The sequence below is a fragment of the Acidovorax sp. GW821-FHT09B03 genome (assembly GCF_059418305.1).
The window spans coordinates 334,602-389,952 of record NZ_JBWKPP010000002.1; the positions used below are offsets into that span (position 1 = coordinate 334,602).

55 protein-coding genes (2 of these 55 only partly in view) are annotated in these 55,351 nt (G+C 67.9%); 38 read left to right on the top strand and 17 right to left on the bottom strand.

Translation table 11 applies throughout. The features are described from left to right. The 4 genes from AC07PA_RS04825 to AC07PA_RS04840 form a co-directional block, all read left to right on the top strand. A protein-coding gene (locus AC07PA_RS04825; protein WP_007854120.1) for a bifunctional diguanylate cyclase/phosphodiesterase crosses the window boundary here: on the top strand, positions 1-1,518 show its 3' portion. 762 nt of this gene lie to the left of the window's left edge; only the last 1,518 of its 2,280 coding nucleotides appear in the window; its start codon lies beyond the left edge, outside the window; it ends in the stop codon at positions 1,516-1,518. Between the two features lie 87 nt (positions 1,519-1,605). Continuing rightward, on the top strand, positions 1,606-2,466 hold the full coding sequence (locus AC07PA_RS04830) for a DMT family transporter (protein WP_494604534.1): 861 nt from the start codon (positions 1,606-1,608) through the stop codon (positions 2,464-2,466). 97 nt (positions 2,467-2,563) lie between these two features. Next, positions 2,564-3,727: an alpha-hydroxy acid oxidase gene (locus tag AC07PA_RS04835; RefSeq protein ID WP_494604536.1), complete on the top strand. Its 1,164-nt coding sequence runs from the start codon at positions 2,564-2,566 to the stop codon at positions 3,725-3,727. 96 nt (positions 3,728-3,823) lie between these two features. Continuing rightward, positions 3,824-4,753, top strand: a complete 930-nt coding sequence (locus tag AC07PA_RS04840; RefSeq protein WP_494604538.1) for a DMT family transporter — start codon at positions 3,824-3,826, stop codon at positions 4,751-4,753. A 12-nt stretch (positions 4,754-4,765) separates the two neighbouring features. Here AC07PA_RS04840 and AC07PA_RS04845 read toward each other — a convergent pair whose 3' ends face one another. Continuing rightward, positions 4,766-5,158 (bottom strand): c-type cytochrome, encoded by a 393-nt coding sequence (locus AC07PA_RS04845; RefSeq protein WP_494604540.1) that lies wholly within the window; start codon positions 5,156-5,158, stop codon positions 4,766-4,768. Positions 5,159-5,457: 299 nt separating this feature from the next. Between AC07PA_RS04845 and AC07PA_RS04850 the strand changes: the two genes are divergently transcribed. From AC07PA_RS04850 to AC07PA_RS04870, 5 genes are all read left to right on the top strand, one after another. Continuing rightward, complete coding sequence (locus tag AC07PA_RS04850; protein ID WP_007854128.1) at positions 5,458-6,033, top strand: RNA polymerase sigma factor; 576 nt, start codon at positions 5,458-5,460, stop codon at positions 6,031-6,033. Between the two features lie 13 nt (positions 6,034-6,046). Next, positions 6,047-6,859, top strand: coding sequence for an anti-sigma factor (locus AC07PA_RS04855; RefSeq protein WP_007854130.1), 813 nt, complete (start codon positions 6,047-6,049; stop codon positions 6,857-6,859). Between the two features lie 267 nt (positions 6,860-7,126). Beyond that, the gene (locus AC07PA_RS04860) at positions 7,127-8,059 is read left to right on the top strand and encodes a DUF3034 family protein (protein ID WP_007854132.1); all 933 of its coding nucleotides are present in this window, start codon (positions 7,127-7,129) and stop codon (positions 8,057-8,059) included. A gap of 25 nt (positions 8,060-8,084) precedes the next feature. Beyond that, complete coding sequence (locus tag AC07PA_RS04865) at positions 8,085-8,522, top strand: group I truncated hemoglobin (protein ID WP_007854134.1); 438 nt, start codon at positions 8,085-8,087, stop codon at positions 8,520-8,522. Positions 8,523-8,545: 23 nt separating this feature from the next. After that, on the top strand, positions 8,546-9,274 hold the full coding sequence (locus AC07PA_RS04870) for a cupredoxin domain-containing protein (protein WP_007854136.1): 729 nt from the start codon (positions 8,546-8,548) through the stop codon (positions 9,272-9,274). 22 nt (positions 9,275-9,296) lie between these two features. On the opposite strand, the gene AC07PA_RS04875 is transcribed toward AC07PA_RS04870, so the two are convergent. The 8 genes from AC07PA_RS04875 to AC07PA_RS04910 form a co-directional block, all read right to left on the bottom strand. Then, on the bottom strand, positions 9,297-10,226 hold the full coding sequence (locus AC07PA_RS04875; RefSeq protein ID WP_108016325.1) for a c-type cytochrome: 930 nt from the start codon (positions 10,224-10,226) through the stop codon (positions 9,297-9,299). A gap of 185 nt (positions 10,227-10,411) precedes the next feature. After that, positions 10,412-11,479, bottom strand: a complete 1,068-nt coding sequence (locus AC07PA_RS04880; RefSeq protein WP_007848301.1) for an ABC transporter substrate-binding protein — start codon at positions 11,477-11,479, stop codon at positions 10,412-10,414. A gap of 47 nt (positions 11,480-11,526) precedes the next feature. Then, the gene (locus AC07PA_RS04885; protein WP_494604545.1) at positions 11,527-12,699 is read right to left on the bottom strand and encodes an NAD(P)/FAD-dependent oxidoreductase; all 1,173 of its coding nucleotides are present in this window, start codon (positions 12,697-12,699) and stop codon (positions 11,527-11,529) included. Then, the gene (locus AC07PA_RS04890) at positions 12,696-14,096 is read right to left on the bottom strand and encodes an FAD/NAD(P)-dependent oxidoreductase (protein ID WP_494604547.1); all 1,401 of its coding nucleotides are present in this window, start codon (positions 14,094-14,096) and stop codon (positions 12,696-12,698) included. Before AC07PA_RS04890 ends, AC07PA_RS04885 begins: the two co-directional genes overlap by 4 nt. Then, entirely contained in the window at positions 14,093-14,407 is a 315-nt protein-coding gene (locus tag AC07PA_RS04895) for a (2Fe-2S)-binding protein (protein ID WP_494604549.1), read from the bottom strand. Before AC07PA_RS04895 ends, AC07PA_RS04890 begins: the two co-directional genes overlap by 4 nt. A gap of 3 nt (positions 14,408-14,410) precedes the next feature. Next, positions 14,411-15,205 carry an ABC transporter permease gene (locus tag AC07PA_RS04900; RefSeq protein WP_007848291.1) on the bottom strand — a complete coding sequence of 265 codons (795 nt, stop codon included), beginning with the start codon at positions 15,203-15,205 and terminating at the stop codon, positions 14,411-14,413. Positions 15,206-15,233: 28 nt separating this feature from the next. After that, a complete protein-coding gene (locus tag AC07PA_RS04905) occupies positions 15,234-16,094 on the bottom strand; it encodes an ABC transporter permease (RefSeq protein WP_007848288.1) in 861 nt (286 codons plus the stop codon). Continuing rightward, positions 16,091-17,182, bottom strand: a complete 1,092-nt coding sequence (locus AC07PA_RS04910) for an ABC transporter ATP-binding protein (RefSeq protein WP_494604552.1) — start codon at positions 17,180-17,182, stop codon at positions 16,091-16,093. Before AC07PA_RS04910 ends, AC07PA_RS04905 begins: the two co-directional genes overlap by 4 nt. Before the next feature lie 250 nt (positions 17,183-17,432). Between AC07PA_RS04910 and AC07PA_RS04915 the strand changes: the two genes are divergently transcribed. The 3 genes from AC07PA_RS04915 (at position 17,433) to AC07PA_RS04925 (ending at position 19,293) form a co-directional block, all read left to right on the top strand. Then, positions 17,433-18,293, top strand: coding sequence for an IclR family transcriptional regulator (locus AC07PA_RS04915; protein WP_007848282.1), 861 nt, complete (start codon positions 17,433-17,435; stop codon positions 18,291-18,293). A 90-nt stretch (positions 18,294-18,383) separates the two neighbouring features. Next, positions 18,384-18,779 carry an MAPEG family protein gene (locus AC07PA_RS04920; protein WP_494604554.1) on the top strand — a complete coding sequence of 132 codons (396 nt, stop codon included), beginning with the start codon at positions 18,384-18,386 and terminating at the stop codon, positions 18,777-18,779. A gap of 127 nt (positions 18,780-18,906) precedes the next feature. Further along, positions 18,907-19,293 (top strand): TipAS antibiotic-recognition domain-containing protein, encoded by a 387-nt coding sequence (locus AC07PA_RS04925; RefSeq protein ID WP_494604556.1) that lies wholly within the window; start codon positions 18,907-18,909, stop codon positions 19,291-19,293. Here AC07PA_RS04925 and AC07PA_RS04930 read toward each other — a convergent pair. After that, positions 19,288-20,208: a LysR family transcriptional regulator gene (locus AC07PA_RS04930; RefSeq protein WP_494604558.1), complete on the bottom strand. Its 921-nt coding sequence runs from the start codon at positions 20,206-20,208 to the stop codon at positions 19,288-19,290. The two genes, AC07PA_RS04925 and AC07PA_RS04930, sit on opposite strands and share 6 nt — an antisense overlap. Positions 20,209-20,414: 206 nt before the next feature. Here AC07PA_RS04930 and amaB point away from each other — a divergent pair, with 206 nt between their 5' ends. The 7 genes from amaB (at position 20,415) to AC07PA_RS04965 (ending at position 28,944) form a co-directional block, all read left to right on the top strand. After that, a complete protein-coding gene (gene amaB, locus AC07PA_RS04935; RefSeq protein WP_494604560.1) occupies positions 20,415-21,947 on the top strand; it encodes an L-piperidine-6-carboxylate dehydrogenase in 1,533 nt (510 codons plus the stop codon). A 199-nt stretch (positions 21,948-22,146) separates the two neighbouring features. Next, positions 22,147-23,322 carry an NAD(P)/FAD-dependent oxidoreductase gene (locus AC07PA_RS04940; RefSeq protein WP_494604562.1) on the top strand — a complete coding sequence of 392 codons (1,176 nt, stop codon included), beginning with the start codon at positions 22,147-22,149 and terminating at the stop codon, positions 23,320-23,322. 83 nt (positions 23,323-23,405) lie between these two features. After that, the gene (locus tag AC07PA_RS04945) at positions 23,406-24,305 is read left to right on the top strand and encodes an amino acid ABC transporter substrate-binding protein (protein WP_494604564.1); all 900 of its coding nucleotides are present in this window, start codon (positions 23,406-23,408) and stop codon (positions 24,303-24,305) included. Further along, positions 24,302-25,528, top strand: coding sequence for a pyridoxal phosphate-dependent aminotransferase (locus tag AC07PA_RS04950; RefSeq protein ID WP_494604566.1), 1,227 nt, complete (start codon positions 24,302-24,304; stop codon positions 25,526-25,528). The genes AC07PA_RS04945 and AC07PA_RS04950 overlap by 4 nt, the downstream gene beginning before the upstream one ends. A 48-nt stretch (positions 25,529-25,576) precedes the next feature. Continuing rightward, complete coding sequence (locus tag AC07PA_RS04955; protein WP_494604568.1) at positions 25,577-27,274, top strand: thiamine pyrophosphate-binding protein; 1,698 nt, start codon at positions 25,577-25,579, stop codon at positions 27,272-27,274. A gap of 65 nt (positions 27,275-27,339) precedes the next feature. Beyond that, positions 27,340-28,608, top strand: coding sequence for a Y-family DNA polymerase (locus tag AC07PA_RS04960; RefSeq protein WP_007848260.1), 1,269 nt, complete (start codon positions 27,340-27,342; stop codon positions 28,606-28,608). Positions 28,609-28,683: 75 nt separating this feature from the next. Beyond that, complete coding sequence (locus AC07PA_RS04965) at positions 28,684-28,944, top strand: hypothetical protein (RefSeq protein WP_007848258.1); 261 nt, start codon at positions 28,684-28,686, stop codon at positions 28,942-28,944. A gap of 33 nt (positions 28,945-28,977) precedes the next feature. Here the strand turns inward: AC07PA_RS04965 and queF are convergent, their stop codons facing one another. The 4 genes from queF to AC07PA_RS04985 all read right to left on the bottom strand — a co-directional run bounded on the left by queF (position 28,978) and on the right by AC07PA_RS04985 (position 34,903). Continuing rightward, positions 28,978-29,829, bottom strand: coding sequence for an NADPH-dependent 7-cyano-7-deazaguanine reductase QueF (gene queF, locus AC07PA_RS04970; protein ID WP_494604571.1), 852 nt, complete (start codon positions 29,827-29,829; stop codon positions 28,978-28,980). A 39-nt stretch (positions 29,830-29,868) separates the two neighbouring features. Continuing rightward, positions 29,869-30,768, bottom strand: coding sequence for a 2OG-Fe(II) oxygenase (locus AC07PA_RS04975; protein ID WP_494604573.1), 900 nt, complete (start codon positions 30,766-30,768; stop codon positions 29,869-29,871). A gap of 8 nt (positions 30,769-30,776) precedes the next feature. Further along, positions 30,777-31,556 carry a peroxide stress protein YaaA gene (gene yaaA, locus AC07PA_RS04980; RefSeq protein WP_494604575.1) on the bottom strand — a complete coding sequence of 260 codons (780 nt, stop codon included), beginning with the start codon at positions 31,554-31,556 and terminating at the stop codon, positions 30,777-30,779. Between the two features lie 152 nt (positions 31,557-31,708). After that, positions 31,709-34,903 carry an Rne/Rng family ribonuclease gene (locus AC07PA_RS04985; protein WP_494604577.1) on the bottom strand — a complete coding sequence of 1,065 codons (3,195 nt, stop codon included), beginning with the start codon at positions 34,901-34,903 and terminating at the stop codon, positions 31,709-31,711. Between the two features lie 591 nt (positions 34,904-35,494). Between AC07PA_RS04985 and AC07PA_RS04990 the strand changes: the two genes are divergently transcribed. The 4 genes from AC07PA_RS04990 to AC07PA_RS05005 all read left to right on the top strand — a co-directional run bounded on the left by AC07PA_RS04990 (position 35,495) and on the right by AC07PA_RS05005 (position 38,720). Beyond that, positions 35,495-36,505, top strand: coding sequence for an RluA family pseudouridine synthase (locus AC07PA_RS04990; protein ID WP_145696850.1), 1,011 nt, complete (start codon positions 35,495-35,497; stop codon positions 36,503-36,505). Between the two features lie 12 nt (positions 36,506-36,517). Next, on the top strand, positions 36,518-37,189 hold the full coding sequence (locus tag AC07PA_RS04995) for an HAD family hydrolase (RefSeq protein WP_007848238.1): 672 nt from the start codon (positions 36,518-36,520) through the stop codon (positions 37,187-37,189). Positions 37,190-37,219: 30 nt separating this feature from the next. Continuing rightward, on the top strand, positions 37,220-37,597 hold the full coding sequence (locus AC07PA_RS05000; protein WP_007848237.1) for a Rieske (2Fe-2S) protein: 378 nt from the start codon (positions 37,220-37,222) through the stop codon (positions 37,595-37,597). A gap of 82 nt (positions 37,598-37,679) precedes the next feature. Next, positions 37,680-38,720 carry a S49 family peptidase gene (locus tag AC07PA_RS05005; protein ID WP_007848236.1) on the top strand — a complete coding sequence of 347 codons (1,041 nt, stop codon included), beginning with the start codon at positions 37,680-37,682 and terminating at the stop codon, positions 38,718-38,720. On the opposite strand, the gene AC07PA_RS05010 is transcribed toward AC07PA_RS05005, so the two are convergent. The 3 genes from AC07PA_RS05010 to AC07PA_RS05020 are packed head-to-tail and all read right to left on the bottom strand — an operon-like array spanning position 38,721 to position 41,329. Beyond that, the gene (locus tag AC07PA_RS05010) at positions 38,721-39,902 is read right to left on the bottom strand and encodes a toxin-antitoxin system YwqK family antitoxin (protein WP_494604581.1); all 1,182 of its coding nucleotides are present in this window, start codon (positions 39,900-39,902) and stop codon (positions 38,721-38,723) included. 15 nt (positions 39,903-39,917) lie between these two features. Beyond that, a complete protein-coding gene (locus AC07PA_RS05015; RefSeq protein WP_494604583.1) occupies positions 39,918-40,733 on the bottom strand; it encodes an SAM-dependent methyltransferase in 816 nt (271 codons plus the stop codon). Continuing rightward, positions 40,730-41,329, bottom strand: coding sequence for a Maf family nucleotide pyrophosphatase (locus tag AC07PA_RS05020; protein WP_007848227.1), 600 nt, complete (start codon positions 41,327-41,329; stop codon positions 40,730-40,732). Before AC07PA_RS05020 ends, AC07PA_RS05015 begins: the two co-directional genes overlap by 4 nt. 25 nt (positions 41,330-41,354) lie before the next feature. Between AC07PA_RS05020 and AC07PA_RS05025 the strand changes: the two genes are divergently transcribed. The 15 genes from AC07PA_RS05025 to lepB all read left to right on the top strand — a co-directional run. Further along, positions 41,355-41,906 (top strand): YceD family protein, encoded by a 552-nt coding sequence (locus AC07PA_RS05025; protein ID WP_494604585.1) that lies wholly within the window; start codon positions 41,355-41,357, stop codon positions 41,904-41,906. Between the two features lie 98 nt (positions 41,907-42,004). Then, positions 42,005-42,187 (top strand): 50S ribosomal protein L32, encoded by a 183-nt coding sequence (gene rpmF / locus AC07PA_RS05030; RefSeq protein ID WP_005794249.1) that lies wholly within the window; start codon positions 42,005-42,007, stop codon positions 42,185-42,187. A 108-nt stretch (positions 42,188-42,295) separates the two neighbouring features. Next, a complete protein-coding gene (plsX, locus tag AC07PA_RS05035) occupies positions 42,296-43,348 on the top strand; it encodes a phosphate acyltransferase PlsX (protein ID WP_007848205.1) in 1,053 nt (350 codons plus the stop codon). Next, entirely contained in the window at positions 43,348-44,325 is a 978-nt protein-coding gene (locus tag AC07PA_RS05040) for a beta-ketoacyl-ACP synthase III (RefSeq protein WP_145696855.1), read from the top strand. Before plsX ends, AC07PA_RS05040 begins: the two co-directional genes overlap by 1 nt. Positions 44,326-44,381: 56 nt before the next feature. After that, on the top strand, positions 44,382-45,332 hold the full coding sequence (gene fabD / locus AC07PA_RS05045) for an ACP S-malonyltransferase (protein ID WP_494604588.1): 951 nt from the start codon (positions 44,382-44,384) through the stop codon (positions 45,330-45,332). Next, entirely contained in the window at positions 45,329-46,078 is a 750-nt protein-coding gene (gene fabG / locus AC07PA_RS05050) for a 3-oxoacyl-ACP reductase FabG (protein WP_007848198.1), read from the top strand. The genes fabD and fabG overlap by 4 nt, the downstream gene beginning before the upstream one ends. Positions 46,079-46,181: 103 nt before the next feature. Then, positions 46,182-46,421, top strand: coding sequence for an acyl carrier protein (gene acpP, locus AC07PA_RS05055; protein WP_003058049.1), 240 nt, complete (start codon positions 46,182-46,184; stop codon positions 46,419-46,421). Positions 46,422-46,469: 48 nt separating this feature from the next. After that, positions 46,470-47,714: a beta-ketoacyl-ACP synthase II gene (fabF, locus tag AC07PA_RS05060; RefSeq protein WP_007848152.1), complete on the top strand. Its 1,245-nt coding sequence runs from the start codon at positions 46,470-46,472 to the stop codon at positions 47,712-47,714. A gap of 110 nt (positions 47,715-47,824) precedes the next feature. Further along, the gene (locus tag AC07PA_RS05065; protein ID WP_494604591.1) at positions 47,825-48,328 is read left to right on the top strand and encodes a hypothetical protein; all 504 of its coding nucleotides are present in this window, start codon (positions 47,825-47,827) and stop codon (positions 48,326-48,328) included. A gap of 14 nt (positions 48,329-48,342) precedes the next feature. Then, positions 48,343-48,972 carry an RNA polymerase sigma factor RpoE gene (gene rpoE / locus AC07PA_RS05070; protein ID WP_035201873.1) on the top strand — a complete coding sequence of 210 codons (630 nt, stop codon included), beginning with the start codon at positions 48,343-48,345 and terminating at the stop codon, positions 48,970-48,972. Between the two features lie 58 nt (positions 48,973-49,030). Continuing rightward, entirely contained in the window at positions 49,031-49,684 is a 654-nt protein-coding gene (locus AC07PA_RS05075) for a sigma-E factor negative regulatory protein (protein ID WP_007848146.1), read from the top strand. 29 nt (positions 49,685-49,713) lie between these two features. Then, positions 49,714-50,808, top strand: coding sequence for a MucB/RseB C-terminal domain-containing protein (locus AC07PA_RS05080; protein ID WP_494604594.1), 1,095 nt, complete (start codon positions 49,714-49,716; stop codon positions 50,806-50,808). A gap of 109 nt (positions 50,809-50,917) precedes the next feature. Further along, positions 50,918-52,390 carry a Do family serine endopeptidase gene (locus tag AC07PA_RS05085; protein ID WP_494604596.1) on the top strand — a complete coding sequence of 491 codons (1,473 nt, stop codon included), beginning with the start codon at positions 50,918-50,920 and terminating at the stop codon, positions 52,388-52,390. Between the two features lie 522 nt (positions 52,391-52,912). Then, the gene (gene lepA / locus AC07PA_RS05090; protein WP_007850122.1) at positions 52,913-54,721 is read left to right on the top strand and encodes a translation elongation factor 4; all 1,809 of its coding nucleotides are present in this window, start codon (positions 52,913-52,915) and stop codon (positions 54,719-54,721) included. Beyond that, positions 54,721-55,351: the 5' portion of a signal peptidase I gene (gene lepB, locus AC07PA_RS05095; protein ID WP_494604598.1), read on the top strand. The gene runs 344 nt beyond the window's last position; the window shows 631 of its 975 coding nt (coding positions 1-631); the start codon lies at positions 54,721-54,723; its stop codon lies off the right edge, out of view. Before lepA ends, lepB begins: the two co-directional genes overlap by 1 nt.

Here is a 55,351-nt window from a genome sequence, read left to right on the forward strand (position 1 = left end):
CAACTGCAGGCCTGGGAGCACGTGGGCTCCTACCCGCTGATCGTGAATGTCGCGCAGTCCAGCGACACCGTGTTGGCCAAATGGCGCCGCAGCGCATGGGTGCTGAGCATCTTTTCTGCGCTGCTCATGGCCGGTTGTGTGGGCTTGGCCATGCTGTTCGTGCGCGAACTGCTGCGCCGCCAGGCCGTGAGCGCCGAATTGCGCGCGGCCGAGCGCGACCGGCAGACCATCCTCGACAACCTGCCGTCGCTGGTGAGCTACTGGGACGCGGACCTCACCAACCGTTTTGCCAACAGTGCCTACGACGCCTGGTTCGGCGTGGCACCCGAGCAGTTGCGCGGCATGCGTTTTGGCGAGCTGCTCGGGCCCGACCAGTACGCGATGTGCGAGCCTTTCCTGCGCGGTGCACTGCGCGGCGAGCGCCAACTCTTCGAATGCACCCTGATCGACCGGGCCGGGCAGCTGCACCATGCCATCGTCTCCTACGTGCCCGACATGGACGGCGACCAGGTGCGGGGCGTTTTTTCGCAGACCATCGACATCACCGACCGCAAGCGCATGGAGGAACAGCTGTTCGAGGAGAAGGAGCGCATCCGCCTGACCCTGCAGGCGATCGGCGATGCCGTGATCTGTGCCGATGCGCAGGGCCATATCACCTACCTCAACCCGGTGGCCGAGCGCCTGACGGGCTGGCAGGCCTTCGACGCCGCCGGCAGCCGGGTCGAGGCCGTGGTCCGGCTGCAGGAGCCGGACACGGACAGGATACTGCCCAGCGCACTGCATGGCGCCATCAACGGCCATCCGCCCGAGGTACCGGTGCGTGGCGTGGTGCAGCACCGTACGTCGGGGCAGCGCTTCGATGTCGAGGAAACCGCCAGCACCATCACCGACCGGCATGGCACGGTGACCGGTGCCGTGGCCGTGCTGCGCGACGTCACCGAGGCCGTGGCCATGCAGGCGCGCATGGCCCACCTGGCCCAGTACGACGCGCTGACCGACCTGCCCAACCGCCTGCTGCTGCAGGACCGCGCCCAGCTGGCCATCGCCCACGCACGGCGCGATCGCCGTTGCCTGGCCGTGATGTACCTGGATCTGGACGGTTTCAAGGCCGTCAACGACCGGCTCGGGCACGACATGGGCGACCGGCTGCTGGTGCAGTTCGCGCAGCGCCTGAAGTCCGCCGTGCGTGGATCGGACACCGTCTGCCGCCAGGGCGGCGACGAGTTCGTGGTGCTGCTGCCGGGCCTGGAGGACGCGGAGGGCGCCTGCAGCGTGGCCCGCAAGATGCTGGCTGGCGCGGCCAGCCCCTTCGAGCTGGGTGGCGAGGCGCTGCGCATCGGCCTGAGCGGTGGCATCGCCATGTTCCCCGAGCATGGCGCCACCTTCGAAGAGCTCACGCAGCACGCCGATGCCGCCATGTACGCCGCCAAGCGCGGCGGGCGTCTGCAGTTCATGCTCTACGCGGGCCCCGGGGCCGAACCGCGGGTGATCACGCCGCCGCAGTCCGGGCCGGGTTAGCACGCGGCAGGCGTGCCAGCCCTGCCCAGCGCGGCGGGCGGCATGCGTCTATGCTCGGCGGTTCTGTCCGCTTTTTCCTCGCTTTCCATGCATGCGCTCGCCCCGGTGTTGTTCGTCCTGATCTGGTCCACGGGCTTTCTCGCGGGGCGTGGCGTGGCCAGCCATGCCGACCCGTTCTGGTTCCTGGCATTGCGCTTTGCCTGCGTGGCTGCCGCCTTCATCGGTGCGGCGCTCTGGGTGCGGGCTGCCTGGCCCCGGGGCGCGCGGCGCATCGCCACGCACCTGCTGGCCGGCGCGCTCATGAGCGGGCTGTACCTGGGCCCGAGCTGGTGGGCCATGTCGCAGGGGCTGGCGGCCGGCATCATGTCGCTCATCGGCGCGCTGCAGCCGCTGTTCACGGCGCTGCTGGCCGTGGCGGTACTGGGCAAGCGCCTGTCGGGAACCACCTGGGCCGGTCTGGCGCTGGGCTTTGGCGGCGTGGGCCTGGTGCTGCTGCCGCGCCTGCAGGCGGCCGATTCCAGCGCGCTGTCGCTGCCCGTGGTGCTGGTCGCAGCGGGCAGCATCTTCTCGCTCACCGTGGGCTCCATGGTGCAGAAGTCGCCCCTGGCCGCGGGCGACGACCTGCGCAGCGCCAGCGCCGTGCAGAACATCGGCGCCGTGGCCGTGCTGCTGGCCATGGCGGGCGCGGTGGGCCAGCCGCACTGGGACAACTCGGCCGCGCTCTGGGGCTACCTGGCATTCTCGGTGCTGGTGCTGTCCATCGGTGGCGCCACGCTGCTCATCTGGCTCATGCGCCAGGGAGAGGCCACGCGCACCACAGCCCTGCTGCTGGCCGTGCCACCGCTGTCGGCGCTGCAGGCCTGGTTCATCTTCGGCGAGACGCTCTCTCCCATCCAGCTCGTCGGGTTCGTGATGGCCATCGCCGGGGTGGCGCTGGCGCGCCGCTGATCGCCCATGTAAAAATTTCAACGGCCGCACAAAAGCCTTCATGCCGCCCGCGCCGCGGCGGGGCTACGATGCGCTGCATCCATAACAAGGGGACCCCGTGCCTGACCTGTCGAAAATCACCTGCATCGAAGACCTGCGCGTGGTCGCCCAGCGCCGCGTGCCGCGCATGTTTTATGACTACGCCGATTCGGGCTCGTACACCGAGGGCACCTACCGCGCCAACACAGCCGAGTTCCAGTCCATCAAGCTGCGCCAGCGCGTGGCCGTCAACATGGAGGGCCGCAGCACCCGCACCACCATGCTTGGCCAGGACGTGGCCATGCCCGTGGCGATTGCGCCCACCGGCCTCACGGGCATGCAGCATGCCGACGGCGAGATCCTGGGCGCGCGTGCGGCCAAGGCCTTCGGCATTCCGTTCACGCTGTCGACCATGAGCATCTGCTCGCTCGAGGACATCGCCGAGAACACCGGCCGCCACCCCTTCTGGTTCCAGGTCTACGTGATGCGCGACCGCGACTTCATCGAGCGCCTGATCGACCGCGCCAAGGCCGCCAACTGCTCGGCGCTGCAGCTCACGCTGGACCTGCAGATCCTGGGCCAGCGCCACAAGGACATCAAGAACGGCCTGTCCACCCCGCCCAAGCCCACCCTGCGCAACCTCATCAACCTGGCCACCAAGCCGCAGTGGTGCCTGGGCATGCTGGGTACGAAGCGCCGCAGCTTCGGCAACATCGTCGGCCATGCCAAGGGCGTGGGCGACCTGTCGTCGCTGTCGTCGTGGACGGCCGAGCAGTTCGACCCCCAGCTCAACTGGGGCGACGTGGAGTGGATCAAGAAGCGCTGGGGCGGCAAGCTGGTGCTCAAGGGCATCATGGACGCCGAGGACGCGCGCCTGGCCGTGGACAGCGGGGCCGATGCGCTCATCGTGAGCAACCACGGCGGGCGCCAGCTCGACGGTGCGCCCTCGTCCATCGCCGCGCTGCCGGGCATCGCCCAGGCCGTGGGCAAGGACATCGAAGTCTGGATGGACGGCGGCATCCGCAGCGGGCAGGACGTGCTCAAGGCCCGCGCGCTGGGCGCGCAGGGCACGCTGATTGGGCGCAGTTTCCTCTACGGCCTGGGTGCCTTCGGCGAGGCCGGCGTGACCCGTGCGCTGCAGATCATCCAGAAGGAACTGGACATCACCATGGCCTTCTGCGGCCATACCAACATCAACAACGTGGACCGCTCGATCCTGCTGCCCGGCACCTACCCGGTGTAGGCATCCAGCCAGGTAGCGCGGGCCTTCTCCAGCCTGTATGGCGGCCGTGCCCTTTGGAGTGGGCTGGGCGCCACGGCAGGGCGTTATAACCCATCGATGACTCTTTCATGGATGGCCTGGGCCTGGATTCCCCTCACCCTCTGGGCCGCGCTCGCGCAGACGGCGCGCAACGCCGCACAGCGCTCCGTCACGGCCGAGCTGGGCACGCTGGCGGCCACGCTGGTGCGCTTTCTCTACGGGCTGCCGCTGGCCTCGGCCTGGGTGGCGGGCCTGACCTTCGTCGGCACCGGCTACGGCGTTCCGCATTTCTCGCTGCCCTATGCCGCCTGGCTGGCCATGGGTGCGCTCACGCAGGTGGGGGCCACGGCCTTTTTGCTGCTGGCGATGAAGGAGCGCAATTTCGTGCTCGCCGTGGCCTATTCCAAGACCGAGGTGCTGCAGGTCGCGCTGTTCTCGGCCGTGCTGCTGCAGGAACTGCCCGGCCCGCTGGCCTTTGGCGCCATGGCCGTGGCCACCGTGGGCGTGGTGCTGCTCTCGCTGCCGGCCGGCGGCTGGCGCGCGCTGCGCGCAGGGGAGGGCGGCAGCAGCAAGCTGGTGGTCTACGGCCTGGCCTCGGGGGCGTGCTTTGCGCTCGCCAGCGTGGGTTTTCGCGGGGCCTCGCTGGCGCTGGGCGAGGGCGTGGCACCCTGGGTGGCCGGCGCCTGGGGCGTGTTCTGGGCGCAGCTGCTGCAGACCCTGGTGCTGGGCGGCTGGCTGCTGGCGCGCCAGCCCGGCGTGGCCGGTGCGATTGCGCGCGCCTGGCGGCTGTCGGTGGTGGCGGGCTCCATGGGCGCGCTGGCCTCCATCGCCTGGTTCACGGCCTATGCCATGCGCCCGGCGTCCGACGTGCGCACGCTGGGGCTGGTCGAGGTGCTGTTCAGCTACCTGGTGTCGCGGCGCATGTTCCGCGAGAGCCTGTCGCGCACCGAGGGCATCGGCCTGGCGCTGGTGCTGGCGGGGCTGGTGGGCATCTGCGCCCAGTGGTAGCGGGGCACCGTATCAGGGGGCCGGGGCGGTCAGGGCCGCCAGCCGCCGCAGCGTGGCCAGGTAGGCCACCACGTCTTCGCGCTCCTGCGCGTCGTCCAGGCTGTAGTCCATGGCCTGACCGGGGATCAGCGCCTCCGGATCGGTCAGCCAGGCCTTGAGCGTGGCGCGGGTCCACAGCAGCTTGCTGGCCTGCAGGGCCGGTGAATATGGGTAGTCCTTGAGGGCGCCTGCACGGCGGCCGACCACGCCGCGGTGGGCGGGGCCCTCGCGGTGCGCCTCCACGCTGTGGCAGCCTGCGCAATGCTCCTGGTACACGGCGCGTCCGCGTTCCACCGATTGGGCGGATACACCGCTGCCCGCGAGCCAGAGCAGGCAGGTGGCGAACGCCACCGTGCTTCGTTTCACATCGGGCCTCATCCTGGGAGGCCTGGCTGGGGATGCCGGGTGGGAAGGGGGCTGCAAAGTCCGGTGGGGTCGTTCATGGGGCCAGGCTGGGTCGGATGGGGGAGCACGGGGCAGTGCCTGCGGGGCGCCGCCCGTGCCTTGTGCCACCTATACGGGGCTGGCCAGCCATTGGATGCAGCACCGGAGTGGGGGCGGTTCTATGGGGAGACCCTGCATCCAGATGCCGGTTTGTGGCGTATCCACAGCAGACCCCTTGCAACTTCCACCGTGACTTCGGGCCCATCCCACACAATCGGCGCATGAGCACCCTCACCCCAGACAGTGAACTGATGTACCTCCTTGACCGCATTGCCGCGCAGGACGACTCCGCGCTGAAAGCCTTGTACGAGAGCACCTCGTCCAAGCTGTTCGGCCTGGCGTTGCGCATCGTGCGCCACCGTGACGTGGCGGAGGACGTGCTGCAGGAGGCGTTCCTGAGCATCTGGCGTGGGGCGGGCAACTACCGCGCATCGCTGAGCCCGCCCATGGCCTGGATGGGGCTGATCGTGCGCAGCCGTGCGCTGGACGCGCTGCGCAAGCGCAGTTCCGAGCGCAGCGACCTCACCAACGAGTTCGACGACGAGATGGCCCAGACCCTGGAAGGCGATTCGCCCAACCCCATGGACGTGACCCAGGCCAGCGAACAGGCCTTTGCACTGCACCAATGCCTGGGCAAACTGGACAACAAGCAGCGCGAGGTGGTGAGCCTGGCCTACCTGCGCGACCAGAGCCACAGCGAGCTGGCCGAGCAGCTGCAACTGCCGCTGGGCACCGTGAAGAGCTGGATCCGGCGGGGCCTGGAGCAGTTGCGCCAGTGCATGGCCCGCTACATCTGAGCCGAGGCGCACCATGAACATCACCCAACACCCCGAACTGCTCGACCGCCTGGCTGCCAGCTATGCGCTCGGTACCCTGCGCGGCGGCGCACGCCGCCGCTTCGAGACCCTGGCCCGCGAGCATGCGGCCGTGCGGGCGGCCGCCCTGGTGTGGCAGACCCACTGGTCGGGTCTGGCCGAGCTGCAGGAACTCGCGCAGCCCGATGCCGCCGTGTGGACGCGCATCCACAACCTGGTGCAAGCCGAACGCCAGGCCCAGGCCATGCAGGCAGCTCGCCTGGCCGGTGACGGCGAGCCGGCCTTGCCGGTGTCCGCGGGCCCCGGTGGCTGGCTGCGCAGCCTGCTGCTGTGGCGTGGTGCGGCCGTGGCCGGCGCCCTGGCCACCCTGGTGGCGGTGGTGGTCGGGCTGCAGGTCAATGGCGGCTTGCGCGCCAGCAGCGGCGCCCAGATCGCCGAGCTGCGCCAGCAGCTGCAGGCCGCGCCGCAGATCCAGTACGTGGCCGTGCTGGCCGACGACAAGGCCGCGGCTTCCATGCTGGTGACCTTCGATCCGAAGAACAACCGGCTGGAACTGCAGCGCGTGGGCGGCTTCCAGGAGGGGGCGGACCAATCGCTGCAGCTGTGGGCGCTGCCGCCTGCGGGCGGGCCGCGTTCGCTCGGCGTGCTGGGGCAGGAGAAGCTGCTCAATCTGACGGCCGGCGAGGCCGATGTGCGCCAGGTGCCCGTTCTGGCCATCAGCCTGGAGCCCAGGGGCGGTGTGCCCAGCGCAGGCGGGCCCACGGGCCCCGTGCTGTTCAAGGGCGAGCTGATCCAGCGCATGTTGTAAAAGCATGAAGCCCCCTGAGGCGCTGCGCGCCTTCCCCCCAGGGGGACGCCGCCAGTGCGGCGGGGCGGCCCTTGCACGGCGGCACTGGCATGGTTCCGCGCCAAGTTGGACGGGTGGTGGGCGGTGCAGGACGCCGCAAGGCCGCAGGGTGCAGCCCTCGGGGTTTGGGTGGAAGAAAAATATCTGTGGTTTTTGAATCCGTGGCGCACCAGATTGCGTAAGTAGGGTGCAACATCCTCTTACATCGCTTTCGTAATGGAGCCCTCGATGAACCACAGGCATCCTTTCACCGTGTTTGCGGTCCTGGCCATGGTGGCCGGGCTGGCGCAGGCGGACACCGGCAAGCTGCTGCTCACCGGCGGCGTGAGCACCATTGCGGGATCGGCTGGCGGGGGGCTCACGCCCTGGGCCGTGATCGGCAGCAACGCCACCGAGGGCGAGGTCGGCTTCAGCGGCTACGCCACGCGCGCCGGCACGCGCGACTACGGCCTCACTGGCTACGGCGTGGCCGTGGGGCTGTTCGACCGGGCCGAGCTGTCGCTGGCACGGCAGGACTTTGATGCCTCGCCAGCGCTGGCGCTCAACGGCATCGCGGCCTTTGGCGTGACCCCCGGCCAGCACATCAGGATGGACGTGGTGGGCCTCAAGTTCCGGGTCGCCGGCGATGCGGTGCTCGATGCCGACAGCTTCATGCCGCAGATCGCGGTGGGCATCGAGCACAAGCGCGCCCACCCTGGCTCCATCCAGTCGGTCTACAACTTCCTGGGCGTGAAGGACAGCGGCACCGACCTCTATGTAAGCGCCACCAAGCTCTTCCTGGCGCAGAGCCTGCTGGTCAACGCCACGCTGCGTTCCACCAACGCCAACCAGAACGGCCTGCTGGGCTTTGGCTCGGCGGCCCCGGGCAAGAACAGCCGCAGCCTGCAGCCCGAATTTTCGGTGGCCTACCTGGTGAGCAAGAACGTCGCCGTGGGCGCCGAATACCGCTTCAAGCCCAACCACCTGCAGGCGCTGGGCGCTGCGGCCGGCCTGGGCGCAGGGCTGCGCGAGGACGACTGGAAGGACCTGTTCATCGCCTGGGCACCGAGCAAGCACCTGTCGCTCACGTTGGCCTACGTGGACCTGGGCCGCATCGTGCCCGGGGTGACCCAGGGCCGGCGCCAGACTGGCTACTACCTCTCTGCACAAGCCGCGTTCTGACCCCCGGCACTTCTGGAGACCGATCATGAAAAAGACCCTGATGGCCTTGGGCCTCGCCGGTGCCTGCCTGCTGGCGCTGCCCGCCCTGGCCCAATCCGCAGCGCCTGCGGGCCTGTACCAGGCGCTGGGCGAAAAGCCCGGCATCGACCGCCTGGTGGACGACTTCGTCAACCGCGCCGTGAAGGACCCACGCATCGGCGCCCACTTCAAGGACACCAAGCCCGCAGCGCTCAAGGAGAGCCTGGCCGACCAGTTCTGCCAGCTCAGCGGCGGGCCTTGCAAATACGAAGGCGCCGATATGAAATCGGCCCATGCCGACATGCAGATCAACAAGGGCCACTTCCATGCGCTCGTCGAGGTGCTGCAAAGCGCCATGGACGCGCAGGGCATTCCTTTCGCCCAGCAGAACCGCCTGCTGGCCCTGCTGGCCCCCATGCACCGCGACGTGATCACCGTTCACTGACTCAGAGAGAGGGAACCTTGCCCATGCAACACACGCTCATCGCCATCGCCGCCAGCCTCCTTGCCCTGGGGGCGCACGCCGGCAACGTACAGATCCAGGTACTCGACAAGGAGGGCAAGCCCGTGCCCGACGCCGTGGTGGTGGTCTACCCGCCCGCCGGCAGCGGTGCCGCGCCCACGCTGGTGGCACCCAGCCCCGTGATCGAGCAGGAGAAGATGCGTTTCGTGCCTGCCGTGACGGTGGTGGTGCCGGGCACCACGGTGCGTTTCACCAACCAGGACCGCTGGGACCACCATGTGCGCGGCAACGCCGCCGCGCCCGCGGCCAGCGCGGCGCCCGGCACCGGTGGCTTTGAATTGCGGCTGGCCGGCAAGGCCGATGGCAAGCCCTCGAATTTCGCCGACGTGAAGCTCGACACCGCCGGCGTGGTGCTGCTCGGTTGCCACCTGCACGGCTCCATGCGCGGCCACGTGTTCGTGACCGATTCGGCCTGGACACTCAAGACCGACGACAACGGCATCGCCCGCTTCGCCAGCGTGCCCGAGGGCGCAGCCCAGGTGCGCGTGTGGCATGCCGAGCAGCTGGTGGACCTGCCGCGCAAGGCCGTGCAGGTGCTGGCCACGCCGGTGCTCGACACGGTGCAACTGAGCGTGGTGCCGCGCGTGCGCCGGGCACCGCCGCCTTCCACCGCACCTGGCGGCCCCATGGGCTCTTACAGCCAGGCACAGCCGGCCCACCAGCACACGCACTGACGGGCGCCGGGAGCGGGCCGCTTCAGCGGTGGTTCAGTGCCACCTCGGCCGCAGGGGCGGGGGGCATGCTGCCGTCGGCGGGCAGGGCCTGCAGGTAGGCGTACAGGGCGCGCGCATCCACATCGCTGAGCTGGCCCAGGGACTCGAAGGGCATGACCTGGATGGACGTGCCATCGGGCCGCTTGCCGTTGCGCAGCATGGCCACAAAGCTCTCCGCCGTCGGGTAGCGCGCCATGGAGCTGTCCTTGCCGGGGCGGATGTCGGCGGCGGCCGGCCAGTCCGGCGGGCCGCCGGGGATCTTGCCGCCCGCCAGGTTGGCGCCGTGGCAGCCGATGCACATGTTCGCCACGTACTGGCCATTGGCCACTGTCACGCCGGCGGGTACCGGGCGCGAGGGGGCCAACTGGTGGTCGATGCGCGCGGCGGCGTCGGGAATCAGGCCCAGCCCGTACAGCACCCAGGCTGGGCGCGGCAGCTCGATGGCGGCAGGCGTGCCCTCCTTGGCAGGCAACTGGCGGATGTAGGAGACCAGGGCGTTCAGGTCGTCGTTGGTCAGGCGGTTGTAGTCCTCGCTGGGCATCACCAGCAGCGGGCGGCCGTTGGGCTTGACGCCGTGGCGGATGGCGCTGTTCCAGTCCTCGGGCTGGTAGCGGGCCACCACGCCGGCCGCCGTGATGTTGGGGCCGGCCAGGCGCGTGCCCTTGCCGTCGTTGACGAACTCGCGGCCCGTGCCCGCAGCGCCATGGCAGTCGGTGCAGCCGCGCGAGCTGAACAGGTAGCGCCCGCGCTCGATGGTCTGCGCCTCGGTCGTGTAGGCCACGGGGCGGGGCTTGACGTCGATGTAGCGGTTGCGCTTTTGCTCGGCCAGGTACAGGCCGGTGGCCGCCGTTGCGGCAACCAGCACGCCCAGTGCCAGGGCGCTGCAGGCGGTCCATTGGATCCAGCGTTTCATGGTGGGGAAGCCTTGTAGGAAGGGGGTCAGAAACTCGATGGAGCGGATTCTGAAGTCCTGCAGGCCGTTTGGCGCACTGCGCGCGCCAGGCGCGGGCGGCCCCGGTGACATATGTCACGGATAGCCTGCCCGCGCGGCCCACCAGGTCGCCGCGGGGCAGGCCATGCCCCTGCCGCCAAGGCCGATCAGCGCTCGACGGTCTTGTTCCAGCGCGCGTTCCAGGCGGGGCGGTTGGCGTTCACGGCATCCCAGTCCAGCGTCACGGCATTCTTCATCCACTGGCTGATCTGGGCCACCTGGGCTGCCCCTTCGCCCACGGCCGGGGCCTTGGGGTTGGTGGGGATCTGGGCGCCGAACTGCAGCACATTGGCCTGGGCCAGCGGGCTCAGCAGGAACTCGGCGAGCTTTTGCGCCAGCTCGGGTTCGCTGTTGTTGGCGATCACGCACTGGCCCACCATCAGCACCACCGAGCCCTCCTTGGGCTGCGCGTACTCCACCGGGATGCCCTTGGTCTTGAGCGCGGCCACGGCCGTTGGCGTGAGCGGGAACATCGCAGCCTCGCCGGTCTGCACCATCTCCGAGATCTTGGCCGAGCTCGGGATGTACTCGAGCACGTTCGGGCCGATGGTCTTGGCCCAGTTGTTGAAACCCGGCTCCACGTTCTTGTCGTTGCCGCCCTGGATGCGGTTGAACATCAGGAAGCCATGCAGCCCGAAGGACGACGAAGGCATGGACTGGAAAACCACCTTGCCCTTGTACTTGGGGTCGGCGAAGTCCATCCACGAGGTCGGCGGTGCCCAGCCCTTCTCGGTGAACATCTTGGTGTTGTAGGCAATGCCGGTCATGCCCAGGCTCACGCCGCTGGCCAGGTCGTCCTTGAAACGGGCGGCCGGGTAGATCTCGGCGAGGTGCGGGTTGGGCCGCTGCTTCTGGCACAGGCCCATGCCCATGGCGCGCACCATGATGCCGTCGTCGAGGAACATCACGTGCATCTGCGGCTTGTCCTTGTTGGCCTGCGCCTTGGCCAGGATGTCCGAGGAGGTGCCCGGCACCACCACCACCTTGGCGCCGTGCAGCTTCTCGAAGGCCGGGAAGACGTACTGCGTGTACGCCTTCTCCATCGTGCCGCCGTTCATGCCGATGTAGATCGTTTTCGTCTGCGCCCCGGCCATGCCGCTGGCGGCCAGCGTCACCGCTGCGGCGGCCGCGGGCAGCGCGCGGCGCAGAAAAGAGGTCTGGCGAGAAGAGGTCATGGGTCTTTCCTTTCAGGTTGTCGTCGGTAGCGGGCAGGGGATGGGGATCAATGGGCAGCTGCGGCCGCTGGCGCATCTGCGGTGGCGAATCGGTCAATGGCAAAGGCGTCGGTGGGCGTGCTGCTGCGCCCGTCGCGTGCGAGTTCGGCCAGCACCTCGCCCACCGCGGGGCCGATCTGGAAACCCGCCCCCGCAAAGCCGAAGCCGTGGATGAGTCCGGGCGTGGTGCGGCTGGTGTCCAGCACCGGCTGGCGGTCGGGCAGGTAGCCCTCGGTACCGCTCCAGGTACGGATGAAATGGGCATGCTTGAGTGCCGGCAGCAGCTCGATGGCCTGCACCGCCAGCGCCGCAATGGCGCTGCGCTCGGAGCGGGCGCGGTCGCCGTCCAGCGCCACGCCGGATCCACCGCCCAGCACCAGGTTGCCGCGCGCCACCTGGCGGCAGTAGATGCCGCCGCCTTCCACGCCCAGGCTCCACTGCATGAAATAGGGCAGGGGCTCGGTCACGGCCATTGCCGGGTGGCCCGAGCGCAACGGCACGGCCTCGCCGAACTGTGCCGCCAGCGGGCCGGCCCAGGCGCCGGCGCAGTTGATCAGCACGGGCGCGCGCACCCGCAACTGCTGCCCCGAGTGCAGCGTGAACTGCCGGCCATCGTGCTCCACCGCATCGAGCGGCGTGCGCTCGAAGATGTGCGCGCCCGCACGCCGCGCCGCCAGGGCGAACGCGGGTGACACCAGGCGCGGGTTGGCCTGTCCGTCATCGGGGCACAGCGATCCGCCCACGGCGCGGCCTCCGAGCCAGGGGCAGCGCTCGCGCAGGCGGGCGCCCGACAGCAGCTCGATCCCGAGCCCGAAGTCGCGGCTCATCGCCTGGTACTTCTCCAGCGAGGCCAGGTCGGCCTCGCTGCGCGCGATCTTGAAATGGCCGGTGCGCTGGTACTCGCCATCGGTGCCCAGCAGCGCGGGCAGGCGGCCCCAGATCTCGTGGGCGCGCTGCGCCAGCGGCAGCTGGCTCACCGGCCGGCCCTGGCGGCGCACACCGCCATAGTTCACGCCGCTGGAGCGCGAGCCGCACAGGTCACGTTCGAGCAGCACCACGTCCACACCCCGGCGGCGCAGCGCCAACGCGGCCGATGCGCCCACGATGCCGCCACCGACGATGGCGACATCGGTGTCCAGCACCCGCGGGCTGCTGGTCAGGGTTGGCGTGGCGGTGCTCATGCTGCGGTTCCGTGGTGCGGGCTGGCGGCCTGCAGGTGGATGGGAATGGGCTTGATCGGGGCCTGGCCGCGCAGCCGGCCCACCAGCTCCACCGGCTTGCCGGTTGCATGGGCCAGGATCTCCGCCGCCGCCACCCCGCAGCTGCGGCCCTGGCAGCGGCCCATGCCGACGCGGGTCAAGGCCTTCAGGCGGTTCATCTCGTCGGCGCCGGCCTCGCGCACGGTCTCGCGCAACTGGCCCGCGGTGACATTCTCGCAACGGCACACCACCAGATCGTCGGATGCATGCGCGGCCCAGTCGGCCGGGAAGGGAAAGGCGCGCTCCAGCCCTTCGCGAAAGCGCTGCAGGTGGGCGAGCCTGTCTTCGAGCGCCTGCGCGCGGGCCGTATCCACCGCCACGCCCTGGTCGGCCAGCAAGGCTAGCGCAGCGCGCTCGCCGGCCCACTCGGCCGCATCGGCGCCCATGATGCCCGCGCCGTCGCCGGCCAGGTAGACGTTGGCCACGCTGCTGCGGCCCGCGGCATCGCGCTCGGGCAGGTGGACGCGGTGCAGGGGCGCCCAGGCAAAGCGGCAGCCCAGCAGGTCGGCCAGCTGGGTCTCGGAGCGCAGGGCGTAGCCCAGGCCCACGGCGTCGCAGGCCAGCGTGTGCTCGCGGGTGCCGTCACTCCACACCACGCCCTCCACGCGCTCGCTGCCGAGCACGCGCACGGGGCGCACGCCGGTGTGGATGGGCACGCCATGCGCGCGCAGCCAGCCCACGTAGTACACGCCCTTGGCGAAGGTGGCGGGCTGGGTCAGCAGGGCCGGCACGGCGGCCACCTGGTCGGCCAGGCGCGCGGTGTCCAGCACGGCGGCCACGGTGGTACCGGCGCGTGCGTACTGGTAGGCCACCAGGTACAGCAGCGGGCCGGTGCCCATCAGCACCACGCGGCTGCCGATGGTGCAGCCCTGGAACTTGAGCGCCACCTGGGCCCCGCCCAGGCTGTACACGCCGGGCAGTGTCCAGCCCGGCACGGGCAGCACGCGGTCGGCCGCGCCGCTGGCCACGATGAGCGGGCCGTAGGCCACGGTGCGCGTGGTCTGCGTGGGGCCGTGCAGCACGTCGAGCAGGCCGCCCTGGGCGTTCCACACCAGGCTGTCGGGGTGGTAGTCGATCTCTCCTGCCATGCCGTCGAGCGCGGCATGCACGGCCGTGGCGCGCGCTGCCTCGGTGCCGTACAGGGCCGAGGCCGGGCGTGCGAAGTGCGCGGGCGGGCGCCGGTAGATCTGGCCGCCGCCGCGCGCCGATTCGTCGAGCAGCACGGGGCGCACGCCATGGGCGGCCAGGGTCTGCGCGGCGCGTATGCCGGCGGGGCCCGCACCCACGACCACGGCCTGCAGGGTCGTGCGCTCGCTCATGCTGCACCTTCCTGGGTGCGCAGGTTCATGCCCGGCTGTATGAAGGTGGCGCAGGCGCGCAGGCGCTCGCCGCTGCCGGTCTGCACCCAGCAGTCCTGGCAGGCGCCCATCATGCAAAAGCCGGCGCGCGGCTCGTGGCTGAATTCGTTGTGGCGCAGCCGCGCCTGCAGGGTGAGGATGGCGGTGAGCACGGTGTCGCCTTCGAGCGCGCTGGCCGGCTGGCCGTCGAGCACGAAGGGCACGGCCTGGCGCGTGGTTTCGGCCACACGGCGCAGCAGCGGCGAAGCCGGGGAGGTCATCGTCATGGCCATGGCTTACTTGCGTCCCACGAGGACGCGGTCCAGGCCATAGACGCGGTCGAGCAGTACCATGGCAACCGCGGTCACGGCCACCATGAGGGCCGACACTGCGGCCATCAGCGGGTCGATGGACTCGGTGGCGTACATGTACATGCGCACGGGCAGCGTCACCGTGCTCGGCGAGGTGACGAAGATCGACATGGTCACCTCGTCGAAGCTGTTGATGAAGGCCAGCATCCACCCGCCGGTGACGCCCGGCAGGATCATGGGCAGCGTGATGCGCGTGAACACCGTGGCCTGGCTGGCACCGAGCGACAGCGCCGCGTGTTCGGCACTGCGGTCGAACCCGACCAGCGCCGCCACCACCAGGCGCAGCGTGTAAGGCGTGACGATGAGGGCATGGGCCAGCACCAGCCAGCCGAAGCTGCCCGTGCCGCCCACCAGCGCGAACAGGCGCAAGAGGGCCACGCCCAGCACCAGGTGCGGAATGATCAGCGGCGACAGGAACAGGCCGTTGAGAAAGCCACGGCCCGGGAATTCGTAGCGCGTGATGGCGATGCCCGCGGGCACGGCCAGCACCGTGGCCAGCGTGGCCGACGCGAGCGCCAGCCACAGGCTGTTCCAGAACGACTGCACGAAGTCGGGGTGGTCGAACACCGCCTTGAACCAGCGCAGCGAGAACGCGGTGGTCGGCAGGGTCAGCGTGTTTTCGGGCGTGAAGGCCACCACGCACACGACCAGCAGGGGTGCGAGCATGAAGGCGATGACGAGGGCGTTGAACGCCAGGGCGATGGGGCCGTTTTTTTGCATGTTCAGATTTCCTGCGGGCTCTGCGTCGTCATCCCAGTGCCTTTTTGTAGCGACCTTCGACCAGGCGGTTGTAGCTGAGCATCACCACCAGGTTGGCCACCAGCAGGGTCAGGGCCACGGCGGCGCCCAGGGGCCAGTTCAGCTCGTGCAGGTATTCGTCGTAGACCACGGTGGCCACCATCTTCAGGCGCCGCCCACCGAGCAGGCCGGGGATGGCGAAGGAGCTGGCCGCCAGGCCGAAGACGATCAGGCTGCCCGAGAGGATGCCCGGCAGCACCTGCGGCAGCACGATGCGGCGCAGCGTGGTGAACGGCGATGCCCGGAGCGACAGCGCGGCGTTCTGCACGCCGGGGTCGAGCTTTTGCAACGAGGTCCACACGGGGATCACCATGAAGGGCAGCATCACATGCACCAGGGCGATGATGACGGCGATCTCGGTGTAGAGCATCTTCACCGGGCCGATGCCGACGAGCCTGAGCGTGCCGTTGACCAGGCCCTCGGGCCCGAGCAGCATGCTCCAGCCGAAGGCCCGCACCACCACCGACACCAGCAGCGGTGCCAGCACCACCAGCAGCAGCACCGAGCGCCAGGGGTTGCGCATGCGGCTCAGGATATAGGCCTCGGGCGCGCCGACGAGCACGCAGATCAGCGTGACCAGGGCCGAGATCCAGAAGGTGCGCCAGAAGATGGCGTGGTAGTACGAATCGGCGAAGACGTGGGCGTAGTGCTCCAGCGTGTACTCGCCGGCCTTCACGCCCGTGGCCGGGTCGAAGGCGTTGAACGACAGCACGGCCGTGAGCGCCAGCGGCACCAGCAGCAGCGCGGTGAACAGCAGCAGTGCCGGGCCCGAGAGCCACCAGGGCACGGCCTTGCGTGCAGCGCTGGTCATGCGGCCACCTTGGCGTCGTGCAATGCGCTGTCTTCGTCGGCCAGCAGCAGGCGCATGCAGTGGTCGGGCCAGTCCACGCCGGTGCGGTCACCTTCGTTCAGCGCGTTGCGGCCATCGTTGGGGGCCAGCACCATCAGGTCGCCCACGGGTGTGGCCACGCGGTACAGCCACTGGCTGCCCAGGAAGAAGCGCTCGCCCACCTCGCCGTCGAGCCGGCCCTGGACGGCAGGCACCAGCTGCAGCTTTTCGGGCCGCACGCTGAGCAGCACGGCGGCGCCGGGCCGGAACGCCGGGCCCTCCACCTGCACGGCCAGCGAACCCACGGCCACGTGGGTGCGCTCAGTGCCGCTGGCCGTGACCTTGCCGGGCAGCAGGTTGGCCTTGCCCACGAAGGTGGAGATAAAGCGCGTGCGCGGGTGCTCGTAGACGCGGTGCGGGTGGTCGATCTGCGTGGCGCGGCCGGCCTCCATCACCACCACGCGGTCGCTGATGGACATGGCCTCGCTCTGGTCGTGCGTGACCATCACCGTGGTCGTGCCCACCTTGCGCTGGATCTGGCGCAGCTCGAACTGCATCTCCTCGCGCAGCTTGGCATCGAGGTTGGACAGGGGCTCGTCGAGCAGCAGCACGGGCGGCTCGATCACCAGCGCGCGCGCCAGCGCCACGCGCTGGCGCTGGCCGCCGGATAGCTCGCGCGGGTAGCGCGTGGCGTGGGCCTCCAGGTGCACCAGCCCCAGGGCCTGGGCCACGCGCTCCTTGCGCTCGGCCTTGGCGACCTTGCGCATCTCCAGGCCGAAGCTCACGTTGTCGGCCACCGTCATGTGCGGGAACAGGGCGTAGCTCTGGAACACGATCCCCAGGCCGCGCGTGTTGGCCTTGGCATGGGTGATGTCGCGCCCGTCGAGTTCGATGCGGCCGCTGCTCACCGCCTCGAAACCCGCCACCATCTGCAAGGTGGTGGTCTTGCCGCAGCCCGAAGGGCCCAGCAATGACACGAATTCGCCTTTTTCCACCGCCAGGTTCATGGCCTGCACCGCGCAGGTGCTGCCGTAGAACTTGGTCACGTCAGTGAGTTGAAGGAAGGACATGCACGGGCCTTTCTGGTCGCTGTTTCATCGCCGCGCTGCGGCAGTCGCTGTGGTGCCTGTTCCCTGTCTGCACCGGGGCGGTGCAGGAGGGAGCATCCCGTGGACTGTCTTGCGCTTTCGATTCAATGTATTGCAGTAATCAGGCCAGTTCGCATCGGGTATTCCATTAATCAGAATATTTATTGAATTTATTCCGTTTAATGGAATATGATGGGCCTTCAAAATGCCATCTATTCCACAGGAGCAGTGCATGGAACCAGCTTCCACCTCCACGGGCGGCGTGCCCCGCATGTTTGCCGTCATCCGGGCTCTGGCCGAGGTGCAGGCCGAGGGGGGGCGCGTCACCCAATTGGCGCGCGCCGTGGGCCTGACCCAGGGCACGACGCACCGTTTGCTGCAGTCACTGGTCGCAGAGGGCATGGCCGAGCAGGACGAGCGCAGCAAGCTCTACCGCCTGTCCACCGAGTTCTTCGCCCTGGCGGCCAAGGCCGGCAACCCGGGCGACCTGCGCAGCCTGTGCCGGCCCGCGCTGCTGCGCCTGAGCGCAAGCCTGGGCGACAGCATCTTCCTTTTGGTGCGCAGCGGTTTCGATGCGATCTGCCTGGACCGCAGCGAGGGGCCGTTCCCGATCCGCTCCTTCACCGGGGACATCGGCGGCCGGGTGGCGCTGGGGGTGGGGCAGGGGGCGCTGTCCATCCTGGCCTTTTTGCCCGAGGCCGAGCGCGAAGAGGTGATCCGCTTCAACCTGTCGCGCGTGCGCGAGTACGGCGTGTACGACGAGGTCTACCTGCGCACCGAGATCGAGCGCGTGCGCCAGACCGGCTATGCCGCCCGCAACACCGGCCTGCTGGAAGGCATGGCCGGCGTGGGCGTACCGGTGCTCGACCGCGAGGGCCGCGCCGTGGCCGCGCTCAGCGTGGGCACCATCTCGGCGCGCCTCAACGAAGACCGCCTGCCCACGGTGGTGGAGCTGCTCAAGCGCGAGGCCGCTGCCATCGGTCCGCGCATCCACCCGTTCGACGCCACCCTGCGCCGCCCCGCGCAAAGCCTGGCAGGGCAGCAGCCCGAGCAGCGCCTGGTGCCAGGCGGTGTCCCGGCGGCACCGAACTGACACGGAGTCCCGCGGCGTATGCTGCGGGTTCCTGCCCTGTCCAGGTGCCATGGATGCGGCGTTTTCCAACCCCCTTGCCCCAGGGCTGCCATGAACCCCATCCTCACCCTCGTCGTGTACTTCGCCATCATCACCTGGCTGCTGGTGGTCGTGGCCAGCCTGATCCGCGCCCGCGCCTGGACGCCCTCGGGCCTGCTGCTGGCCTTCGGCAACCGCGACCACCTGGCCGACCCGGGGGCCTTTGCCGGCCGCGCCGAGCGCACGGCGCGCAACAGCTTTGACAACCTCGTGTTCTTTGCCATCCTGGGCCTGGCGGCCACGGCCAGCAACCGCACCGGCAGCCAGGTAGAGCTGGGCGCCCAGGTGTTCTTCTGGGCGCGCATGGTCTACATCCCGGTGTACTACATCGGCATCCCGTATGTGCGCACGGCCACCTGGGCCGTGAGCATCGCCGGGCTGGCGATCATGGTGGCGGCCTTGCTGTAGTTCGCCCGCAACGCGAAGGGTGTGCAACCGGTGATACCGGACACAAGGCACCGCAAGGACTGGGTCCGGAGCTGCGGGGCGGCGCCTACAGTCCGTGTTCCTCTCCATACGGCCGAATGCCGCACCCATGACTACATTGCAGAACGCAAGCCCCGATTACCTCCAGCAATGCCGCGATGCGCAGGGCTCAGAGCAGGCCGCCTCGCTGGCGGCCACCCACCAGTGGGCCCATGTCGACAAGGCCCGGGCGCACCAGGACTTCCAGCGTTTCTATGAGGAACTGGCGCCGCTGATCGACAGCGCCGAGCCCTCTTCGCCGGCCATCCAGTCCCTCATGGCACGGCACCATGCCATTGCGTCGCGCTTCTATGCGCCGTCACGCGAGGCCTATATCGGCACGGCACTGTTCTATGCCGACAACCCCGACATGAAGGCTTTTCACAATGCCTACCACCCGCGCATGGTGGCGTTTCTCGGTGAGGCCATCCACACCTACGCGCACAGCCATCTATAGGCTGGGGCGGGCGGCCGTGGCGATGCCCGCGCACTGCGCGAGTAGCCAATCCCTGAAGGCCTTGACCAGTGGCGTCTGGGCGCGCGCCTCGGGGTAGACCAGGTAGTAGGCCTCGCTGCTGGTGAGCACCTCGGTGGACAGGGCCACCAGGGCCCCCGAAGCAAGTTCCCCCTCGATCAGAAAGCGCGGCAGCAGCGCCGCGCCCAGGCCCGACACCGCCGCCTGCGCGATCATCGAGAACTGCTCATAGCGGGGCCCGCGCAGCGCCTGCGGCGTGGGCGCGCCCACGCGCTCGAACCATTCGGTCCATTGCGTGGGGCGGGTGTTCTGCTGCAGCAGCACGGCGCCGGCCAGGTCGGCAGGGGAGCGCAGGCCTTGCTGGGTGCGGTAGGCGGGGCTGCACACGGGCAACACCTGCTCGTGCATCAGGTACTCGCAGACGGCGCCGGCCCAGTGCGGCGCGCCGAAGTGGATGGCCGCGTCCATGGGCTCCTGCGCAAAGTCGAAGGGCTCGGAGCGCGCCGAGAAATTCACCGTGGCATCGGGGTACAGCGCCATGAAGCCCGGCAGCCGCGGTATCAGCCAGCGTGTGCCAAGCGTGGGCAGCACGGCCAGGTTGAGCAGCCCGCCCGCGCTCGAAAAGGCCATGGCCTTTTGCGTGGCGGCCGACAGCTGCTGCAGCAGGGCGCGCACATCGGCCGCGTAGACGCGCCCGGCATCGGTCAGCACCACGCGCTGGCGCACGCGGTGGAACAGGGCCATGCCCAGTTGCTCCTCCAGCTGGCGTATCTGGCGCGAGACGGCGCTTTGCGTCAGGTGCAGCTCTTCGGCTGCGCGCGAGACGCTGGTGTGGCGCGCGGCCGCCTCGAAGGCGAGCAGGTCGGCCACCGGTGGCAGGAAGGTCTTGCGGAACATGTCTGTTCATGCGTGAGGAGAATGATTCTCAGGGCTTACACCGCTGGCGCACTGCGATGGTGCATATGCATTCCCCAAAAATGGCCTGGGTATTGCAGAGAGTTGATTCTATTTGCGAATCAAGTTGTTCCAATTTTTTGCTATCCGGCAGATGGCGATTGGGCGATATTGGGGGCATTGCTGAACCCCTTCTATCCAACGCCGCCATGTCCGATACCTCCGCCTCTGCTTCCCTCGTGACCGACGCCGATGCGCTGCTGCAGCGCCTGGGCGTGCCCCGTACGGCCTATACCGGTGGCGGCCTGTCGGTGCGTTCGCCCATCACCGGGGAGGCCATCGGCGCCGTGCACGAGGTCTCGCCGGCCGACGCCACCGCCGCCATCGCGCGCGCGCAGGCCGCGTTCCAGGCCTGGCGCAATGTGCCGGCCCCGCGCCGTGGCGAACTGGTGCGCCTGCTCGGCGAAGAGCTGCGCGCCGCCAAGGACGACCTGGGCCTGCTCGTGACCATCGAGGCCGGCAAGATCCCGTCCGAAGGTCTGGGCGAGGTGCAGGAGATGATCGACATCTGCGACTTTGCCGTCGGCCTGTCGCGCCAGCTCTATGGCCTGACCATCGCCACCGAGCGCCCCGGCCACCGCATGATGGAAACCTGGCACCCGCTGGGCGTGTGCGGCGTGATCTCGGCCTTCAATTTCCCCGTGGCCGTGTGGTCGTGGAATGCGGCCCTGGCCCTGGTCTGCGGCGACTCCGTGGTCTGGAAGCCGTCCGAGAAGACGCCGCTCACCGCCCTGGCCACGCATGCCATCGCCCAGCGCGCCCTGGCCCGCTTCGGCGATGCGCCCGAGGGCCTGCTCGAACTCTTGATTGGCCAGCGCGGCATCGGCGAGGTGCTGGTGGACGACGCCCGCGTGGCCGTGCTCTCTGCCACCGGCTCCACGGCCATGGGCCGCGCGGTCGGCCCGCGCCTGGCGGCCCGCTTCGCGCGCGCCATCCTGGAGCTGGGCGGCAACAACGCCGCCATCGTCGCGCCCTCGGCGGACCTGGACCTGGCCCTGCGCGGCATCGCCTTCGCCGCCATGGGCACGGCCGGCCAGCGCTGCACCACGCTGCGCCGCCTGTTCGTGCACGAGAGCATCTACGACACCCTGGTGCCCCAACTGCGCAAGGTGTACGGCAACGTGCAGGTGGGCGATCCGCGCGCTGCCGGCACCCTGGTCGGCCCGCTGATCGACCGCGGTGCCTACGACGGCATGCAAAAGGCGCTGGAAGAAGCCCGTGCCCTGGATGCCAAGGTGCACGGCGGCGAGCGCGTACCGGGCCTGGGCGGCAGCGATGCCTACTACGTGCGCCCCGCGCTGGTGGAACTGCAAAAGCATGAAGGCCCGGCCCTGCACGAGACCTTCGCGCCCATCCTCTACGTGGTGCGCTACCGTACGCTCGACGAGGCCATCGCCTGGAACAACGCCGTGGGGGCAGGCCTGTCGTCCTCGATCTTCACGCTCAACGTGCGCGAGGCCGAGCAGTTCATGTCGGCCGTGGGATCCGACTGCGGCATCGCCAACGTCAACATCGGCCCGAGCGGTGCCGAGATCGGCGGGGCCTTTGGCGGCGAGAAGGAAACCGGCGGTGGCCGAGAGGCCGGCTCCGACAGCTGGAAGGCCTACATGCGCCGTGCCACCAACACCATCAACTACTCCACCGCCCTGCCGCTCGCGCAGGGCGTGAAGTTCGACGTCTAAGAAGGTGCGAACGAACCCGACATGCCCGCTCATTCCGCCAAAACGCGCGCGCTCGTCGTGGCAAATGCTCGCCATAGCCCGAGCTATGGCTGTGCTTTGCGCCTAGATCGCACGCGTTTTGGCGGCCTGCTCGGACACGCCGGGTCCATTCACACCTTCTAACCATGCTGTTCGCTACGCAAACGCCCAGGAGCACCCCATGCCCATCGTGATCATCGGCGGCGGCGTCATCGGCAGTGCCATCGCCTACGAGCTGACACGCCAGCAGCCCGGCTGCGAGGTCGTGGTGGTGGAGCGCGACCCGGGCTATGCACGCGCCTCCTCGGCGCTGTCGGCCAGTTCCATCCGCCAGCAGTTCTCCACCGACATCAACGTGCAGATATCGGCCCATGGCATCGGCTTTCTGCGCAATGTGGACACGCTCCTGGCATGCAACGGCGATGTGCCCCACATCGGCCTGCACGAGGGCGGCTACCTGTACCTGGCCACAGCAGCCGGCGAGGCCACGCTGCGCGACAACCATGGGCTGCAAAAGCGCCATGGCGCCGATGTGGCGCTGCTCACTGCGGACGAACTGGCCACGCGCTTCCCCTGGCTGGCGCTGCAGGACGTGGTGCTGGGCTCGCTGGGCCTGTCGGGCGAGGGCTGGTTCGACGGCTACCTGCTGCTCACCGCGCTGCGCAGGAAGGCGCAGAGCCAGGGCGTGCGCTACGTGGCCGATGAGGCCGTGGGCCTGGACATGTCTGCCAGCGATGGCGTGCAGCATGTCACCGCCGTGCAGCTGAAAAGCGGCACCACGCTGCCCTGCAGCCATGCGGTGAATGCCGGCGGCCCCTGGGCCGCTGCCATCGCGGGCTGGGCCGGCATCGCGCTGCCCGTGGTGGGCAAGCGCCGCACCGTGTTCCACCTGTCCAGCCCGGCCCCGTTGCCCCGCTGCCCCCTGCTCATCGACACCAGTGGCATCTGGCTGCGGCCCGAGGGCAGCGGCTTCATTGCCGGTTTTGCGCCGCCCGCCGACCAGGATGCCGACTTCGCCCCGCTCGAGCCCGAGTACCACGCGTTCGAGGAGCATGTCTGGCCCACGCTGGCCGAGCGCATCCCCGGCTTCGAGGCGCTGCGCATGCAGGGCGCCTGGGCCGGCTACTACGAGATGAACACCTTCGACCACAACGCCATCGTGGGCCTGTCCCCCGACTGCGACAACCTGGTCTTCGCCAACGGCTTCTCGGGCCACGGCCTGCAGCAGTGCCCGGCCGTGGGCCGGGGCGTGGCCGAGCTGCTGCTCACGGGTAGCTACCAGAGCCTCGACCTGTCGCCGCTGTCCATCACGCGCATTGCCGAGAACCGGCCGCTGCTGGAGAAGAACGTCATCTGAACCTGGGGTCCGCCGCGTGGGTGTGGCGCGCCCTGCATTGCTTTCCCAACGCCATCCACAACAACCAACGAGGAGACGACGACATGGCTTTTTCCCCCAACCGCAAGATGATGGCCGTGGCACTGGCAGCGCTGCTGTGCGCCGCAGGCGCCAGCGCCCAGACCACGCTCGAGAAGATCAAGGCCAGCGGCAAGGTCGTGCTCGGCGTGCGCGAGACCTCGCCGCCCATGGCCTATGCACTGGGTGCCAATGAAAAATACGTGGGCTACCACGTCGAGCTGTGCGAGCGCGTGCTCAAGGACATCGTGCCCGACGCCAAGCTCGAGTACATGGCCGTGACGGCGCAGAACACCCTGCCGCTGGTGCAGAACGGCACGCTCGACATCGGCTGCGGCCCCACCACCAACAACACCGCGCGCCAGCAGCAGGTGGCCTTCGCGGTGACCACCTATGTGAGCGAAGTGCGCATGGCGGTGCGCAAGGATTCGGACCTGAAGTCCATCAGCCAGCTCGCGGGCCGCACCATTGCGGCGTCCACCGGCACCACGGCCGTACAGCTGCTGCGCAGGCAGGAGCGCGCCCTGGGCGGTGCGCCCATCAAGACCGTGCTGGGCAAGGACCACCACGAAAGCTTTCTGCTGCTCGAATCGGGCCGTGCCGATGCCTTCGTGCTCGACGACAACCTGCTGGCCGGGATGATCGCCAATTCCAAGGACCCCTCGGCCTACCGCATCGTGGGCGAGCCGCTGGGCGCCGAGCCGATCGCGCTGCTGTTCCGCAAGGACGACCCGACCTTCAAGGCGGCCGTGGACGGTGTGCTCACCAAGCTCATGCAGAGCGGCGAGATGGAGAAGATCTACACCAAGTGGTTCGTCAGCCCCATCCCGCCCAAGAACCTGGGTCTGAGCCTGCCGCTGGGCACCACGCTGCGCCAGCTGTTCGCCGCCCCCAACGACAAGCCCCTGGAGACCTACCAGCAATGAACGCCGCCATCCCCGCCACGGCCTTTCGCGCCGCCGACCGCATCAGCGCCATCGGCGTATCGGACATCGTGCGCATCACCCAGGCCGCCAACGAGCTCAAGCGCCAGGGCCAGCCCGTGATCGTGCTGGGCCTGGGCGAGCCGGACTTCGACACCCCGGCCCACATCCAGGAAGCCGCGCAGCAGGCCATGGCGCGGGGTGACACGCACTACACCGTGCTGGACGGCACGCCCGAACTCAAGGCCGCTATCCAGCGCAAGTTCCTCCATGACAACGGGCTGGAGTTCGCCACCCACGAGATCACGGTGGGAGCGGGTGCCAAGCAGGTCATCTACAACGCGCTGATGGCCAGCCTGAACCCCGGCGACGAGGTGATCCTGCCCGCACCGTACTGGACTTCGTACGCCGACATGGTGCTGATCGCGGGCGGCGTGCCGGTGGTGGTGCCGTGCAGCGAGGCCAATGGCTTTCGCATCACGGCCGAACAACTCGACGCCGCGATCACGCCGCGCACGCGCTGGGTGTTCATCAACTCCCCCTCCAACCCCAGCGGCACGGCCTACAGCGCCGAGCAGCTCCAGCCCATCCTGGAGGTGGTGCTGCACCACCCGCAGGTCTGGGTGCTGGCGGACGACATCTACGAGCACATCCTGTACGACGGCCACGCCTTCGCCACCCCCGCGGCGGTGATGCCTGCGCTGCGCGAGCGCACGCTCACCGTGAACGGCGTCTCCAAGTCGTATGCCATGACGGGCTGGCGCATCGGCTACGGCGCGGGCCCGCGCGCATTGATCGCGGCCATGGCCGTGGTGCAGAGCCAGGCCACCTCGTGCGCCTCGTCCATCAGCCAGGCGGCGGCCGTGGCGGCGCTCACCGGGCCGCAGGACATCGTGGCCGAGCGCTGCCGCGAATTCCAGGCGCGGCGCGACCTGGTGGTGGCCGCGCTCAACGCGTCGCCGGGGCTGCGCTGCCGCGTGCCTGAAGGGGCGTTCTACACCTTTGCCAGTTGCGAAGGCGTGCTGGGCCGCACCACGCCGGGTGGCGCCACGCTGCGCAGCGATGCGGATTTCTGCGACTACCTGCTGCGCGAGTTCCATGTGGCCGTGGTCCCCGGCAGCGTGCTGGGGCTGGCGCCGTACTTCCGTATCTCGTACGCTGCGTCCATGGCCGACCTGCAGGAAGCCTGCGCGCGCATCCGCCGTGCCTGCGAGGCGCTGCGCTGATGCCCCTGTGACTTCTTTCTTCTGTTTCTTTCGTTTCGGACCTTTGACATGACCACGCCTTCCTCCTCCAGCAACGCCGCCAGCCGCACGGGCGGCCAGATCCTGGTCCAGCAGCTCATCACCCATGGCGTCAAGCAGCTGTTCTGCGTGCCCGGTGAAAGCTACCTGGCCGTGCTGGATGCGCTGCACGACGCCGACATTGCCGTTACCGTCTGCCGCCAGGAGGGCGGCGCCGCCATGATGGCCGAGGCCCAGGGCAAGCTCACCGGCCAGCCGGGCATCTGCTTCGTCACGCGCGGGCCCGGGGCCACCAATGCCTCGGCCGGCGTGCACATCGCGCACCAGGACTCCACGCCGCTGATCCTGTTCGTAGGCCAGGTGGCGCGCGGGGCGCTGGGGCGCGAGGCCTTCCAGGAGCTGGACTACGGTGCCGTGTTCGGCACCATGGCCAAGTGGGTGGTGCAGATCGACGACCCGGCCCGCGTGCCCGAGCTCATCTCGCGCGCCTTCCACGTCGCCACCTCGGGCCGGCCCGGCCCGGTGGTGGTGGCCCTGCCCGAGGACATGCTGACCGAGGCCGCCACGGTGGCCGACGCGCTGCCCTACCAGGTGACCGAGACCCACCCCGGCGCTGCGCAGATGGCTGAGCTGGCCGAGCGCCTGGGCAAGGCCAGGCAGCCCGTCGCCATCCTGGGCGGCAGCCGCTGGTCCGAGCAAGCCGTGCACGAGTTCACGGCCTTTGCCGAGGCCTGGTCGCTGCCCGTGTACTGCTCGTTCCGCCGGCAGATGCTGTTCCCGGCCACGCATGCCTGCTATGGCGGCGACCTGGGCCTGGGCGTGAACCCCAAGCTGCTGGCGCGCATCCGCGCGTCGGACCTCGTGCTGGTGGTCGGCGGGCGCCTGTCCGAGGTGCCGTCGCAGGGCTATGAGCTGTTCGCCATTCCCAACCCCGTGCAGCCCATCGTGCATGTGCTCGCCGATGCGGACGAACTGGGCCGGCTCTACCGCGCGGCGCAACCGATGCATGCCACGCCCCAGGCCTTCACTGCGGCGCTGGCCACGGTGCGCCCCACGGCCGCCGTGCCTTGGGCGGCCCATGCCGAGGCCGCCCACGCCGAATACCTGGCCTGGAGCGACACCGCCCCCATCCGCATCCCCGGCGACCTGCAGATGGGCCAGGTGATGCAGCACCTCAAGGAGGTGCTGCCGGCCGACACCATCTTCTGCAACGGCGCGGGCAACTTCGCCACCTGGATCCACCGCTTCTGGCCCTTCACCACCTACGCTAGCCAGCTGGCGCCCACCAGCGGCTCCATGGGCTACGGCCTGCCGGCCGGCGTGGGCGGCAAGCGCCTGTGGCCGCAGCGCGAGGTGGTGGTCTTTGCCGGCGACGGCGACTTCCTCATGCATGGCCAGGAGTTCGCCACCGCCGTGCAGTACGGCCTGCCCATCATCGTGGTGCTGCTGGACAACGCCATGTACGGCACCATCCGCATGCACCAGGAGCGCGAGTACCCGGGCCGCGTCAGCGCTACCGCGCTCAAGAACCCCGACTTCAAGGCCTACGCGCAGGCCTTCGGCGGCCATGGCGAGCGCGTCACTACCACCGAGGAGTTCGGCCCTGCATTGGCCCGCGCCCGTGCCAGCGGCCTGCCCAGTGTGCTGCACTGCCTGATCGATCCCGAGGCGATCACGCCGACGGGAACGCTGCAGGGCCTGCGCAACGCGGCGCTCGCCAAGAAGTAATACCGCGTCCAAACCCTGTGGTCGGCTGGGCGGCTGACAGCAGGGTGTCTGCGCTTTTGCGCACAATGGAGGCCGTGACCTCCCCACCGCCCGACGAGCCTTCCGCACCGCGCCTGCGCCGCATCGCGCACCTCGACATGGATGCTTTCTTCGCATCCGTCGAGTTGCTGCGCTACCCGCAGCTCAAGGGCCTGGCCGTGGTCATCGGCGGCGGGCGGCGCAAGGTGGACGAGCTGCTGCACCAGAGCCCTGATGGCCAGGGTCTGCGCGAGCCGCACTTCATTCCGGTGGCCGACTTTCCCCTGCTCAAGGACTATGTGGGCCGGGGCGTCATCACCACCGCCACCTACGCGGCGCGGCAGTTCGGCGTGGGCTCGGCCATGGGCATGATGAAGGCCGCCAAACTGTGCCCGCATGCCATCGTGCTGCCCGTGGATTTCGACGAGGTGCGCCGCTTCTCGCGCCTGTTCAAGAGCACCATCGCCGAGATCGCGCCCGTGATGCAGGACCGCGGGGTGGACGAGGTCTACATCGACTTCACCGACGTGCCCGGCGGCCAGCGCGAAGGGGGTCGGGTGCTGGCGCGGCTGATCCAGAAGAGCATCTTCGACGTGACGGGCCTGACCTGTTCCATCGGCGTGGCGCCCAACCGCCTGCTGGCCAAGATGGCCAGCGAGTTCAACAAGCCCAACGGCATCTCCATCGTCCACGAGGAAGACCTCAAGGACAGGATCTGGCCGCTCAACGTGCGCAAGATCAACGGCATCGGCCCCAAGGCGGGCGAGAAGCTCGCGGCGCTGGGCATCACGACCATCGGCGAGCTGGCCGCGCAGGATCCACAGTGGCTCATCGCACGCTTCGGCCAATCGAGCGGCGCCTGGATGCACCGCGTGGCCTGGGGCCGCGACGACAGCCCTGTGGTGACCGAGAGCGAGCCCGTGAGCATGAGCCGCGAGACCACCTTCGACCGCGACCTGCATGCCGTGCGCGACAAAGCCGAGCTCGGCCGCATCTTCACCGACCTGTGCGAGCGCGTGGCGGCCGATTTGCAGCGCAAGGGCTATGTCGGCAAGACCATCGGCATCAAGCTGCGCTACGACGACTTCAGGATCGCCACGCGCGACCAGACGCTGGACCGCTACACCCAGGACGCGGCCACCATCCGCCGCACGGCGGGCCTGTGCCTCAAGCGGGTGCCGCTGGACCGCAAGCTGCGTTTGCTGGGCGTGCGCGTGGGCACGCTGGAGCGCGAGGGCGAGGTGCCCGACGGCCCGCCCGAACCACGCGCCCCCCGGGTGCGCGAGGCCGACCCGCACACCCGACCGCTGTTCTGAGGGCCGACGGGCGGGGGGGCTTGACGAAGTCTTACGTCAAACTTACATTGATCATTCCTCTGGCGGGAGATGGTCATGACGCTCAAGGAGCTCCAACGCATCAAGCAATGGCATGTGGACCACCGGGTGGAGCATCCGCTGGAATACCACCTGTGGGATATGGTCCTCACGCTCTGGCTCATGGGCTGGGTGGGCTGGGTGCCCACGTGCGCGCTGGGTGACGCCTGGGCTGCGCCCCTGTGTTTTGCCGGGACTCTGTTGCCCAGCCTCTACGTGGGCTGGCGTGCCCGGGCGCACCGCTTGAACAAGTTGCGATGCGATTGGCTCAGGGCGTGAACACCACCTGAGAGGTCGCGCCGGCTCAGGTGTTTACTGCCGTGCGGTGCGCACGTTGCCCGGGAGGGCCTGCGGGTGGCTGGTGCGCAGCGGGTTGATATCGAGGCCGCCGCGGCGCGTGTAGCGCGCGTAGACCGTGAGCTTGAGCGGCTTGCAGCGTGTCCACAGGTCCATGAAGATGCGCTCCACGCACTGCTCGTGGAACTCGTTGTGGTTGCGAAAGCTCACCAGGTACTGCAGCAGCCCTTCCTGGTCGATGGGGGCGCCGGTGTAGCGGATCTGCACGCTGCCCCAGTCGGGCTGGCCGGTCACCAGGCAGTTGCTCTTGAGCAGGTTGCTGGTGAGCACTTCGGTGACGGCGGGCTCGTCATGCACGGCGTGCAGCAGGTGTGGCGCGGGCTGGTAGTGGGTGCACTCCACGTCCAGGCGGTCCAGGCTCAGGCCGTCGAGCTCGTGCACCGGTTCCCGGTCGAACATCTCGGGCAGCAGCAGCCGCACGCCCACTGTGGCCGGGTGCTCGGCACCGCGCCAGGCGGCCTCGCTCACGTCGGTGCGGATGCGCGCCTGCACCTCGGATGGATCGGCAAAGCGCGTGTTGTTGAAGCTGTTCAGGTAGAGCTTGAAGGACTTGCTCTCGACGATGTTCGGCGTCTCGCAGGGGATGGTGATGTGCACCAGGGCCACCTGCGGCTTGCCGCGCTGGTTGAGCCAGGACAGCTCGAAGGCCGTCCACAGGTCCGCGCCGAAGAAGGGCGGGGCTGCGATGATGCCGATCTCGGCGCGCTTGCCGGCGCGCGGGATGGGGAACAGCAGCGAGGCGTCGTACTGGTCCACATAGGCGGAGGCCTTGCCCAGCTGGGACTGCTCGGGGGTGTTGTCGTTCATGGCGGGTGCTTCCCTGGTTGGCTGGGCGGTGGTGCCGCCTTACTTGAATTCGCGCTCGCGCAGCCACTTGGTGGCGATCCATTTCTCGCCGGCAATCACCGGTGCGCCGCCATGCAGCGTGCGGGTCGCAGGGTGGGCGCGCTCGTAGCTGAAGAACACGGCATTGCCGCGCTGGGGAGCCACTTCGACGTGCACGTCGGGGAAGGTGGTGCCGCCGCCCTTGTCGGGCGTGTTGAGGTACATCACCAGCGTGCCCACACGCTGCCCGCCGCGCTTCAAGATGGTGGGCGTGCCCGGCTCGCCCGGGTCGAAATAGTCGTAGTGCGGCTTGTACTCGGCCCCGGGGCGGTAGTGCAGCACCTGCAGGCCCTCGCCGTTCTCTATGGGCCAATCCAGCAGCCGGGCGATGCGCTCCTCGATGCGCTGCACCACCGGGTTCTCGCCGCGCTGAAAGAACATGCCGTCGCTGGTGCGGTCGTCGTTGACCTCCTCGCCGCCGGTCTTGGTCGCGACCGTGAGCGAGCGTGCCATGCGGGGCGCGGCCGCGGCGATCAGGGCGTCGCATTCCTCGGCAGAGAGCAGGTTGCCGAACACCACGATGCGCGGCTTGGCGATGGCCAGCAGGATGTTCACAGCGCGGTCGCCAGCGTCGATCTGGGCCGGCGATTCGTCCAGCAGGGGTTCGGGCACCCTCACGGCGGGCGGCTGGCCCTGCTGCTCGGCCAGCGCGTTGAGGTGGTCCTGCAGCGTGATTTCCAGGGCCTCGGCGGCCACGTCCTCGTTCCAACCGGCATCGCGCATGGATTGCAGCACCACGGGCGCGGCAAAGCCGGCCTCGGCCTGTTCGACGATCCAGCGGCGCAGCTCGGGCGTGATGGCCTGGCGTGCCGCAGCGGCAGTGCTGGTGGTGGAAGGCGACTGTTCGGAAGACGATGCCATGGCAGATCTCACACGTTGGTCTTGCGCCGGAACACCAGGCGCTCGGGTTGGGAGGCAGCGGGAGCAAAAGTGTAGCCTTCCAGGCCAAAGCCCTGGAGGCCGTGCGGGGTGGCGATGCGCTGGGTCACGGCGTAGCGCGCCATCAGCCCGCGCGCGCGCTTGGCATGGAAGCTGATGATCTTGTAGATGCCACCCTTCCAGTCCTCGAAGACGCACTCGACCACGCGCGCCTTGAGGGCCTTGGTGTCCACGGCCTTGAAGTACTCCTGCGAGGCGAGGTTCACCACCACCGGCGTGGTGTCGGCGCGCAGCCGGGTATTGAGGTGCCTGGCGATGCGGTCGCCCCAGAACTGGTAAAGGTTGCTGCCGGCCTCGGTGGCCAGGCGCGTGCCCATCTCCAGGCGGTAGGGCTGCATCCGGTCCAGCGGGCGCAGCAGGCCGTACAGGCCGCTCAGGATGCAAACGTGGTCCTGTGCCCATTGCAGGTCTTCGCTGGCCAGCGTGCGCGCGTCCAGGCCTTCGTAGACGTCGCCATTGAAGGCCAGCAGGGCCTGGCGCGAGTTGGTCTCGGTAAAGCGCGGCTTCCAGGCCTGGTAGCGCGCCACGTTCAGGGCGGCAAGCGGGTCGCTCAGCGACATCAGCGTGGCGATGTCCTGGTGCGACTTTTCGCGCAGCACCTTGATCAGGTCCTTGGATTGCGGCACGAACTGCGGCAGTGTGTGCGGCAGGTCGGGTGGCAGCGGGGTTTCGTAGTCCAGCGACTTGGCGGGGGACAGCAGGAACAGCATGGTGGCGTGGTGGTTCGTCGAGGTCGAACAAAAGGAAAGTGGGGCACCGGGGGCGTGGCCGCAAGGATACCGGCATCGGCCATGCGCCTGCACAAAGGGGGCCCCGAAAAGCAAAAAGGCGGCCGAGGCCGCCTTCTTGTGCACTCACCGCATCAGGCGGCCGGTGGCTGCTCGAAAGGCAGCTTCATCGCTGAGAGGTCGCGGCGGGTTTCCACCAGCACCAGCGGGCCCTCGTCGACCACCACCACGGGTGGACGCTCGCGCGGCACGTGGATGGGCTTGGGCTCTGCTGCGATCGCAGCCTGCACGGCGGCGATCTTTGCGGCATCGGAGTTCACCCACTGCAGGCCCGACGACTCGGCAACCTGCTGCAGCTCGCCGAGCGGCAGGGTGAATGCCTGCACACGGGGCAGGCCGGCTGCGGGGGCCGGGGCTGCCGCCACCGGGGCGGCGGCTGCGGGCGCCGGGGCGGCCACAGGCATTGTCACAGGGGCAACCACGGGTGCTGCCACAGGGGCTGGTGCCTGTGCCACTGGCACGGGGGCGACGGGTGCTGCTGCGACTGGTGCGACCGGGGCAGGGGCGCTTTCCTGCACGGGCGCTGCCACAGGGGCTGCCACGGGTGCTGCGGCTGCGGCAGGGGCGCTGAAGTAGCTGCGGCGTGGTGCATCGTCCTGGGGCTCGGCCGCGGGGGCTGGGACCGCCGAGGTATCGAAGTCCAGCAGCGGGGCTGCTGCCGGTGCCGGTGCGGCTGCGCCCTCGGCATTGTCGCGCGGACCACGCTCGCCACGTTCGCGGCGGTCGCGGCCGTAGCGGTCGCGCGAGCGGCGCTCACGGCGTTGCTCTTCGCTGCCTGCAGCGGCGTTGGCCGACTCGTTGCCGGTCAGGTCCAGGTCGGGCAGCAGCGCCAGCGGCGAGGTATCGGCGAAGTCGCCGGCCGGTGCCGCCTGTTCAGCGCCCTCGGCATTGCGGGGGGCGCGCTCACCGCGCTCGCCACGTTCACGGCGGCCGGAGCCGTCGCCGCGCTCGCGGCGGGGGCCGCGCTCGCCGCGTTCGCCACGGGGGGGCTGGCCGGCGGCGGCGTCGGCGCCACTGCCGATCGGGCCTTCCACCTGGGCGCCGGCAACTGCAGCGGCCTGCTCGCCATTCAGCGCAGCGCCGTTGGCCTGGTTGCGGCTTTCGCCGTCGTTGCGGCCACGGCCATTGCGGCCGCCGCGTCCTTCACGGCCCTCGCGGCCTTCACCCTCGGGACGGCGTTCGCCGCCTTCGCGGGGTGGGCGGTTGCCCTGGCCCTCGGCATCGCGCGGTGCGCGGCCTTCGGCCGAGCGCTCACCGCGGCGGCCACGGCCTTCTGCGGCGCCATCGCGGTTGCCACCGTCACGGCCGCCGCCTTCGCGCTGGCCATCGCTGCGGCCAGGCGCGTCGCGGTTGCTGCGGCGTCCGCCACGGCTTTCACCGCGGCCATCACGGCGGGGTTCACGGGCGGTGGTTTCTGCCGCGGCAGGTGCGGGCGCGGCGGCAGGGGTTGCCACCGGGGCCGGTGCTGCTGGCTTGTCGCCGAAGCCGAAGAAGCCCTTGATGAAGGCCAGGATGCCTTGCTCCTGCGGCGCGGCCGGGGCAGCTGCAGCAGGTGCCGGTGCGGGCGTGGGGGCAGCGGCGGCTGGTGTGCCTGCGGGGCGCTGGCCCTGGCCGGCGCGTGCGGGGCGGGCCGTGCCTTCGGGGCGGGGCTCGACCTGCGGGGCCGGTGCGTCGGGCAGCACGCCCTTGATCACCGGGGTCTGCTTGTTGGTGGGCTCCTGCGAGCGGCGCGTCACGGCCGTGGGGTCTTCCACTTCCTCGGCGAGCTTGTAGCTTGCTTCGATGTGGTCCAGGCGCGGGTCGTCGTGCTTGAGGCGTTCCAGGCGGTAGTTGGGGGTTTCCAGCGTCTTGTTGGGAACCATCAGCACGGCCACGCGCTGCTTGAGCTCGATCTTGGCGATCTCGGTGCGCTTTTCGTTCAGCAGGAACGAGGCCACTTCCACCGGCACCTGGCAGTGCACGGCGGCCGTGTTGTCCTTCATCGACTCTTCCTGGATGATGCGCAGGATCTGCAGCGCCGAGGACTCGGTGTCGCGGATGTGGCCCGAGCCACCGCAGCGCGGGCAGGGGATGGAGGAGCCTTCGGACAGCGCGGGCTTCAGGCGCTGGCGGCTCATTTCCATGAGGCCGAACTTGCTGATGGTGCCGAACTGCACGCGGGCGCGGTCCTGGCGCAGTGCGTCGCGCAGGCGGTTTTCCACTTCGCGGCGGTTCTTGCTCTCCTCCATGTCGATGAAGTCGATCACGATCAGGCCGCCCAGGTCGCGCAGGCGCATCTGGCGCGCCACTTCGTCGGCGGCTTCCAGGTTGGTGCGGGTGGCGGTTTCCTCGATGTCGCCGCCCTTGATGGCGCGGGCCGAGTTCACGTCCACGCTGACCAGCGCTTCGGTGTGGTCGATCACGATGGCGCCGCCCGAGGGCAGTTGCACGGTGCGTGCGTAGGCCGATTCGATCTGGTGCTCGATCTGGAAGCGGCTGAACAGGGCGGCGTCGTCGCGGTAGCGCTTCACGCGGGCGGCATGCTCGGGCATGACGTGCGCCATGAACTGCTGCGCCTGTTCGTAGATGTCGTCGGTATCGATGAGGATGTCACCGATGTCGTTGTTGAAGTAGTCGCGGATCGCGCGGATGACGAGGCTCGATTCCTGGTAGATCAGGAAGGCGCCCTTGCCGCCCTTGGCGGCGCCGTCGATGGCGTTCCACAGCTTGAGCAGGTAGTTCAGGTCCCACTGCAGCTCGGGCGCGGTGCGGCCGATGCCGGCGGTGCGCGCGATGATGGACATGCCGTTGGGGTATTCCAGTTGGTCCATCGCCTCCTTGAGCTCGGCGCGGTCCTCGCCCTCGATGCGGCGCGAGACGCCACCGCCACGAGGGTTGTTGGGCATCAGCACCACATAGCGGCCGGCCAGCGAGACGAAGGTGGTCAGGGCTGCGCCCTTGTTGCCGCGCTCTTCCTTTTCGACCTGGACCAGCAGTTCCTGGCCTTCGCGGATCACTTCATTGATGCGTGCCTGGCTGGGGGAGACGCCAGGGGCGAAATAGCTGCGCGAGATTTCCTTGAACGGCAGGAAGCCGTGGCGGTCTTCGCCGTAGTCGACGAAGCAGGCTTCCAGCGAAGGCTCGACGCGCGTGACGACGGCCTTGTAGATGTTGCCCTTGCGCTGCTCGCGCCCCTCGATCTCGATCTCGTAGTCGAGGAGCTTTTGTCCGTCGACGATGGCCAGGCGCCGTTCTTCGGGCTGCGTGGCGTTGATGAGCATCCGCTTCATGATGCGATTCCTTCTTGTGTTTCGCGGTGGGCAGCGGCGCAGCCATCAGTGCTGCAGCGGGCTGCCACCCGCAGTTCCAAACCATTGAACAAGCTCTACAGGAGCCGTGAATGCCTGGACTGACGCGTCGAAACGAAGGGAATTGCCGGGGATGCCGAAAGCCTGCCGCGCGTTAGCGCGGCAGCAAAAGGCAGGGGCGCGTGGAAGGGGGCGAGTGGGAGAGGCGCAGTTTTGCCACGAACAAGGCGGCTGGTTGCGCTTGCCGGGTGGATGCCACAGGCCCTTGCCATTGCGCGCGCATGGCCAGGGGCATGCGCCACCGCCATAAGGTCACAATCCAGGCCATCAACAACCACATGCTCGCTTCGATCCGCTGGCAGACCTTGCCCTGGTGGGGCGCATCTGCCAGCTTGGGGGATTCCGTATCAGTGTTTCAATCTGTCAGCCCGCCGGCTGGCGCCCAGGCCATTGCAGGCATCTGGCCTGCAATCTGCGTGGGCGACACCCGCTGGCATCGACCGGCCTGCGCCCGTGTGGCGGTCGTGTGGACTAAACTCCAGACAAATCAACCACTTACACAGCAACGCGCAGGTGAAACACATTATAGGGGGCAAACCGCCGTCCGGTCCCGCCCCGGCTTCCAACCCGCCAGCCGCCCGGTTCGTCGAGGTCGACGAGGACTCGGCGGGCCAGCGCCTCGATAACTTTTTGATACGGCATCTCAAGGGCGTGCCCAAGACGCATGTCTACCGCATCATCCGCAGCGGCGAGGTGCGCATCAACAAGGGCCGCGCCAGCGCCGACACCCGGGTGGAGGCGGGCGACCAGGTGCGCCTGCCGCCCGTGCGTGTCTCCGAGAAGGTGGCCGAGAAGGCCGAGCGCCCGGCGCCCGCGCGCGAATTTCCCATCCTGCTCGAGGACGAGCACGTGATCGCGCTCGACAAGCCCGCAGGCGTGGCCGTGCATGGCGGCAGCGGGGTCAGCTTCGGCGTCATCGAACAGTTGCGCCAGGCGCGGCCGGCCGCGAAATTTCTGGAACTGGTGCACCGGCTGGACCGGGACACCTCGGGGATCCTGCTGGTGGCCAAGAAGCGCTCGGCGCTCACGCACCTGCAGGACCAGTTCCGCGAGCGCGAAACCGGCAAGACCTACCTGGCCCTGGTCACGGGCGTGTGGGCTGCCAGCAACAAGGTCATCGACCTGCCGCTGCACAAGTATTTGCAGGCCGATGGCGAGCGCCGGGTGCGCGTGACCACGGCCGACGACCCCGATGGCATGCGCTCCATCACCCTGGTCAAGGTGCGCCAGAAGGTGCCGGCGCGCCAGGAGCAGGGCCTGCCGGCCATGACCTTGCTGGAGGTGACCATCAAGACCGGTCGCACGCACCAGATCCGCGTGCACCTGGCCAGCCAGGGGCACGCCATCGTGGGTGACGACAAGTACGGTGATTTCGAGCTGAACAAACGCTTGCAGAAGCTGGGCATGCGGCGCATGTTCCTGCACGCCTGGAGGTTACAGTTCAACCACCCGGCCAGTGGCGAGCGCGTGGCGCTCAACGCCGAACTGCCGCCCGAACTGGCCGATTTTGTCCCTTCTGCCTGAGTGCCTTCCTCCATGCGCCCCACGTCCCGTCCCCGCCGCTTCGACCTGATCGCCTTTGACTGGGATGGCACCCTGTTCGATTCCACGCAGATCATCGTGCGCTGCATCCAGGCGGCCGTGAAGGACGTGGGCGGCACCGTGCCCACGGACAAGGCCGCTTCGTACGTGATCGGCATGGCGCTGATGCAGGCGCTGGCCCATGCAGCGCCCGACGTGCCGCCCGAGAAATACCCCGAGCTGGGCAACCGCTACCGTTTCCACTACCTGCAGCACCAGGACGACCTGAGCCTGTTCGAGGGCGTGCTGCCCATGCTGGCCGACCTGCGCGACGCCGGGCACCTGCTCACGGTGGCCACGGGCAAGAGCCGGCGCGGGCTGGACGACGTGCTGCACTCCAAGGACCTCAAGGGCGTATTCGACGGTTCGCGCACGGCCGACCAGACAGCCGGCAAGCCCCACCCGCTGATGCTGCAGGAGCTGATGGCCGAGTTCGATGTGCTGCCCGAGCGCGTGCTGATGATCGGCGACACCACGCACGACCTGCAGATGGCGCTGAACGCCGGCTGTGCCAGCGTGGGGGTGAGCTATGGCGCCCATGAGCCCGATGCCTTCCATGTGCTGCAGCCGCTGGCCGTGGCGCATTCCGTGCGCGAGTTGCATGACTGGCTGCGGGCCAATGGCTGATCTGCGCCCCCGCGCCACTGCTGTCCTGCCATGAGCACCACCGAATCCGCCCCCATCGCCCTGTGCAACAGCGCCGACCTGGCGGACGGCGGCCTTGCGGTGCCGTTCGATGTGACCTACGCCGGCCAGACCTGCCGCGCCTTCGCCATCCGCTACCGCGGGGCGCCGCACGCCTACCTCAACCGCTGCACGCACGTGGCGATGGAGATGGACTACCAGCCGGACCGTTTTTTCGACGATTCCGGCAACTGGCTGCTGTGCGCCACGCATGGCGCCGCCTACCTGCCCGACACGGGCCAGTGTGCGGGCGGGCCCTGCCGGGGCGGCCTGGTGAAGATCACCCTCTCGGAGTCCGACGGTGTGGTGCACTGGCATACTGCCTACAACCTCCAGCCCGTCGTGTTCTAGAGCATGATGATCCGAACGGGCATGCCCCTGTTTTTCTGCACCCCTGCCTGCCCGGGGTGCACGGTGTCTCAAAAGGCCTGAAATGACCGATCCGCAACAGCCCGGAACCCCGGGTTCCGACAAGAATTTTCCCCCTTCGCAGGACCTGTGGTCGCAATCGGCCGCCCCGTCCGGCGCCCGCGCGGCGGCGCAGGAGCCCGGCTGGGAGCGTGCCACGCTGGAGAAGCTGGCCTTTGCGGCGCTCAGCGAGCAGCGCTCGGCCCGGCGCTGGAAGATCTTTTTCCGCTTCGCATGGCTGTTCCTGATCGTCGCGCTGGCCTGGGGGGCCATGCGCCAGGCGTCGACGGGCGCCAGCAAGAGCACGCCGCACACGGCGGTGGTGGACGTCAAGGGCGAGATCGCCTCGGGGGCCGAGGCCAGTGCCGAGTTCGTGGTGGCGGCCATGCGCAGCGCCTTCGAGGACGAGGGCTCCCAGGCCGTGGTGCTGCTGATCAACTCGCCGGGCGGCAGCCCGGTGCAGGCCGGCATCATCAATGACGAGATCGTGCGCCTGAAGGCCAAGTACAACAAGCCGGTGTATGCCGTGGTCGAGGAGACCTGCGCCTCGGCTGCCTATTACATTGCGGCAGCGGCCGATGAGATCTTCGTGGACAAGGCCAGCATCGTGGGCAGCATCGGCGTGCTGATGGATGGCTTCGGCTTCACCGGCATCATGGAAAAGCTCGGTGTGGAGCGCCGCCTGCTCACCGCGGGCGAGAACAAGGGCTTCCTCGATCCCTTCAGTCCCCAGACCGAAAAGCAGCGCGAGTATGCGCAGGCCATGCTCAACCAGATCCACCAGCAGTTCATCGCCGTGGTGAAGGCGGGCCGGGGCGATCGGCTCAAGACCACGCCCGAGACCTTCAGCGGCCTGTTCTGGACCGGCCAGCAGGCCGTGGAGATGGGACTGGCCGACAAGCTCGGCAACCTCGACTTCGTGGCGCGCGAAGTAGTCAAGGCCGAGGAGATCATCGACTACACCCGCCGTGACAATGTGGCCGAACGCCTGGCCAAGCGCTTCGGCGCGGCCATGGGCATCGGCGCGGCCAAGGCCATGATGTCTGCCGGGCCGCAACTGCGCTGATCAGGAATCCAGTCCGCCAGCCTTGCGTTGGCGTGAGCCGTCTTCGAGGATGGTGTCGTCGGCCAGCAGCTTGCCCGAGTCATCCCACTGCTTGCGCGCCTCCAGCCGGGTGCGGCCCCGGGCGTCGGGCGCGGTGTAGCGGTCTTCCTGGGCCAGGCGGCCATTGGGGTAGAACAGTTGCTGCACGCCGGTGCGCTGCTGCTGTTCGGTGAGTGTTTCCTTGCGCGTGAGCCGGCCCTCGTCGTCGCGCAGTTCGCGCTGGATGCGGGCGGCCTCGCCGGTGCCGGTCATGGTCGAGCGCTCGCGCGCCGCCCCGTTCAGGTACCAGCGCTCCAGCAGCACCTCGCGTCCGTCGGCATAGCTGTGCTGCTCGGTCAGCTGGCCGGTGCTGCCGAAGCGGCGCAGGCTGTGCAGTGGCCCACGGGTGTCGCGCAGAAAGCGCTGTTCGTCGGGCAGGAAGATGCGCTCCTCGCGCAGCACGCTCTTGCCACCCTCGGTGAAAAAGCTGCGGTGCACGCGCCTGCCTTCCTCGAAGAGCATCTGCTGCGCGACCAGGCCCTCGCCTGTCCATTCGGTGGACAGCAGCAGCCTTCCCTGGTCGTAGCGCACCTGGCCAGTCTTGGCACCCGCGCTGGTGAACAGCGGGGTGTCGGCGGCGCCCTCGAAGCCGCAAAGCTTGCGGTCTTCGGGCAGGACGCTGGTGCGTGGGCACTGCAGCCGCGTGGGCTGGCCGGCTGCGTTGTATTCGATGACGAACTGCTCCTGCCCACCGGTGTGGAAAGACACGCGCTCGGGTCGGCCATTGGCATCGAAGCGGCGCACCACCCCGACGGTGCTGCCGTTCTCGGCGAATTCCTCGCGCTTGAGCTGCCCGTTGGGCCAGAACTCGGCCACACGGCCCTGGCTGTTGCCGCGCTCGTTCACGCTGCGCTCACGCAGCAGTTTGCCTTCCCGGTCGAAAAAGCGTTCCTTGCCCAGGTACTTGCCGTCCTTGAGCTCCTGCTCGCGCTGCAGCTGGCCGGTGTTTTCGTCGCGGCAGCGCAGCAGGCCGGTCAGGCCGGCGGTTTCAGCCCCATTGTTGGGGTTGACCGGCTTGCCGTTGAATTCGCAGCGGATGATGGCGTTTGCGCCCGTGGCGCAGGTGCCCAGGGCAAGAAGCAGGAGGGCGGGCAGGCGTTGCATGGCGTGAAGGAGGGGTCAGCGGCCCAGGGCGAACACCATGGGCGTGCGGTTGCCGGGTACCAGGGGCTGGGCACGCCACTGGCGCACGAGCTGGCTGCGGATCTGCGCGTCGGGCAGGGTCAGCCCGCTGGCCAGGGCCAGGCGGGTGTGGGGCTGCAGGGTCTGTACCAAGGCCTGCCACAGCGCGGGGTTGCGGTAGGGCGTCTCGATGAAGAGCTGGGTCTGGCCGGTCTTGAGGGCCAGGGACTCGAGTTCGCGGATGCGCTGCGTGCGCTCCTGTCCGTCCTGGGGCAGGTAGCCGGCAAAGGCGAAACTCTGGCCGTTGAGGCCGCTGGCGGCCAGGGCCAGCAGCAGCGAGACCGGGCCCACCAGCGGCACGACGGGGATACCCAGGTCGTGTGCGGCGCGCACCACGGACGAGCCCGGGTCGGCCACGGCCGGCATGCCGGCCTCGCTGACCAGGCCCATGGCGTGGCCGGCGAGGGCGGGCGCCAGCAGGGGCTTGGCGTCGAAGTGGGCCGAGCCCTTGTCGCCGTGGTCGCCCTTCTTGTGCACCTCGCGCGGCAATTCGGTGATCTGCTGCTGCTGCAGGGGGGCGGCCAAGGGGTGCAGGGCATCGATGCGCTTCAGGTAGGCACGGGTGCTCTTGGCGTTCTCGCAGACCCAGTGGGTGAGCTGAGCCGCCTGCTGCAGGGTGCCGGCGGGCAGGGCTTCCTGCAGTGGGATTTCCACGTCGCAGCCGAAGTCGAGCGGGGCGGGCACCAGGTACAGCGTGCCGCTGGCGGCGGCATGGGCGGGCGCGTCCACGGGTGTGGCGGGGCGCGTGCTCATGGCAGGACCACCCCGGCGGCGCGCAGCATGCGGCAGGTGCGGATCAGCGGCAGGCCGATGAGGGCTGTGGGGTCATCGCTGTGGATGGCGTCGAGCAGGGCGATGCCCAGGCCCTCGCTCTTGGCGCTGCCGGCGCAGTCGTAGGGCTGTTCGGCGCGCAGGTAGCGTTCGATCTCCTCGTCCGACAGATCGCGAAAGCGCACTTCCACGGGGGCGATGTCCACCTGCTCGAAGCCGTTGGCCTGGCACACGGTGGCCACGGCGGTCTGGAAAATCACGGTCTGCCCGCGCATCTGGCGCAGTTGCTGCACGGCGCGCTCATGGGTGCCAGGCTTGCCCAGGGGCTGGCCCGCCAGGTCCGCCACCTGGTCGGAACCGATGACCACGGCCTCGGGATGAAGGCGTGCCACGGCCCGGGCCTTGGCCAGGGCCAGGCGCAGGGCCAGATCGCGTGGGGCTTCCCCGGGGGCGGGGGTCTCGTCGACCTCGGGCGAGGCGACTTCGAAAGGCAGGTTCAGGCGGGACAGCAGTTCGCGCCGGTAGCGCGAGGTGGAGCCCAATACCACAGGGCGTTGCAGGGCGGGGGATTGATGCATTCGCTGATTCTCTTACACTGCCGCCATGACCAAGGAATTCTCAGTGGACCGGCTCGACGTCAAGGCGTTTGCTTTGGCTGGCGCGCGCCTGGCCGGCCATGATTCCCTTTTGAAGTATGAGCGCCTGGCCCAGGAGGCCCGGGGCCTGCATCCCGACCTGCTGGTGGACTGGCAGGCACAGGGAGAAGTGCGCACGGCGCTCGGTGGTGCCAGCCAGGTGTGGCTGGTGCTCAAGGTGCGTGCCGCCTTCCCGATGCAATGCCAGCGCTGCCTCACGCCCGTGGACGTGCCGCTGGAGGTGGGCCGCGCCTTCCGTTTCGTGGCCGACGAGGCCACGGCCGAGGCCCTCGACGACGAGAGCGAAGAAGACCTGCTGGCCATGAGCCGCGAGTTCGACCTGCACGAGTTGATCGAGGACGAGCTGCTGATGGCGCTGCCCGTGGTGCCCAAGCACGACGAGTGCCCTACGGCCGTGCCGCTGGCATCGTCGGATGACGACTTCGAGGAAGCGAACGCGGACAAGCCCAATCCATTTGCGGCGCTGGCAGGCCTCAAAAAAGACAGCCACAAGCACTGAATCCATTTGGGCTATAATCGAGGGCTTCGCGCGAATCCCCTCGTGTCTTCTATGGGCCCATCGCGTATTTACCAACCTATTTAAGACCAGGAGCCATCATGGCCGTTCAGCAAAACAAAAAGTCCCCTTCCAAGCGCGGTATGCACCGTTCGCACAATGCCCTGAATGTGCCGGGCATTGCTGTGGAGCCTACCACCGGCGAAACCCATCTGCGCCACCACATCAGCCCCAACGGTTTCTACCGTGGCCGCCAGGTGCTCAAGAACAAGTCTGAAGCCTGATCTTCAGTACCCCTCAAAGGCCCGTTGCTACTGAGTTTGTAGCGCGGGCCTTTGTTTTGACCGTTGTATCCATCTTCCGGCCCGCGCTGTTGGCCGGACAAGTCGCCCATGATCACACTGGCTGTTGACTGCATGGGGGGCGATCACGGCCCCCGCGTCACGCTCGCGGCGTGCCGTCAGTTCCTTGGCAATCACCCGGATGCCCGCCTGCTGCTGGTCGGCCTGGCGGACAGCCTGCACGATTTTTCCCACGACCGCGCCACCATCGTCCCCGCCACCGAGGTGGTGGCCATGGACGACCCCGTCGAGGTGGCCCTGCGCCGTAAAAAAGACTCTTCCATGCGTGTGGCCATCCAGCAGGTCAAGGATGGCACGGCAGCAGCAGCGGTTTCGGCTGGCAATACCGGCGCCTTGATGGCCATTGCGCGTTACCTGCTCAAGACCCTGGACGGTATCGACCGGCCCGCGATTGCCACCCAACTGCCCAACAACCAGGGGCGCGCAACCACGGTGCTGGACCTGGGGGCGAATGTGGACTGCTCGGCCGAGCACCTGCTGCAGTTCGCGGTCATGGGCTCGGCCCTGGTGTCGGCCCTGCGTGATGACGGCGGCGAGCCCACCGTGGGTTTGCTCAATATTGGTGAGGAGATCATCAAAGGCAGCGAAGTCATCAAAAAAGCGGGTGAACTGCTGCGATCTGCGGCCGAAGCTGGGGATCTCAACTTTTACGGAAACGTCGAAGGCAATGACATCTTCAAGGGCACGGTGGACATCGTGGTCTGTGATGGATTTGTCGGCAACGTGGCGCTCAAGGCCAGCGAGGGTGTTGCGGCCATGGTGATCGGTGGGCTCAAGAATGAGTTTTCCAAGAACATCTTCACCAAAGCTGCTGCCATCATCGCTTATCCGGTGCTAAAAGCGCTCATGACCCGCATGGATTACCGGCGCTACAACGGCGCCGCCTTGCTGGGGTTGCGCGGACTGGTGTTCAAGAGCCACGGCTCGGCCGACGCCATGGCCTTCGAACAGGCGCTGAACCGGGCGTATGATGCAGCCCGCAACAACCTGCTCGACCGTGTCCGGGCCCGGATTGCGCACGCAGCGCCGCTCCTGGCCCCTGCCGATGCCCAGCCCCGGCCTGCAGCGGCGACGACACATTAATGAGACGCTATTCCCGCATCACCGGCACTGGCAGCTACCTGCCACCGCGCCGGCTCACGAATGCCGACCTGGTGGCCGAGCTGGCCCGCGATGGCATCGAAACCTCGGACGAGTGGATCGTCGAGCGCACGGGAATCCGGGCGCGGCATTTTGCGGCCCCCGACGTGGCGGCCAGCGACCTCGGGCTGGAAGCGGCCCGCAATGCCCTCTCGGCCGCGGGCCTGGAAGCGAAGGACATCGACCTGATCATCGTCGCCACGTCCACGCCGGACATGGTGTTTCCCTCGGTCGCCTGCATTCTGCAGAACAAGCTGGGTGCCAATGGGTGCCCGGCCTTCGATGTGCAGGCTGTGTGCAGCGGCTTCGTCTATGCGCTGTCGGTGGCCGATGCCATGATCCAGACCGGCGCTGCCAACCGCGCCCTGGTGATTGGCGCCGAGGTGTTCAGCCGCATCCTGGATTTCAAGGACCGTACCACCTGCGTGCTGTTCGGTGATGGCGCCGGGGCCGTGGTGCTGGAGGCGTCCGACACGCCGGGCATCCTGTCGAGCGACCTGCATGCCGATGGCAAGCATGTCGGCATCCTGTGCGTGCCGGGCAATGTCTCGGGTGGCCAGGTGCTCGGCGATCCCGTGCTCAAGATGGATGGCCAGGCCGTGTTCCGGCTGGCCGTGGGGGTGCTTGAAAAGGCGGCCCACGCCGTGCTGGCCAAGGCCGGCCTGACCGAAGCCGATGTGGACTGGCTGATTCCCCACCAGGCCAACATCCGCATCATGCAGGGCACGGCCCGCAAGCTCAAGCTGCCGATGGACAAGGTGGTGGTCACGGTGGACCAGCATGGCAATACATCGGCGGCCTCCATTCCGCTGGCGCTCGACCACGGGGTGCGCAGCGGGCAGGTCAAGAAGGGTGAAACGCTGCTGCTCGAAGGCGTTGGCGGTGGATTCACCTGGGGCGCCGTGCTCCTGAAGCTGTAGCCTGCCGCCTGCGCGCGGCCTGCAGTACCCGATTCCTTTCTTCTATCTGTGCTGGCATGAAGTCATTTGCATTTGTTTTTCCCGGGCAGGGCTCGCAGTCGGTCGGCATGCTCGACGGCTGGGGTGATCACCCCGCGGTGGCCGAGACCCTGCGCGAGGCCTCGGATGCCCTGGGTGAAGATATTGCCCTCCTGATCAAGGAAGGCCCCAAGGAGGCGTTGGCCCTGACCACCAACACCCAGCCGGTGATGCTGGCCGCCGGTGTGGCGGCGTGGCGTGTGTGGCGTGCCGAGGGGGGCGCTGCGCCCGTCGCGCTGGCCGGGCACTCGCTGGGTGAATACTCCGCGCTGGTTGCTGCGGGTGTGCTGACGCTGTCGCAGGCGGCGCCCCTGGTGCGCCTGCGTGCTGCCGCGATGCAGGAGGCCGTGCCCGTGGGGACTGGTGCCATGGCGGCCATCCTGGGCATGGAGGCTTCCAAGGTCATCGCCGGTTGTGCCGAGGCGGTGGCTGCGTTCGGCCCCGGCAGTGCCGAGGTGGTGGAGGCCGTGAATTTCAACGACCCCATCCAGACCGTGATTGCCGGTACCAAGGCGGCCGTGGACAAGGCCTGCGAGGTGCTCAAGGCGGCTGGTGCCAAGCGCGCGCTGCTGCTGCCGGTGTCGGCGCCTTTCCATTCGAGCCTGATGAAGCCCGCAGCCGACAAGCTGCGCGAGGCGCTGGCCAGCGTGGCGCTGGCGGCGCCCGCCATTCCCGTGGTCAACAACGTGGATGTGGCGATGCACAGCGATGCCGACGCGATCCGCGATGCGCTGGTGCGCCAGGCCTTTGGTGCCGTGCGCTGGGTGGAATGCGTGCAGGCGCTCAAGGCGCGCGGCGTGACGCATATCGTGGAGTGTGGCCCCGGCAAGGTGCTGGCCGGCCTGACCAAGCGCATCGACCCCGAGCTGGTCGGTGCCGCAGTATTTGACACGGCCTCGCTGGCCGAAGCACGGGAGTTGCTGGCATGACGGATTCTGTTCAACAACCCGCCCAGGTGGCGCTGGTCACCGGCGCGTCGCGCGGCATTGGTGCGGCGATCGCGCTGGAGCTGGCGGTGCGCGGCTACCAGGTGGTCGGCACGGCCACCACCGACGATGGCGCGGCGCGCATCTCTGCGGCGCTGGCGGCCTACCCGGGCTCCAAGGGCGTCAATCTCAATGTGAACGACGGTGCGGCCATCGAGGCCACCATCGATGCCATCGTCAAGCAACAGGGCGGCCTGCACGTGCTGGTGAACAATGCCGGCATCACGCGCGACACCCTGGCCATGCGCATGAAGGACGATGACTGGGATGCGGTGCTGGACACCAACCTCAAGGCGGTCTTTCGCGTGAGCCGGGCTGCCATCCGCCCCATGATGAAGCAGCGCTTCGGACGCATCATCAGCATCACCAGCGTGGTCGGTGCATCGGGCAATCCAGGCCAGGCCAACTATGCTGCCGCGAAAGCCGGCGTGGCCGGCATGACGCGCGCGCTGGCGCGTGAACTGGGCAGCCGCAGCATCACCGTGAACTGCGTGGCCCCCGGGTTCATCGAGACCGACATGACCGCCGGCCTGCCTGAAGAGCAGCAAAAAGCCCTGCAAACGCAGATCGCCCTGGGCCATCTGGGCAAGCCTTCGGACATCGCACATGCGGTCGCCTACCTCGCTTCGCGCGAAGCAGGCTATGTGACCGGGCAGGAGTTGCATGTCAATGGCGGCATGTACATGTAATTGTTGAAAGATAACGCCGGTTCATCCGGACGGCGGGCTGCTGAGGGGCTTCTCCTGAAGCGGCTAGAATCGCGGATTCATTCACAACCCCCAGAGGGAAACCATGAGCGATATCGAAGCACGCGTCAAAAAAATCATTGCCGAACAACTCGGTGTGGAAGAGTCCCAAGTCACCAATGAAAAGGCCTTCGTGGCAGACCTCGGTGCCGACTCGCTCGACACGGTGGAACTGGTGATGGCCTTGGAAGACGAGTTCGGCATCGAGATCCCTGACGAAGACGCCGAGAAGATCACGACGGTGCAAAACGCCATCGATTACGCCAACACCCATCAGAAGGCCTGAGCCGGCGCACCGCGCCTGACTTGAGCGATCAGCAGAAGGTTTTTACGCATGAGCCGTCGTCGCGTTGTCGTGACCGGCCTGGGTTGCGTCAGCCCCGTGGGAAACACGGTGGCAGATGCCTGGGCCAATGTCCTCGCCGGAAATTCCGGCATTGACCTCATCACCAAGTTCGATGCGTCGAACTTTGCCTGCAAGATTGCGGGGGAGGTCAAGGGGCTTGACCTGGAGTCGTACATCAGCGCCAAGGATGCGCGCTCGATGGACACCTTCATCCATTTCGGCATTGTTGCGGCAGCGCAGGCCATACAGGATGCGGGGCTGCCCACCGGAGAGGCGCTGGACGACGAGTTCGCCACGCGCATCGCCTGTGTGATCGGATCCGGAATCGGTGGCCTGCCGCTGATCGAGGACACCCATGCCGAGCTGACCAACCGCGGACCACGGCGTATCACGCCGTTCTTCGTGCCGGCCTCCATCATCAATATGGTGGCGGGCCATGTGTCCATGCGTTTTGGCTTCAAAGGCCCGAACCTGGCGGTGGTGACGGCCTGCACGACAGGCCTGCACTGCATCGGCGAGGGCGGCCGCATGATCGAATACGGCGACGCTGACGTGGTGATTGCCGGTGGCACGGAATCCACGGTGTCCCCACTGGGCATCGGCGGCTTTGCCGCGATGCGTGCACTGTCCACCCGCAACGATGATCCCAAGACGGCGTCGCGCCCCTGGGACAAGGACCGTGATGGTTTCGTGCTGGGTGAAGGCGCGGGCGTGCTGGTGCTCGAGGAGTACGAGCATGCCAAGGCCCGTGGCGCCAAGATCTATGCCGAGCTCAGCGGCTTCGGCATGAGCGCCGATGCCGGCCACATGACCGCACCGAACATGGACGGCCCGCGCCGCGCCATGATCAGCGCCATGCGCAACGCCGGCATCAACCCCGAGGACGTGGGCTATCTGAACGCGCACGGCACCTCCACGCCCCTGGGCGACCTCAATGAAACCAATGCCATCAAGGCCGCATTGGGCGATGCCGCCTACAAGACGGTGGTCAGCTCCACCAAGTCGATGACGGGCCACCTGCTCGGCGGCGCGGGCGGGATCGAAAGCGTGTTCACCGTGCTGGCGCTGCACCACCAGAAGGTGCCGCCGACCATCAACCTGTTCAACCAGGACCCCGAGTGCGACCTCGATTACTGCGCCAATACGGCCCGTGATCTGAAGATGGACTATGCGCTCAAGAACAACTTCGGCTTCGGCGGGACCAACGGCTCCCTGGTGTTCAAGCGGGTCTGAGCGGCCGCTGCCTCCGTGCCGGGCCCCTGTCGTGGGGCTGCGGTGCGCGCTGGCCGGCGGTTTGCGGCAAACTGCAGGGCGATGATGGCCCCGCGCTTCCTTTTTCTTCCATGAGTTCCACGGCACGCCGTGCTCCTGCCGTGCGCTTTCCGGTGCGGCGCAGCCGTGCCGTGGGGGGCGTGCTGGCGGCTCTGGCGCTGGCCGGGGGCGCAGCCTTGTTGGCCTGGTGGCTGGTGGGGGCGGGTCGGGGCGCGCTCGTGGCCGCTGCCGGTGCTGCCGCCTGGCTGGCCGCGGTGGCGGCGGCCAGGCATTGGTGGATCGGCCAGTTTTGCGGGGAGCTGCGCTGGGATGGCCAGCAATGGTGGCTGGACCGCCTGCTCCCTGGGGGCTCGCCGATGCCCTTGAAAGGCGCGCCCGAGGTCCAGTGGGACCTGCAGGACCACCTGTGGGTGTGTGCCCATGCCACCCCGGGGCGAGCGCGCACCTGGCTGTGGCTGGAGTGCCGCCAACAGCCCGAGCGCTGGCCCGATCTGCGCCGTGCGGTATATTCGCGCGCCGGAACGGGCACCGTGGGTGCTGCCGAGTTCGCGCCGATCCACAGCCGAGAGGCGTGAAGAACCCCCCTTTGATGACTGCCCAAACGCCGCCTCCCGTACCCGACAACAGCGATCTTCAATTGGTGGAGCGCACGGTGGCGGGCGACCAGCGGGCGTTCGAGCTGCTGGTCATCAAGTACCAACGCCGCATCGAGCGCCTGATCGGCCGCATGGTGCGCGACACGGACATCATCCAGGACATTGCGCAGGAAACCTTCATCCGCGCCTACCGGGCCTTGCACCAGTTCCGGGGGGACGCCCAGTTCTACACCTGGCTGTACCGGATTGCCGTGAATACGGCCAAGAAGGCGCTGATGGACATGAAGCGCAATCCGGTGGTTTCGGAAAATGCCCTGAGGGGTGCCGATGACGAAGATGAAACTTCTCGTGTCGGGCATGAACTAACCAGCGACGAGACCCCTGAAACGGTGCTGGCGGCCAATGAAATCGCCCAGGCGGTGAATGCCGCCATGGAGGCGCTGCCCGAGGATTTGCGCCAGGCCGTGACGCTGCGCGAGATCGAGGGGCTCAGTTACGAAGAGATCGCTGCCGCCATGGGGTGCCCCATAGGCACGGTGCGGTCGCGTATTTTCCGTGCGCGGGAGGCGATTTCGGCCCGCGTGCGCCCGATGCTGGAAAACCAGACGGGCAAAAGGTGGTGATTGTGTGGTGTACGGCAAGGGCGAAGCAGTGTTCGGTGACGGATATGCAGGTGAAACCATGAACAATGATGTGACAGCGAAGCGCGAACAGATTTCGGCACTGGCCGATGGCCAATTGCATGGTGATGCGTTTGCGGATGCCATGGCGTGCACGGGCGACGACGAAGGTCTGGCCACGTGGCAGCTCTACCACCTGGTGGGCGATGTGCTGCGTTCGAACGAACTGGCGCGTGCCGATGGCAGCAGCGTGCTGCTGTCGCGCTTGCGCGAACAGATGGCCCAGGAGGCCCCGGTGCAGCGCCCGGTGGCCCTGGCGCCCGAATCCGGGTTGGCCGTGGTGGCGCAGGCGCAGCTGCCGGCGGCCAACGCCTCGGTGTTCCGCTGGAAGATGGTGGCCGGTGTGGCGTCCCTGGCGGCCGTGGCGGCCATCGGGTGGTCGTCGGTCGGTGCGTTGCAGGGCGGGCGCGGGGCGTCCGGTCCGCAGCTGGCGTCTTCCGGGGTGCCGGTGATCCAGGCGTCGCAGCAGCCCCAGGGATTGCTGCCATCCGCGCCCCTGGTCGCCGTGGCCGACAACGAGGGGCAGCAGGTCATGATCCGCGATCCGCGCCTGGATGAGCTGCTGGCTGCCCACAAGCAATTCGGCAGCACCTCGGCGCTGCAGATGCCCGCGGGCTTCCTGCGCAACGCCACGTTTGCCTCGCCCAGCCGCTGACGGCTGCCGCTTGCCTTGGAATCGGATTGATGCCTGATCTTGCCCTGGTGGGTGCCATGGAAAGCCGGTGGTGGCGCCGAATGATCGCGGGTGCGGCGTTGTGGGTGGGTGCGGCCTTGGCGGTCGTGGGTGCGGTGCCGTGCGCCCAGGCCCAGCCCGCGCAAGGGCCGTCCGCATCGGCGTTGCCGCCGATGTCGGTGGTGACCCCTGCGCGGGATATCGCCCAATGGATCGAGCGCATGCACGAGGCGCCGCGCAAGCGCTCCTATGTCGGCACTTTCGTGGTGCTGTCGTCATCGGGCGCCATGTTCAGCTCGCGCATCTGGAATGCCTGCGATGGCAAGCAGCAGCTCGAGCGCGTGGATGGCCTGAGCGGCACGCCGCGCAAGGTCTTTCGGCGCAACGACGAGGTGCGCACCTTTTTGCCCGAGGAGCGCACCGTGCGCACGGAGCGCGGGGATGCGCGGGGCCTTTTCCCACAATTGCCGTCGGTGCAAGGCACTTCCCTGGCCAAGCACTATGAAGCCCAGGTGCTCGGGCAGGAGCGCGTGGCAGGACTGGATGCCGATGTGGTCTGGTTCAAGCCGCTCGATGCCTTGCGTTTCGGCTACCGTATCTGGAGCGAAAGGGGGTCGGGCCTGGTGGTCAAGATGCAGACCCTGGCAACGGACGGCAGGGTGCTGGAGCAGGCGGCGTTCTCCGAGCTCGACCTCAACGCCTCCGTGTCCATGGACAAGCTCGCGCGCATGATGGACGATGTGTCGGGCTACAAGGTGATCGCCCCGGCTGCGGCCAAGACCACAGCGCTGGAGGAGGGCTGGCGCCTGCGGCAGCCGGTGACCGGCTTTGTGCCGCAAAGCTGCCACAAGCGGCTGGCGGCTGCGGGGCCCGCAGAGGCTGCGCCGGTGCTGCAGTGCCTGTATTCCGATGGCCTGGCGACGGTGTCACTGTTCATTGAGCCCTTCGATGTGAGGCGGCATGGCACGCAAGGCCAGTTGGGCAGCGTGGGCGCTACGCAGATGCTGGGCCAGCGCATGGCGTCCGAGGCCTGGGTGACGGCCGTGGGCGAAGTCCCCATGCAGACGCTGCGCCTCTTCGTGGGTGCGCTGGAGCGTGTGCGCTGAGCCAGGGCTGCCCACTAGGGGTGGAGGTTTTCGGGAACCATTTGCCGTCCCCCCTTTCACATGCAGTGACACATTGAGGCGTTCCCCCACATTTCATGAAAGGTCGATGATGTCCAAGTTTCACGGGAGTATGTTGCGCGCCCTGGCCATGTCCGGCATGGTGGCAGCGGTGGCCAGCGTGGCAGTGCTGCCCCAGGGCGTGGCGATGGCGCAGTCCGCGGTGGTGCGAGGTCTGCCGGACTTCACCGATCTGGTGGACCAGGTCGGGCCCTCGGTCGTGAACATCCGCACACGCGAGAAAGCGTCGGAGCGCTCGGCCAGCGGCATGGACGAGGAGATGCTGGAGTTCTTTCGCCGCTTCGGCGTGCCGATCCCCAACATGCCGCGCCAGCAACGTCCCCAGCGCCCCCAGCAGGAAGAGGAGGCACAGCCGCGAGGCGTCGGTTCGGGGTTCATCCTCACGGCCGATGGCTTCGTGATGACCAATGCCCATGTGATCGATGGCGCCGACGAAGTCATCGTGACGCTGACCGACAAGCGGGAGTTCAAGGCCCGCGTCGTGGGCGCCGACAAGCGCACCGACGTGGCCGTGGTGAAGATCGATGCCACCGGCCTGCCGGCCGTGAAGGTGGGCGACGTGAGCCGCCTCAAGGTCGGGGAGTGGGTGATGGCCATCGGCTCGCCCTTCGGCCTGGAAAACAGCGTCACGGCGGGCATCGTGAGTGCCAAGGCACGCGACACCGGCGACTACCTGCCCTTCATCCAGACCGACGTGGCCATCAATCCCGGCAACTCCGGTGGTCCGCTCATCAACATGCGGGGTGAGGTGGTGGGCATCAACAGCCAGATCTATTCGCGCTCGGGCGGCTTCATGGGCATCTCGTTCGCCATCCCGATGGACGAGGCCATCCGCGTCAGCGAACAGCTGCGCTCTTCGGGGCGGGTGACGCGCGGCCGCATCGGCGTGCAGATCGGCAACGTCAGCAAGGACGTGGCCGAGACCATCGGTCTGGGCAAGGCGCAGGGTGCGCTGGTCACGGGTGTGGAATCGGGCTCGCCCGCGGACAAGGCGGGGGTCGAGGCGGGTGACATCATCACGCGCTTTGACGGCAAGCCCATCGAGAAGGTGGCAGACCTGCCGCGCCTGGTGGGCAACACCAAGCCGGGCACGAAGAGCGCCATCACGGTGTTTCGCCGCGGCAGCTCGCGCGACCTCAGCGTCACCATCGCCGAGATCGAACCCGACAACAAGCCGGTGGCCAAGGCGGCCGAGCCGAAAGAGGAGAAGCCCAAGGCATCGGCAGCGGCCCAGCAGCTGGGCCTGTCCGTCCTCGAGCTCACCGACGCGCAGAAGAAGGAGCTCAAGCTCAAGGGGGGCGTGGCCGTGGCTTCGGCCACTGATGCTGCTGCGCGTGCGGGCCTGCGCGAGGGCGACGTGATCCTTTCGGTTGCCAACACGGAGGTCGCAAGCCTCAAGGACTTTGAAGCAGTGGTGTCCAAGGCAGACAAGAGCAAGCCCCTGAGCGTGCTCTACCGACGTGGCGAGTGGGCCCAGTACGCAGTGATCCGGCCTCTGCGTTGAGGAAAGAAGGCCATCGGGCGGCCGTGCGCACAAGCCGGTTTCAGGAGGGCTATTCCCTCTGACTCCGGTGGGGTTTTGCCAAAAATCCCACCGGAAGCGAGCCTGCGCCAAGGGTCGAAAAAAAATTGAAAGGTTAGCTCTCGCTAACTTCTGGACCAGTGCATCAACCAGTTTCGATAGAATACGGGTGCTTGTTCAACCATTATGTGCATATTGAACGGCGCCTGCTCCACCATGCGGGATGTACCGTGCTCATGCACAGCTGATCCACAGCTCACCCACAAGTTGTTCATCGATGTGTGGCTTGAATCTGTGAATAAACTGTGTATAAAATCCCTGTTGCAGTCAGGCAACGACCCTTTTCCTGCCAGTGCCGGGCTGCTCCCGACACGCTTTTTGCCTACAATGAAGATCCAACTATCGCAGTTGCCAATGATTGTTGGTTCAGGGCGCGTCGCCACTCGACGCGCCCTTTTTTCTTGTGCGCGCCGTTTTAATTCAATTACTTGACGCTTCCCGTTGATGAACCACATCAGAAATTTTTCCATCATTGCGCACATCGACCATGGCAAGTCGACGTTGGCCGACCGCTTGATCCAGCGATGCGGCGGCCTTGCGGACCGCGATATGGAGGCCCAGGTTCTGGACTCGATGGACATCGAAAAAGAGCGTGGGATAACCATCAAGGCGCAGACCGCTGCGCTGCAGTACAAGGCGCGTGATGGACAGGTCTACAACCTCAACCTGATCGACACGCCGGGCCATGTGGACTTCTCGTACGAGGTGAGCCGCTCGCTGTCTGCATGCGAGGGCGCACTGCTCGTCGTCGATGCATCGCAAGGTGTGGAAGCACAGACCGTTGCCAACTGCTACACCGCGCTGGACCTCGGCGTCGAAGTGGTGCCCGTGCTCAACAAGATGGATCTGCCCAATGCCGATCCCGACAACGCGAAGGCCGAGGTCGAGGACGTGATCGGCATCGACGCGACCGATGCGATTCCCTGCTCGGCCAAGACCGGCATGGGCATCGACGAGATCCTCGAAGCCATCGTGGCCAAGGTGCCTGCGCCGCGTGGCAATGCCGACGGTCCGCTGCGTGCCATGATCATCGACAGCTGGTTCGACAGCTACGTCGGCGTGGTGATGCTGGTGCGTGTCGTCGACGGTCGTCTGCTCAAGGGCGAGCGCATCAAGATGATGGCCACGGGGGCTGTGTACAACGCGGACAACCTGGGCGTTTTCACCCCTGCCAACGAGCCACGCGAGTCCCTTGATGCGGGTCAGGTGGGCTACATCATCGCCGGCATCAAGGAGCTGCAGGCCGCCAAGGTGGGCGACACCATCACCCTGGAAAAGAAGCTGCCCAACAATGCCGGGCCGGCCACTGAAGCACTGCCGGGTTTCAAGGAAATCCAGCCGCAGGTGTTTGCCGGCCTGTATCCGACGGAAGCCAGCGAATACGACTCGCTGCGCGACGCGCTCGAAAAACTCAAGCTCAACGATGCCTCGCTGCACTACGAGCCCGAGGTCAGCCAGGCGCTGGGCTTCGGTTTCCGCTGCGGCTTCCTGGGCCTCTTGCACATGGAGATCGTGCAGGAACGCCTGGAGCGCGAATTCGACCAGGACCTGATCACCACCGCGCCCAGCGTGGTCTACCAGGTGGTGCGCGCAGACGGCGAGACCGTCATGGTCGAGAACCCCTCCAAGATGCCCGACCAGGGCCGTCTGGAAGAGGTGCGCGAGCCCATCGTCACGGTGCACCTGTACATGCCCCAGGACTACGTGGGCCCGGTGATGACACTGGCCAACCAGAAGCGCGGCGTGCAGATCAACATGGCCTACCACGGCCGCCAGGTCATGCTGACCTACGAGATGCCCCTGGGCGAAATCGTGCTCGACTTCTTCGACAAGCTCAAGTCGGTCTCGCGCGGCTATGCCTCGATGGACTACGAGTTCAAGGAGTACCGCGCCTCCGACGTGGTCAAGGTCGACATCCTGCTCAATGGCGAGAAGGTCGATGCGCTGTCCATCATCGTGCACCGCTCGCAGTCGCAGTACCGCGGCCGGGCTGTGGTCGGCAAGATGCGCGAGATCATCAGCCGCCAGATGTACGACGTGGCCATCCAGGCCGCCATCGGTGCCAACATCATCGCCCGCGAGACCATCAAGGCGCTGCGCAAGAACGTGCTGGCCAAGTGCTACGGCGGTGACATCAGCCGCAAGCGCAAGCTTCTGGAAAAGCAGAAGGCGGGCAAGAAGCGGATGAAGCAGATCGGTTCGGTCGAGGTGCCCCAGGAGGCCTTCCTCGCCATTTTGCAGGTGGAAGATTGATGCAGTTCATGCAAATTCTCACGGCGGCCATCCTGGCGGCCTTTGTCGGTTACATGGGTTCTTGGTACTTTGGCCTCATCGAGGGCAATTTTGCGCTGCTGCTGTTCCTGGCCACGGTGGTCACGGGAGTGTTCTGGCTGGCGGAGCGCCTGTACTTTCTGCCCCAGCGCCGCCGTGCGGCCCAGGCAATCGAAGACGCGGCTGTGCAGCGCCGGGCCGAACTCGACCGCATGGGCATCCAGAAGGTGGACGTGGATGTGCAGGAAGCCCAGGGTCGCCTGCTCATGCAGCCCTGGTGGCTGGACTGGACGGCCGGCCTGTTCCCGGTGATCGCGGCGGTGTTCGTGCTGCGCTCCTTCCTGTTCGAGCCCTTCAAGATTCCGTCGGGCTCGATGATTCCGACGCTGCTGGTGGGCGACCTGATCCTGGTCAACAAGTTCACCTATGGCGTGCGCCTGCCCGTGATCAACACCAAGATCATCGAGGGCAACAAGCCGGTGCGTGGGGATGTGATGGTCTTTCGCTACCCGCCCCAGCCCAACCTTGACTACATCAAGCGCGTGATCGGCGTGCCGGGCGACGAAGTGGCCTACCTGAACAAGCGCCTGACCGTCAATGGGCAGGCGGTGC

Excerpts from the sequence above, each read along its gene's own strand:
- lepA (WP_007850122.1), top strand. The coding sequence starts at position 52,913 with ATGAACCACATCAGAAATTTTTCCATCATTGCGCACATCGACCATGGC.
- AC07PA_RS04855 (WP_007854130.1), top strand. The coding sequence starts at position 6,047 with ATGAACATCACCCAACACCCCGAACTGCTCGACCGCCTGGCTGCCAGC.
- AC07PA_RS04850 (WP_007854128.1), top strand. The coding sequence starts at position 5,458 with ATGAGCACCCTCACCCCAGACAGTGAACTGATGTACCTCCTTGACCGC.
- AC07PA_RS04975 (WP_494604573.1), bottom strand. The coding sequence starts at position 30,768 with ATGGCATCGTCTTCCGAACAGTCGCCTTCCACCACCAGCACTGCCGCT.
- AC07PA_RS04965 (WP_007848258.1), top strand. The coding sequence starts at position 28,684 with ATGACGCTCAAGGAGCTCCAACGCATCAAGCAATGGCATGTGGACCAC.
- plsX (WP_007848205.1), top strand. The coding sequence starts at position 42,296 with ATGATCACACTGGCTGTTGACTGCATGGGGGGCGATCACGGCCCCCGC.
- AC07PA_RS05085 (WP_494604596.1), top strand. The coding sequence starts at position 50,918 with ATGTCCAAGTTTCACGGGAGTATGTTGCGCGCCCTGGCCATGTCCGGC.
- AC07PA_RS04940 (WP_494604562.1), top strand. The coding sequence starts at position 22,147 with ATGCCCATCGTGATCATCGGCGGCGGCGTCATCGGCAGTGCCATCGCC.
- AC07PA_RS04860 (WP_007854132.1), top strand. The coding sequence starts at position 7,127 with ATGAACCACAGGCATCCTTTCACCGTGTTTGCGGTCCTGGCCATGGTG.
- AC07PA_RS04910 (WP_494604552.1), bottom strand. The coding sequence starts at position 17,182 with ATGTCCTTCCTTCAACTCACTGACGTGACCAAGTTCTACGGCAGCACC.
- amaB (WP_494604560.1), top strand. The coding sequence starts at position 20,415 with ATGTCCGATACCTCCGCCTCTGCTTCCCTCGTGACCGACGCCGATGCG.
- AC07PA_RS04865 (WP_007854134.1), top strand. The coding sequence starts at position 8,085 with ATGAAAAAGACCCTGATGGCCTTGGGCCTCGCCGGTGCCTGCCTGCTG.
- AC07PA_RS05040 (WP_145696855.1), top strand. The coding sequence starts at position 43,348 with ATGAGACGCTATTCCCGCATCACCGGCACTGGCAGCTACCTGCCACCG.
- AC07PA_RS04995 (WP_007848238.1), top strand. The coding sequence starts at position 36,518 with ATGCGCCCCACGTCCCGTCCCCGCCGCTTCGACCTGATCGCCTTTGAC.
- AC07PA_RS05005 (WP_007848236.1), top strand. The coding sequence starts at position 37,680 with ATGACCGATCCGCAACAGCCCGGAACCCCGGGTTCCGACAAGAATTTT.
- acpP (WP_003058049.1), top strand. The coding sequence starts at position 46,182 with ATGAGCGATATCGAAGCACGCGTCAAAAAAATCATTGCCGAACAACTC.
- AC07PA_RS04950 (WP_494604566.1), top strand. The coding sequence starts at position 24,302 with ATGAACGCCGCCATCCCCGCCACGGCCTTTCGCGCCGCCGACCGCATC.
- AC07PA_RS04960 (WP_007848260.1), top strand. The coding sequence starts at position 27,340 with ATGGAGGCCGTGACCTCCCCACCGCCCGACGAGCCTTCCGCACCGCGC.
- AC07PA_RS05020 (WP_007848227.1), bottom strand. The coding sequence starts at position 41,329 with ATGCATCAATCCCCCGCCCTGCAACGCCCTGTGGTATTGGGCTCCACC.
- AC07PA_RS04920 (WP_494604554.1), top strand. The coding sequence starts at position 18,384 with ATGAACCCCATCCTCACCCTCGTCGTGTACTTCGCCATCATCACCTGG.
- AC07PA_RS04955 (WP_494604568.1), top strand. The coding sequence starts at position 25,577 with ATGACCACGCCTTCCTCCTCCAGCAACGCCGCCAGCCGCACGGGCGGC.
- rpmF (WP_005794249.1), top strand. The coding sequence starts at position 42,005 with ATGGCCGTTCAGCAAAACAAAAAGTCCCCTTCCAAGCGCGGTATGCAC.
- AC07PA_RS04900 (WP_007848291.1), bottom strand. The coding sequence starts at position 15,205 with ATGCAAAAAAACGGCCCCATCGCCCTGGCGTTCAACGCCCTCGTCATC.
- AC07PA_RS04925 (WP_494604556.1), top strand. The coding sequence starts at position 18,907 with ATGACTACATTGCAGAACGCAAGCCCCGATTACCTCCAGCAATGCCGC.
- AC07PA_RS05080 (WP_494604594.1), top strand. The coding sequence starts at position 49,714 with ATGCCTGATCTTGCCCTGGTGGGTGCCATGGAAAGCCGGTGGTGGCGC.
- fabF (WP_007848152.1), top strand. The coding sequence starts at position 46,470 with ATGAGCCGTCGTCGCGTTGTCGTGACCGGCCTGGGTTGCGTCAGCCCC.
- AC07PA_RS04875 (WP_108016325.1), bottom strand. The coding sequence starts at position 10,226 with ATGAAACGCTGGATCCAATGGACCGCCTGCAGCGCCCTGGCACTGGGC.
- fabD (WP_494604588.1), top strand. The coding sequence starts at position 44,382 with ATGAAGTCATTTGCATTTGTTTTTCCCGGGCAGGGCTCGCAGTCGGTC.
- AC07PA_RS04885 (WP_494604545.1), bottom strand. The coding sequence starts at position 12,699 with ATGAGCACCGCCACGCCAACCCTGACCAGCAGCCCGCGGGTGCTGGAC.
- AC07PA_RS04870 (WP_007854136.1), top strand. The coding sequence starts at position 8,546 with ATGCAACACACGCTCATCGCCATCGCCGCCAGCCTCCTTGCCCTGGGG.
- AC07PA_RS04880 (WP_007848301.1), bottom strand. The coding sequence starts at position 11,479 with ATGACCTCTTCTCGCCAGACCTCTTTTCTGCGCCGCGCGCTGCCCGCG.
- AC07PA_RS04830 (WP_494604534.1), top strand. The coding sequence starts at position 1,606 with ATGCATGCGCTCGCCCCGGTGTTGTTCGTCCTGATCTGGTCCACGGGC.
- AC07PA_RS05065 (WP_494604591.1), top strand. The coding sequence starts at position 47,825 with ATGAGTTCCACGGCACGCCGTGCTCCTGCCGTGCGCTTTCCGGTGCGG.
- AC07PA_RS04895 (WP_494604549.1), bottom strand. The coding sequence starts at position 14,407 with ATGGCCATGACGATGACCTCCCCGGCTTCGCCGCTGCTGCGCCGTGTG.
- AC07PA_RS05010 (WP_494604581.1), bottom strand. The coding sequence starts at position 39,902 with ATGCAACGCCTGCCCGCCCTCCTGCTTCTTGCCCTGGGCACCTGCGCC.
- AC07PA_RS04945 (WP_494604564.1), top strand. The coding sequence starts at position 23,406 with ATGGCTTTTTCCCCCAACCGCAAGATGATGGCCGTGGCACTGGCAGCG.
- yaaA (WP_494604575.1), bottom strand. The coding sequence starts at position 31,556 with ATGCTGTTCCTGCTGTCCCCCGCCAAGTCGCTGGACTACGAAACCCCG.
- AC07PA_RS04930 (WP_494604558.1), bottom strand. The coding sequence starts at position 20,208 with ATGTTCCGCAAGACCTTCCTGCCACCGGTGGCCGACCTGCTCGCCTTC.
- AC07PA_RS05075 (WP_007848146.1), top strand. The coding sequence starts at position 49,031 with ATGAACAATGATGTGACAGCGAAGCGCGAACAGATTTCGGCACTGGCC.
- AC07PA_RS04840 (WP_494604538.1), top strand. The coding sequence starts at position 3,824 with ATGACTCTTTCATGGATGGCCTGGGCCTGGATTCCCCTCACCCTCTGG.
- rpoE (WP_035201873.1), top strand. The coding sequence starts at position 48,343 with ATGACTGCCCAAACGCCGCCTCCCGTACCCGACAACAGCGATCTTCAA.
- AC07PA_RS04890 (WP_494604547.1), bottom strand. The coding sequence starts at position 14,096 with ATGAGCGAGCGCACGACCCTGCAGGCCGTGGTCGTGGGTGCGGGCCCC.
- AC07PA_RS05025 (WP_494604585.1), top strand. The coding sequence starts at position 41,355 with ATGACCAAGGAATTCTCAGTGGACCGGCTCGACGTCAAGGCGTTTGCT.
- AC07PA_RS04985 (WP_494604577.1), bottom strand. The coding sequence starts at position 34,903 with ATGAAGCGGATGCTCATCAACGCCACGCAGCCCGAAGAACGGCGCCTG.
- AC07PA_RS04915 (WP_007848282.1), top strand. The coding sequence starts at position 17,433 with ATGGAACCAGCTTCCACCTCCACGGGCGGCGTGCCCCGCATGTTTGCC.
- queF (WP_494604571.1), bottom strand. The coding sequence starts at position 29,829 with ATGAACGACAACACCCCCGAGCAGTCCCAGCTGGGCAAGGCCTCCGCC.
- AC07PA_RS05015 (WP_494604583.1), bottom strand. The coding sequence starts at position 40,733 with ATGAGCACGCGCCCCGCCACACCCGTGGACGCGCCCGCCCATGCCGCC.
- fabG (WP_007848198.1), top strand. The coding sequence starts at position 45,329 with ATGACGGATTCTGTTCAACAACCCGCCCAGGTGGCGCTGGTCACCGGC.
- AC07PA_RS05000 (WP_007848237.1), top strand. The coding sequence starts at position 37,220 with ATGAGCACCACCGAATCCGCCCCCATCGCCCTGTGCAACAGCGCCGAC.
- AC07PA_RS04905 (WP_007848288.1), bottom strand. The coding sequence starts at position 16,094 with ATGACCAGCGCTGCACGCAAGGCCGTGCCCTGGTGGCTCTCGGGCCCG.